The following is a 55,862-nucleotide window of genomic DNA, read 5'->3' as shown; positions in this document are numbered from 1 at the left end:
CCTCCTCCATCGTCTTGGCGTACTCGACGATGCGGGGGAACTCGTCGGCGGGGAGCCGTTCCAGGGCCAGCCGCTTCTGCCGGCGCAACTCGGCCGCCTCCGCTGCGGTGAACGCGCCGGGGCAGCCGGGCTCGTTGTCGACCAGAGCCATCGCGCCGTGCAGCAGGTATGTGGAGACGGCGTAGCCCTCGCTCAGTGTGAAACCCGCTTGGGCGAGCAGGTCGAGCGCGGTGTCGGTCGCGCGGCTGAAGCTCGGGAGCTCCTGCTTCTCGACCATGCCGAACAGCCCCGGCATGTACCGGTGCCGCCGCATCACCCCGACCAGCGCCTCGACCATCGCCCGCAGCCGCAGGTTCCACGGCGCGGCCGGCTCGAACTCGGGGGTGACCTCGGCCAGCAGGTGGTCGGCGACGCAGACGAGCAACTGGTCCTTGTTCTTGACGTGCCAGTAGAGGGCCATCGGCGTCACCCCGAGCTCCTGGGCGAGCCGTCGCACCGTTACCGACTCCAGACTCTCGGCGTCGGCCAGCTCGACGGCCTTCTCGACCAGACTCAGGCGGCTCAGCCGCTCTGTGTTCGCCATGGCCCGCAGCCTCCCTACCTCCTCGGCACTTGACAACTATACGCCGTACAAGGTCTCCTATGCACCGTACATGTACGCCGTACATGTACCGCGTACAAGAGGAGGACACATGTCCGGACGGTGGTGGGCGCTCGTCGCGGTGGCGCTCGCGACATTCATGACCTATTTGGACAACAACGTGGTCAACGTGGCTCTGCCGACGATCCAGCGGGACCTGGGGCTGACGATCTCCGGCCTGGAGTGGATCGTGAGCGCGTACATCCTGGTGTTCGCGGGCCTGCTGCTCGCCGGCGGACGCCTGGCGGACGTCTTCGGCCCCCGGACGGCGTTCTTCGGCGGCCTGGCGGTCTTCACGCTCGCGTCGGTGGCAGCGGGCCTCGCCGGGAGCCAGGAGACGCTGATCGCGGCACGGGCGGTGCAGGGGCTCGGCGCGGCGCTGGTGACACCGTCGACGCTGGCCCTGCTGCCGCGGATCTTCCCCGATCCGCGCGAGCGGGCGACGGCCGTCGGCATCTGGAGCGCGGTCGGCGCCCTGGCCCTCGCGATCGGCCCGCTCACCGGCGGTTTTCTCAGCGAGAACACCGACTGGGGCTGGATCTTCCTGATCAACCTGCCGATCGGCGTGGTCGCGGCCGTGATCGGCCTGCGTTCGATCAGGGTCGAGCGGGCCTCGTCCGGGCGGGCGTCCCTCGACCTGCCGGGCCTGGCCACCTCCGCCGTGGCGCTGTTCGCCCTCACCTACGCGCTCATCGAGGGCGAGTCGCGTGGGTGGACCTCGGCGCCGATCATCGGGGCGTTCGCGGTCTTCGCGGTGGCCGCCGTCGCGTTCCTGGTCGTCGAGTCCCGTACGGCGCAGCCGATGATCGACCTCACGCTGTTCCGTGAGCGGGTCTTCAGCGGCGGCCTGCTGTCGATGGGCCTGTGGTCGTTCGGCGTCTTCGGCATCTACTTCTTCACCGCGCTCTACCTGCAGAGCGCGCTCGGGTTCTCCCCGACGGCGGCGGGCGCGGGCTTCGTGCCCATGGCGCTGCTCATGGCGGTGATCGCGAGCGTCTCACCGCGGATCGCCGAGCGCTTCGGCAGCGCGGGCACGGTCGCCGTCGGCCTCGGCCTGATGGCGGTGGCCGTCGGCGGCCTGTCGAGCGCCGGCGAGGGCTCCCACTACGGCGACCTGCTCCCCTGGTTCCTGCTGTACGGCGCGGGCGCCGGCCTGCTCGTCCCGCTGACCAACGTGGTGCTGAACGCGATGCCCCCCGCGAGGGCGGGCGTGGCCTCGGGCGTGCTCAACGTCTCCCGTGAGGTCTTCGGCCTGCTCGGCATCACGATCCTGGGCGCGATCCTGAGCGCCAGGCAGAGCGCGGTCGGCGGCGCTCCGCTGCACGCCTTCCTGGAGGCGTACCGGTTCACGCTGGTGATCGCGGCGGCGATCGTGCTGGTCGGCGTCCCGGTCAGCGTCTACTCCCTGCGCCGCACCCGGGCCGCCGCCGCTTCCGCCGAGCCCAGCGAACCCGCCGTGGCCGAGCCCGTCGCCTGACTCCCGGGGCTGAGGGCAACGGGGCTCAGGACATCAGGACAGCAGAGCACGAAAGCAACAGGACAGCGGGCTCGGGGCAGCAGGGCTCAGGGCAGGGGGCTCAGGGCAGCAGGGCACCGGCCCGCTTGACGGTGCGGATCACCGGGGCGGTCTCCACCTCGCGCACTCCGTCCAGCGTCGCCACCCGCTCCGTCAGGTAGCGGTAGAGGGCCCGGGTGTCCCGGCAGGTCACCCCGGCCATCAGGTTGGTGGGGCCGGTGGTGGCGGCCACCACATCGGCCTCGGCGTGCCCGGCCATGGCCGCGCCGACCGTGGTCAGCGCCCGTGGCTCGACCTTCATCCACAACCAGGCCTCGGCGTGGTAGCCGAGCGCCCGGGCGGGGATCTCGACGTCGAAGCGCAGCGCGCCGCCGGCGCGCAGTTGCTCCAGCCGGCGGCGGGCCGTGGTCTGCGAGCACCCGGCCGCCGCCGCCAGTTCGCCGAAGCCGGCCCGGCCGTCCCGGGCCAGCACCCGCAGCAGGGCACGGTCCTCGTCGTCCAGGCTGGTCTCGTGCTCGTCCACGTGATCCGGGCGCAGGCGTGCGGCCTGCTCGTCCGAGAGCACGACGGTCCGGCTGCGCCATCCGGCGAACATGTGCAGCGTGGCGTGCGCCGACATCGCGACGACGCGCGGCGTCTTGGGGAGCTTCCTCAGCAGCAGGTCGTCTCCCTCCCCGCCGGCCTGGACGCCGCAGGCGATCTCGGTGCCGCCGGACAGCAGGCGCACCCAGACGGTGTCCTCACGCCGGGCCAGCGCCTCGGCCACCGGCCCGGCGGCGTCCGGCGTGCACACCAGGCGCACCGCCCAGGCGGTCTGCCCGAAGCGGGTGCCGTCGAGCACCCCGACCACCCGCAGGAGCCCCTGAGAGCGCAGCCTGCGGTAGCGGCGCGCGATGGTGTGCTCGGAGGTGCCGACGACCTCGGCGATCCGGCGGAAGGAAGCCCGGCCGTCGATCTGAAGCGCGTGCACGAGAGCACGATCGAGGCCGTCAAGCACGCTGGTTTTCTCCATATCTCATGGTTTCATGCGACTTTTCGCCGCAGAGAGCCCGCCCGCCTGCGGGCGGCGCAGGTGAGAGGTGATCGTGGGCGCATGAGCACTTACCTGGTTTTCGGCGGCACGGGAACCGTCGGCCGGCGCGTCGTGGAGCGACTCGCCCGGGCGGGCGCCGCCGTACGGGCGACCAGCCGCCGCCCGCGAACCGCCGGCCTCCCCACGGGCGTCGAGGTCGTCACTCCGGACCTGGACGCACCCGGCGCCCTTGACGGTGTCGAGGCGGCGTTCCTGATGTGGCCGTTCCATTCGGCCGAACCCGCCCGGCCCCTCGTCGGCGCGCTCAAGCGCCGCGCCCGCCGGGTCGTCTTCATGACCGGTGGCGACGCACGCCCGGGCGTGGCCCCCGAGCTGCAGCCCACCGCGGTCGCCCGCTGGCACGCCACCGTGGAACACCTCGTCGAGCAGTCCGGCATGAAGTGGACGATCCTGAGCCCCAGCACCTTCATGGCCAACACCCTGTGGTGGAGCGAGCAGATCAAGGCCGGTGACATCGTGCGAGGCGCCTACGGGCAACTGAAGACGGTGCCGATCCACGAGGACGACATCGCGGCGGTGGCCGTACGCGCCCTGACGGAGGACGGGCACGCCGGGCGCCGGTACACGCTCACCGGACCCGAGGTGCTCACCCAGGAAGAGCAGGTGCGGATCATCGGCGAGGCGACCGGGCGCCCGCTGCGCTGGCACGAGCTGACACGGGAGGAGGAACGCGCCAGGCTGCTGGCCGATCCCGGCTTTCCCGACGGCTTCGTGGACGAACTGCTCGACGGGTACGCCACGCTGATCGCCGCCCCGCCGCCCGCCGTCACCACTGCCGTGCTCGACATCACCGGAACTCCGGCCACACCGCTGTCGGCGTGGGCCGCCGAGCACGCGGCCGACTTCGGCGGTGAGCGGCGATGAGAGTGATCGTCATCGGGGCCGGTCTCGGCGGGCTGGCCCTGGCCAACGGACTGCGCGGGACCGGCGTCGACGTGGCCGTCTACGAACGCGACGCCTCGCCCGTGATCCGTGGGCAGGGATACCGTCTCCATCTCGGCGACCTGGGCATCGACGCGCTGGCATCCGTGCTCGCGCCCGAGCGCTGGGCCGCGTTCCTGGCCGCCGCCCACACGCCCGGGCCGCGGTTCGTCCGTCTCGATCCGGCACTGCGGGTGCTGGAAGAGCACGATTTCGGCGGCCGGCACCTGTCGGTCGACCGGCAGGAATTGCGTGACACGCTGCTGGCCGACGTGAAGGGGCTGGTCACCTATGGCAAGCGCCTCACCGCCTTCCAGGCGGAGGACGAGTATGTGACCGCGCGCTTCGACGACGGCACCACCGCCATCGGCGAGGTGCTGGTGGGCGCCGACGGCGTCGGCTCCGCCGTGCGCCGGCAGTATCTGCCGCACGCCCGCGTCGTCGGCACCGGCCTCACCCAGCTCTACGGCAAGATCCCGCGAGAGTCGGCCGAGGACCTGGACCACGTGTTCAGCGCGGTCACCGGGCCCGGCCACCGCGTGGTGGGCATCGCCCACACCCGCGACTACGCCACCCTCTCCTTCAGCGCCCGCACCGAAGAGCTGCCGCCGGAGCCGCACCTGCTCAGATCCCTCGTCATGGAGATGACGTCCGGCTGGCATCCCCGCATCCGGCGGATGCTCGCCGACTGGCGGGAGATCTTCCCGCTGGTGCTGCGCACCAGCGTTCCGATCGCCCCCTGGGACACCACCCGCGTCACGCTGCTCGGCGACGCGGCCCACGCGATGAGCCCGGCGGGGGGCGCCGGGGCCAACCTCGCCCTCCGGGACGCCGCGAGCCTGGCCGCCGCTCTCGCCGGTGGCCGTCCCCTGCTCCCGGCACTGCGTTCGTACGAGCGCGAGATGATCGACTCCGGCTTCGCCGCGGTCCGCGCCTCCGCCGCCAACGGCGCCAGGATCCTCGGCCAGGACCCGCTCCCAAGCTGAGTCCCCCGTACGGCTCCGCACCCCGGAGCCGTACGGGATGCCCTATTCCTTGATCACGTTGTCGCGCGAACCGCCGTGGTAGACCGGATTCCAGTCGAGGTGCTCCTTGGTCACGAGCAGGCGGATCAGTTCGGGCTTCCGGGTGGACTCCTCCGCCTCCCAGACGGTCCAGTCCTTCCCGACGGGGATGTCCTGCCGTCGCGGATCGATGCCGAACCCGCCGAGGTTCCGCGGATTGGGATCCATGATCAGGAAGGTGACCTTCAGGCCGCGCTTCTCGATCTCCGGCACGACCTCGCCCACCGTCTTCCCGTCCACCCGGTATCCGGCGAGCGAGCGGCCCTTCGTCGTCGCCAGGCGATAGGCGAAGAGCTCCGGATCGCTCGTCTTCATCTTGGGGGTGTCGTCGGGCACGAGCACGCACGGCTTCACCGGGTCGTTCATGAGGATCGTGCTGGTGCTGCTTTCCCCGCCGGGCAGGGCCGTGAGGGTCCAGACGAAGGTCTGGCCGGGCTTGAACAGCCTGGTGTCGATCCGCATCTGCCAGCCCTCCTTCTCCCCCGGGATGTTCGTCGGCGGGTCGTAGAGGCCCTGGGGGATGTCCTCCACGTAGGTGGCACGCGGCTCCCGGCACTTCTTCCCCAGAGGCGCGTAGTCGACGATGGCGGGAACCCCGAGGTCACGCAGTTGCTTCGTCAGCCCGGCGACGTCCCGGAAGTCGCGGACCTTGACCCACACGACTCCGTGGGAGTCCTTGGTGACGGCGTAGGAAGGCGTGGTGAGGGCTCCGTCGTCGAGCAGGCTCGGGCCGACGACGATGCCCGCGGCGGCCACGGCGGCGGCGGCCAGGCCCAGAGCCAGCCGGTGTGGGCCGCGACGCCTCGCACGCGCGGGTACGGCCACGCCGCCGCCCGGCGGCTCCGCCGTGATCGAGGCCAGCAACGCCCGCGCCCCCGCGTCGGACGGGCGGCCACCCGGCGTTCCCGGTTCGACCCGGGCCAGCGGCCCGATCATCGCTTCGATGTCCTTCACAGCGACCTCCCCGCCGGCGTCAGCCGGTTCTGTGATGTGAGATGGACGCCCGCCTCGGCGAGCGCGCGGGAAAAGCGCCTGCGGGCGCGGTGGAGCCGGATGCGTACGGCGTTGCGCGACAGGCCGAGCGCCGTGGCGATCTCCTCGCGGCCCAGCCCCTCCCACGCGACCAGCGACAGCAGCTCCCGGTCGTCGTCGGACAGGCTCCGGAACGCCTCGCCGATCGCGGCCAGCTCGACCCCGCTCTCGGGGGAGTCGCCGTACAGGTCGGCCAGCTCGGCGTCGAGCTGGGCACTGCGCGCCTGGCGGCGTACCTCGCCCCTGCGGTGGTTGGCCACCACGTTGCGGGCCACGCCGTACAGCCACAGGACGGCCTCGTCCCCCTCGGGTAAGTCGTCCAGCCGCCGCCAGGCGACGGTGTAGACCTCGGCCACCACGTCGGCCGCGTCCTGGGGCGAGTCGCACCGGCGCACCGCGTACGCCGTGAGCCGGCCGTACGTCTCCCGGTAGACGGCCTCGAACCGGGCCGACGGTTCGTCATCCACGGGTGGTTCCCATGATCGTTCCCCTTGTCGGATGCTCCTACGGACACTCCTCTCATGTACGGAGACCGCCCATCATTTCCCGCGAGTTCGAGCGGGGGCGGGATCCGGGACAATGGGCCGGTGCCGGCACGCAGACTCGACCCGGGGAAGATCAGAGAGGCGCTCGACGCCCAGCTCGCCGATCTCGGACGGCCGCCGTTCGACGGCCCCGAGAGCAGGGCGGGCGACGCGTGCGTGCTGGCCGTGCTCGACGCCTACGAGGCCGGGCTCACGCCGGTGAGGGCCGCCGCCCGCGCCGCCGTACGGCACCTGCTGGAGGACCTGGCCGCCCGGGCGCCGGGACGGTCGGTGGAGGTGCGGGTCCCCCCGTACGCCGCCGTGCAGTGCGTGGAGGGGCCCAGGCACACGCGGGGCACCCCGCCCAACGTCATCGAGACCGACCCCCGCACCTGGCTCGAACTGGCCACGGGCCGGCTGTCCTGGGCCGGCGCCACCGACGCCGGAAAGATCGCGGCCAGCGGCTCCCGGGCCGACCTGTCCGCGCTGCTCCCCCTCTGGTGACCCCCGCCCGGGGTTACCGGAACCCGGAGAGCTTGTTCTGCACGCAGCGCTGCGCGTCCTCCTGGGTGGGGTAGAGCCGCCGGTCGAAGCACTCGCCGACATGCCTGGTGTGGAACCAGTTGTAGAGCGCCACGCTCATGATCAGGGCGAGCAGCAGGGTGAGCGTGCTCAGCACCACGCCTCCGACCGCCCTGCCCCGGTTGGAGTTCCTGGCGATCGCCACGATGCCGAGGACGAGCCCGACGACCGCCACGAGCGTGCCGACGCCGCAGACCAGCAGCAGGACGATCGAGCAGATCCCGAGCACCAGCGCGGCCGTCCCGAGCCCGCCGCCCGGCTGAGGGCCCCAGGGCCCACCGGGAGGTCCGCCGGGTCCCGGAGGCGGCGGCAGCGGCCCCCCGTACGGCGGCTGACCGTAAGGAGGCTGCCCATAAGGAGGCTGGCCGTAGGGCGGGCCTCCGTAGGGCGGCCCTGCGGGTCCTTCGGGCGTCCCGGCCGACGGCTCCCGCTCCTCCGGGGCCCCCGGGCCGTACGGCTCCCGCGGGCGCCCGGGGTCGTCGGGTGTCGCCACGATCATCCCTCCCGTACCGATTCAGGGCCATATCCGATTCTTGGGGCCTGCCCGAAACCCCAGACTCCCCCGAAATCCGCCTGTGAGCAGGGGAGACACGGCAAAGGCCGGGTGATGCTTCCGGCGCCTCACGGGCATGCCCAGGTTTGAGCAGCGCCAACGCCCAAATAGACTCAAGTACGTGTTGAAGGGCGACGGCCGGCTGGGCCATGACCTCGACCCCCAGGACCGCGCTCCGAAGGACGCCTGTGGCGTCTTCGGCGTATGGGCGCCCGGGGAGGACGTCTCCAAACTCACCTACTACGGCCTCTACGCGCTGCAGCACCGCGGACAGGAGTCCGCGGGCATCGCGGTCAGCGAGGGCAACCGCATCCTCGTCTACAAGGACATGGGCCTGGTGGCCCAGGTCTTCGACGAGTCGATCCTCGGCACCCTGCGGGGACACCTGTCCATCGGGCACTGCCGCTACTCCACCACCGGATCGAGCGTCTGGGAGAACGCGCAGCCCACGCTGAACTCCAGCGACGGCAAGGGGCTGGCGCTCGCCCACAACGGCAACCTGATCAACACTGCCTACCTCGCCGAACGGCTCACGCCGGGCTCCACCCGGGCGACGACCGACACCGAGGTGCTCACCGCTCTCCTGGCGCAGGACTCCTCGCGCCCGGTCGAGGACGTGGCGGCCGAGCTACTCCCGGAGGTCAAGGGCGCCTACTCGCTCGTCTGGATGAACGAGACGACGCTGTTCGCCGCCCGAGACCCGCAGGGCATCCGTCCGCTCGTGCTGGGCCGGCTGGAGCGCGGCTGGGTGGTCGCGTCCGAGACCGCCGCCCTCGACATCGTCGGCGCGTCGTTCATCCGCGAGATCGAGCCCGGCGAGCTGCTGACCATCGACGAGCGCGGGGTCCGCTCGCGCCGCTTCGCGCCCGCCGAGCCCAAGGGCTGCCTGTTCGAGTACGTCTACCTCGCCCGGCCCGACACCACGATCGCCGGGCGCGGCGTGCAGTCCACCCGGGTCGAGGTCGGCCGCGTGCTGGCCCGCGAGCACCCGGTGGACGCCGACCTCGTCATTCCCACGCCCGAATCCGGCACCCCCGCCGCCATCGGCTACGCCGAGCAGAGCGGCATCCCGTACGGCCAGGGCCTGGTGAAGAACTCCTACGTCGGCCGGACGTTCATCCAGCCGTCGCAGACCATCCGCCAGCTCGGCATCCGTCTCAAGCTCAACCCGCTGCGCGAGGTCATCGAGGGCAAGCGCCTGGTGGTCGTGGACGACTCGATCGTGCGCGGCAACACCCAGCGGGCCATCGTGAAGATGCTGCGCGAGGCCGGGGCCACCGAGGTCCACGTCCGGATCTCCTCGCCCCCGGTCGCCTGGCCGTGCTTCTACGGCATCGACTTCGCCACCCGTGCGGAGCTGATCGCCGGGTCGCTGTCGGTCGAGGAGATCCGCTCCTCGCTCGGCGCCGACTCCCTCGGGTACATCTCCCTTGAGGGGCTCACCCGGGCGACGACGCTGCCGGCCGACCGGCTCTGCCGCGCGTGCTTCACCGGTGAGTACCCCATTCCGATCGAGGACGACAGGGTGGGCAAGTTCGTGCTGGAGGCTCAGCGATGACCAGCTACGCCGACGCCGGCGTCGACATCGAGGCCGGCGACCGCGCGGTCGAGCTGATGAAGTCGCGGGTGGCGCGCTCCCGCCGCCCGGAGGTCGTGGACGACGCCAGCGGCTTCGCCGGGCTCTTCGACGCCTCGGCGTTCCTGCGCTACCGCAGGCCGCTGCTGGCCACGTCCACCGACGGCGTGGGCACCAAGGTCATGCTGGCCCAGCAGCTCGGCAAGCACGACACGATCGGCATCGACCTCGTCGGCATGGTCGTGGACGACCTCGTGGTCTGCGGGGCCGAGCCGCTGTTCATGACCGACTACATCGCGTGCGGCAAGGTCGTGCCCGAGCGGATCGCCGACATCGTGGGCGGCGTGGCCGAGGGATGCCGGCTCGCCGGCTGCGCGCTGGTCGGCGGGGAGACCGCCGAGCACCCCGGCGCGATGGGCCCCGACGAGTACGACCTCGCGGGAGCCGGCACCGGGGTCGTCGAGGCGGACGAGATGCTCGGCCCCGACCGGGTCGTGCCGGGTGACGTGGTGCTCGGGCTGGCCTCCAGCGGCGTCCACTCCAACGGCTACTCGCTGGTCAGGCACGTGATCAAGACCGCCGGGCTGGGCCTGGAGCAGGAGCTGCCCGAGCTGGGCCGCACGCTCGGCGAGGAACTGCTGGAGCCCACCCGCATCTATTCGCTCGACTGCCTGGCGCTCATCCGGGAGACCGAGGTGCACGCCCTGGCCCACATCACCGGGGGCGGGCTGGCGGCCAACCTGGCCAGGTCCCTGCCGGGCACGGTGGACGCCCTTCTCGACCGGAACTCCTGGACCCCGCCCGCGATCTTCGAGGTGCTGGCAGGGCGCGGCGGCGTGCCCCAGGAGGAGATGGACAAGACGTTCAACCTCGGCGTGGGCATGTGCGCGATCGTCCCGGCGGCGGAGGCCGACAAGGCGCTCGCCCTGCTGAACGGTCGCGGCCTGCCCGCCTGGGTGCTGGGCGAGGTCGTCCCTGGCGAGGGACGAGCCCGTTTCCGTCAGTGAGGTCCGGGCCGCCCGGCCCGATGGACGATCGCCCGACGGAGGTCGTGACGGCCACGGCCGGTCGTCCGGAGCGCCGCAGCCGGGCGGTCCGGCCACACCTCATGGTGACCGACGCCACCCGTATGCGATCCGTCACATCGGGGAGGCGGCGAGGGACGTCCGGCTACATAAGATGCACCAGTTGGACAGCCCGGCGGACTCGACGAATGGTGGAACACGCCGATGACGCCGACCGACTGTGACAGTGCGACCGGCCGGCTCTCACCCCGCGCCCGTCTCCGTACCGGAGGCGAGGCATGCGGGAGAGCGCTCGCGGACATTGAGAGAACCCGGCGGGAACGTCCCCGCCGGGTCACTCAGCTGGCGATCAGAACCGGGTCAACGCCGCCCACGGCGATCGTCGTCGCCGTCGTCGTCGTCGACGGCCGCGTAATCGGCGTAGCGATCAGCCAACTCGTCGTAAGGGTCATGCTCGTCACTGTGGCCGGAATCGTCGGCGTCCACGACTCCGAGCTCCGCGCGCAGGCGCTCAAGATCCGTACCGCCGCTGTTGTACTTCAGCTGACGGGCGACCTTGACCTGCTTGGCCTTGGCTCGGCCGCGCCCCATTGGCTCGACCCCCTCATGCGGGGCCGTGCCCGACCCCTCGTCACTAACGCACCGCGCACCGACGCCACCTGACTTCAGGCGTCAGTCTCTCGTTCGCCTATTACCGTACCTGGTTTGTGCGCCGCTCGGTACGTCGTACGAGCGGCGGCGGTCAGCGCCGGAGCCAAATACCCCTTAGCCGACCGATTTCTGACATTCTCCGCTCTGCCAGCCTATCCGCTGCGACGGCGGGAGGGACGCCTTCCTCCTCGGCCGAGCGGAAGATCTTCAAGGTCGTGTCGAAGATCTTCGCCGCCCGGGCGCGGGCACGTTCCATGTCGAAGCCCTCGATCTCGTCGGCCACCTGGATGACCCCGCCGGAGTTCACGACGTAGTCCGGGGCGTACAGGATGCCCCGCTCGGCGAGCTGCTTCTCGACGCCGGTATGGGCGAGCTGGTTGTTGGCGCCGCCGCATACGATCTTCGCCTTGAGCCGGGGGACGGTCTCGTCGTCCAGCGCGCCGCCGAGGGCGCAGGGCGCGTACACGTCGATGTCGGAGCTCGCGAGCGTGGCGGCGTCGGCCACGACCTCGACGGCGGGGTGGCGCCGCCGCACCCGTTCGACGGCCTGCTCGTCGACGTCGCAGATCACGACCTCGGCCCCGTCCTCGATCAGGTGGTCGACCAGGCGGCGGCCGACCTTGCCGACCCCCTCGACCCCGACCCGCCTGCCGCTCAGGGAGGAGGCGCCGTACACGTGGTCGGCGGCGGCCCGCATGCCCTGGAACACGCCGAACGCGGTGAGGATGGAGGAGTCTCCGGCGCCGCCGTGCGCCGGGGTGCGGCCGGTGACGTAGGAGCACTCGCGCGCCACAACGTCCATGTCCTCGCTGTAGGTGCCCACGTCGCAGGCCGTGTAGTAGCGCCCGCCGAGCGACTGGACGAACCTGCCGTAGGCCCGCAGGAGTGCCTCGCTCTTGTCGGTCGTCGGGTCGCCGATGATGACGGCCTTGGCGCCGCCGTGGTCGAGGCCGGCCAGCGCGTTCTTGTACGCCATGGCCCGGGAGAGGTTGAGCACGTCGGCGAGTGCGGCCTGCTCGCTCTGGTAGGGATAGAACCGGGTGCCGCCGAGCCCCGGTCCGAGGGCGGTGCTGTAGATCGCGATGATGGCGTAAAGGCCGCTGCGCTCGTCGGAGCAGAAGACGACCTGTTCGTGTCGCACCGGCTGGGCGGGGTTCGTGTCGCCGCCGGAGCTGGAATCCTTGTGGGACAGCCCGAAAACGTCGGTCACGGTGGTGACTCCTGATCGTGTACGCCGCCTCGTTGCGGCGATCGGCCTTCAGCTTATCCGACGCACCCGCGAAACGATCATGAAAAGCCGAGATGGTGCTGCACATGTGTCCGGCGACGTGGCACGATTCTGGTGTGCTCCCCTACGCCGCCTATCTCCGTGTGTACGAGCCGCTGACCGCTTTCGCCCCTCAGGATCAGGCTCGGTGGGCCCGGTACGCCGAATCGCGCGACCGGCCGCGCCGGGCAGGCGCGCTCGAGGTCGAACACGGCGAGGCGGTCCGCCGCCTGCTGTCGGTCCCGCCGCTGCCGGCGCCCGAGCGGGAGAGCCCCAACGCGTACCTGCGCCGGGTGGAGGAGACGCTGTACGTCTGCCCCTGGCAGAGCAGGCTGCGGTCGTGGCTGGCGTTCGCGTCGTTCCGCGGGAGCGTCCCGGTCAAGCTCGCCTCCCGGTTCGTGCCCCAGGCCATCGCGGAGCAGACCGCCGACGACTTCGACCGGTTCAAGCGGGGAGAGCAATCCCTTCGCACCCACATCCGCACGAGCACCTGGCATGTGCCGATCGCGTGGTTCGTGCCGTTCGACTCGGCCGAGCGCTGGCTCGTGCTGGGCTCGGAGCAGCCGTCCGAGGCGGGCGCGCAGACCACCGCCGCACCGCCCAGGAACATGCTGTACGTCACCTCGATGGCACAGGCCCGGCGCCGGGTCGCCCGGGCGCTGGTGGTGATCCGCAGGCACGTCGGACAGGTGGCGGCCCTCACCGAGGTCGAGGAGGTGGGCCGCTGGCTGGAGGAGTTCCACCCCCACTCGCTGGTGGAGCTCGACTACGGCGGCCTCGTCCATCTGATGGACGACAGGACCCTGCAGGGCGACCAGTCCGTCGCCGAGGTGGCGACGGCCCTCGCGGGTTTGGACAACGGTCAGGAAGAACTTGCCTTCGCGATGTATCAGCGGGTCATCCTCCGCTGGAGGTCGATCCGCGCCCTGGAATCGGCAAACTGACGGTCATGAACATGCCCTGACCTGCCGATTCTGGTCATGGCATAGTCGATCTCACATCTACGAACTGAGTAGTTTGCCGTTTTCACTGCGATACCACGAAACGTGTCGCTAGAATCACCGAGCGTGACATCAACCCGTGGTCGAGACGTTGTGCCCAGAGGGCTCGCCAATCGCACTACGTGGCTGTATGGTCACATCGGGTGATGCCGTAAATGATCCTAGAAACCGCACGTTTTGGATCATTGAAGGACATCCGTGACAGTGCCGCGACCGACAAGATTTGCCCAGACCAAGCGGTGTCCAGAGTGGTGCGACGCGACAGGGCAGGGATTGACGGAAGGGGCACTTGCGCCAGACAAGTCGCAAGGATCGCTGCCGGCGGTCCACACGGAGGAGAGGCCGCACAAATGTCAGCTCGTACACCCGAGGCCGAGCCGCTGCTCACCCCGGCGGAGGTCGCCACGATGTTCCGCGTCGACCCCAAGACCGTGACCCGGTGGGCGAAGGCGGGCAAGTTGACGTCCATCCGCACCCTCGGCGGTCACCGGCGGTACCGGGAGACCGAGGTCCGGGCACTGCTCGCGGGGATTCCGCAGCAGCGGTCCGAGTAGGACGTGGCCGTCACGCCACGGGGGGAACGACGGCGCGCTCGCGTCGGGGATGTGAGCGCGTCCACCACGCTCCCGTGACCGCTACGGGTCATGGGAGGGATCTGGGGTCGGCGCCGCCCGCCCGGCGCCTCCCCGCGTGCACGGTCCGTTCCGTCCGCCCCGGCGGCTCCCCCGTCTCCCCATACGTACGCCCTGGTCTTCGTACCTCGTCGCGAATGCGTTGAAGGGTTCAGGAGTTCACGGCGGGCAGCAGGGTCTCCAGCAGCACCCGCACCCCGGGATCGTGCCCGCTCGCCGCCCGCAGGAGCGCGACCATCTGGTCCACCAGGAGGCGCTCCAGCTCGGCCCGCTCCATGTCGCGGTGCTCCAGCCAGTCGAGGCCGGCCGTCTCCACCGAGGCGACCCACGACCTCAGCGTGACGCGCAGCGCCGGACCGGGCGCGTCGACCCCCATCTGATGAACGATCATGCGCAGCATGCGCTGCCGCACCCCGTCGACGATCTCGCCGATCTCCCCTGCGCGGTTGGCCGGGCCTCCCCTGAGCAACGCGGCGAAGCCGGCCGCGTGCTCCTCCACGAAGTCGAAGTAACGGGTCAGGCCCGAGCTGAGCTGCTCCAGCGGCCCGCCCTCGCCCTGCGTCTGTAACCGCGCCTGCAGTTCGGCCGCCGCGCTGCGCAGGGCCGCCACGTAGAGCTCCTGCTTGCCGCCGAAGTAGTGGTAGACGAGCGCCCTCGACGCGCCCGCGGAAGCCGCCACGTCGTCGATCGAGACGTCCTCGGCGTCGTGCCTGCTGAACAGCTCGAGCGCGGCGGCGATGAGCTCCTCCCGCCGCCGGTCCACGCTGAGCCTGCGGCGCGCCGGACGTGCGCCGTCTTCCGCTTGGCGTGTGGCACTCACACTCCGCACCCTAGCGAATCGGCCCTCTGGGAGGGGGATCGGCCGGATCAAGGGTCCCCCTCTAACCCCCTCCCGGTTCCGGCGTCCTACCCGTGGTGCGGCTAACCTTCCCAACGCCCGATTAGAGGAAGGATCCTGTCTTACCGCGATCAACCCGTACCCTCTGGGCGACTCGATCGTTTGGTGTGTCAGGTGCACGTCCACGCATCGTGGGGAGAACCATGTCAGGACCGTCCATGCAGACCACTGCCCGGAAAGACGTCGGGGTCACGATCCCCACCGGCGGACTGTCCGATGGGTTCAGCCCGCGGCCACGCCCGACGATCCGCAACGTGGCCGAGCGGGCAGGAGTCTCCAAGTCGCTGGTGTCTCTCGTGCTGCGGGGCTCCCCGCACGTGAGCGAGCACCGCAGGGAGGCGGTCCTCCAGGCCGCCCGGGAGCTCGGCTACCGCCCGAACGCCGTCGCCCGCAGCCTGGTCGAGGGGCGCACCCACCTGGTGGGCGCGCTCGTGGCCGACCTGCACAACCCCTTCTACGCCGAGTTCCTCGACGGCCTGCAGGAGAGCCTGCACGGCGACGGGCTGCGGCTGCTGATCGGCAGCGGCCGCTGGGACCCGGCGTTCGAGGACGAGGCCGTCGAGGCCTTCCTCGAACTGCGGGTGGACGGACTGGTCCTGCTCGGGGTGGCGCCGTCCAGCGACACCCTGGCCGAGGCCGCGGCCTACACGCCGACCGTGGTGGTCGGCGAACGCGACGTCGAACTCGAGGGCGTGGACATCGTCGTCGACGACGACCAGCTCGGCGCCCGCTTCGCGGTGGACCACCTCGTGGAGCTGGGCCACCGGCGCATCGCCCACATCGAGGGCGCCCCGTCGTCGGCCGCCCGCTGCCGCTGCGAGGGCTACCTGGTGGCCATGCGCCGCCACGCGCTGGCGCCGTACATCATGGTCGAGCACGGCGACTTCAGCGAGGAGGGCGGCCGGCGCGCGGCGCTGGCGCTGCTGAAGCGCGAACCCCGGCCGACGGCGATCTTCGCGGCGAACGACATCGTGGCCATGGGCGTGCTGACCGCGGCGAGCGAGCTGGGGCTGCGGGTGCCCGAGGACCTGTCGGTCGTCGGATACGACAACACGCATCTCGCCTCCGTCACCCACATCTCGCTGACCAGCGTGGACCAGCCCCGGCGGGCCATGGGCCGCTCGGCGGCGGCGCTGCTGAGCGACCGCATCACCGAGCCGGGCAAGACCGCCCGGCTGCGGCAGGTGAGCCCGCAACTCGTCGTACGGCGCAGCACCGGGCCCGCTCCAAGCGGTGGCCAAAGCTAGGTCAATCACCGACGTGTCCCCTCGCGGCCGGTGTTGACTTCAGCCGTGGCGCCGGCCCCCGGCGGGTCGCGGAAGGGCTGCCCGCGGGCCGGCGACCGGGAATCGGGGGGGATTCATGCGTGATCCTGAGTTGGTCTCCTGCGCTCAGCGGGCCGCCGGCGAACTGGAGCGGGCCTGGGCGCACTGGAGGGAGAGCCGGGGGCTGGGCAGCGAGGACGTCGCCGAGTCGGTGGCGAGCTACGTCGCCCACTCGATCGACCACCCCTGGGGACGGCCCCGCGTGGTGCTGGGCCTCGACGCCGAGGATGCCCGTGAGCTGGCCGCTCTCCTGCATCGGCAGGAGGTCCCCGAGCCGGCGTGGGTGGGCAGGTTTCCGGCATAACGGTCTGATCACGACTCCGTTCCGGTTAGGTTGGGGAGACCACACCTCCGGGAAGGGATTTCGACCGTGATCAGACGACCACTCGCCGCCGCAGCCCTGGCCCTGTGCGGGGTCGGAGCCGTCGCCTGCGGCGGCGCTGAGGTCTCCGACACGGGGGCCTCGGCCCCCGCCGCCTCGCCCCAGCTCGGACGGCCGGCCGCGACCCAGGATCAGACGGACGCCTCCGGGACGGCCGCCCCGACCACCCGTACGGCCGCCTCCGAGACGGAGGCCCTGCCGCTGGCCGGGAAGGTCGTGGTGATCGACCCGGGCCACAACGGCGGCAACTTCCGCCACACCAAGGAGATCAACCAGCTGGTCGACATCTCCAACCAGAAGAAGGCCTGCGACACGACCGGCACGTCGACGAACGACGGCTACACCGAGGCGGCCTTCACCTGGGACGTGTCCAACAGGCTCGCGAAGCTCCTGCGCGCCCAAGGGGCCAAGGTCAAGCTCACCCGGACGAGCAGCACCGAGTGGGGTCCCTGCATCAACCAGCGGGCCGCCATCGGGAACAGGGCCCACGCGGACGCGGCGATCTCCATCCACGGCGACGGCGCGGCGGCGAACCTTCGCGGCTTCCACATCATCATGCCGAAGAAGATCGGCGGGCCGGTCGATCCGGTCGTGAAGGACTCGGCGCGGCTCGGTGAGAACGTGCGGGACGCCTTCCACAGCGGCACCGGTCTGCCGTACTCGAACTACATCGGCAGGCAGGCGCTGAACTACCGCAGCGACCTCGGCGGGCTCAACCTGTCGACGGTGCCGAAGATCTTCATCGAGTGCGGCAACATGCGCAACGCCAAGGACGCCGCCAGGTTCAAGGACCCCGCGTTCCGCGCGAAGATCGCTCAGTCGCTGGCGAAGGGCCTGGAGAACTACCTCACCTCCGCCCGCTGACCGCGCCTGGACGGCCCTCAGCGGCTTTCAGGGGGCTGGGGACGGGGTGGCCGGGCTGTCGGTGGGGTTTGGCATCATCGGCGGCATGAACCATCTCCTTCCCCTGCCGAGGCTCGCCGAGACGGGCTCGGGGCCGGCCGAGATCGCCCCCGGTTCCACCGTGTCGGGCCCGGCCCCGCTCACCGACGCCGTACGGCTCGCGCTCCCCGTGCTCGACCTGAGGCCCGGCGACGCCGCCACGGCGGCCGTACGGGTGGAGGAGGACCCCCGACTCGGGCCGGAGGCGTACGCGTTGACGATCGCGGGCGACGGCGTGCGCATCGCGGCCGGAGACCGGGCGGGCGCGTTCTACGCCGGGCAGACGCTGCGGCAACTCCTGCCGGCCGAGGCGTTCCGGTCGGCCCTCGTGCCCGGGACGTCGTGGACGGTCCCCTGTGGGCGGGTGGAGGACGCCCCGGAGTTCTCCTGGCGCGGCGCGCACCTCGACGTGGCCCGCAGCTTCCTGCCGAAGCGGGAGGTGCTGCGGATGATCGACCTGATGGCGCTGCACAAGCTCAACCGGCTGCATCTCCACCTGGCCGACGACCAGGGCTGGCGGGTGGAGAGCAGGGCGTTCCCGCTGCTGCACGAGGTGGGCTCGCACCGGCCCCGGACGATCACCAGCCACAAGGGGGAGGAACTCGCCTTCGACGGCGTCCCCCACGGCGGCCACTACACGCTCGCCGACCTGACGGAGATCGCGGCGTACGCCCGGGCCCGGGCGGTCGTCGTCGTGCCCGAGATCGACGTGCCGGGGCACGCCTCCGCCGTGCTGGCGGCCTATCCCGCGCTGGCGTCCCGGCCGCAGGAGCGCTACGAGGTGCTGGACCGGTGGGGCATCTCGTCGGCGATCCTGTCCCCGCTTCCGGCGACCGTCGACTTCCTGACCACCGTGTTCGGCGAGATCGCCGACGCCCTGGGCGACGTGCCCTACTTCCACATCGGCGGCGACGAGTGCGTGCTCGACGACTGGGCGGCGTCGGCCGAGATCTCGGCGTACCAGGCCTCGCTGGGCCTGGAGAGCACGGGTGCCCTGCACGCCTGGTTCCTGCGACGGCTCGCCGACGCGCTGGCCGAGCGCGGCAGCCGCACGGTGGTGTGGGACGAGGCGTTCGTCAGCGGCAGGCTGCGGCCGGACACGATCGTGATGCCGTGGCGCGGCGAGCACGTCGCCCGCCGGGCCGCGGCGGCGGGGCACGACGTGGTGGCGACGCCGGTCTTCCCGATGTACTTCGACTACGCCGAGGCGGCCTCGCCCGAGGAGCCGGCCGGCCTGGGGGACGCGATCACCGTGGCCGACGTGGCGGCCTTCGCGCCCGCGCCGTCCGAGTGGCCGGAGGAGGAGCGTGCCCGGGTGATCGGCGTCCAGTTCCAGTTGTGGAGCGAGCGCATCCCGGACGGCCGGACGCTCGACTACCGCGCCTGGCCCCGGGGCTGCGCGGCGGCCGAGGTCGCGTGGACCGGCGGCCCGGCCGGGCCCGAGGACTTCTTCCGCCGCCTCGATACCCATCTGGAGCGGCTGGACGCGTTCGGCGTGGAGTACCGCCCGCTGTCCGGCCCGCGGCCCTGGCAGCGGGGCGGCACCGGATGGCGTCGCCACCGCCCGGGCGCCGTCGCCGTGCACGACGTGATGCGCCACCTGCACGAGCTCAGCCTGTCGGCCGACTCCACCCGGCCCAGCCTCTAAGGCCGCGCCGCGTCGGCGACGCGCCGCACCCGGGGGCGGTCGCACAGCACGTCGGTGCTGTCCACGTACTGGTCCACCGCGCCGGTGAGGGGCAGCCGCCGCACCTCCGGATCCGCGATGGTCTCCAGCAGCGCCTCGGTGAAGCGCTCGGCGCGCAGCACCCGGAAGGGCCGGCTGTGGTAGGGCCGGGTGCGCGGATCGACGGGCGCGGTGAGGCCGAGGGCGTTGTGCAGGGCCGCGAGCGCCTCGTAGGCGGTGGCGAGGTGGCGCTCGCGCTCCCGCCAGTCGGTGGCCGACACGGCCGCCACGAGCACGGGCGCCAGATCGGGCCCGCACGGCAGGGCGGCGAAGGCGCTGCCCAGCCACTTGCCGTACGGCGGGTAGCGGCGGTGCATGAGCAGGGCGAGCCGGATGAGGTCCCGCACCAGACGGGCGCAGGTGACGGCGGAGCCCAGTTCGTCACCCGCCTCGCCGGCGCGGCCCACGAACGCCTCCTCCTGGCATATGCGCCGCCACTGGCAGGCCAGGACGTAGCGCCAGAGGTCGTCGGGATACCAGGCGAGGCGCCGCCGGACCGGCAGGAGCAGGCCCAGACCGTCGTGGAAGACCTCCCCCGCCGTGATCTCCGCGAGCGTCTGGGTGGGCGTCGCCAGCCAGTCGGACAGGCCGACGCCCGCGATCGGGTCGAACCCGAGGTGCCCGGTGAGCCATGTGGTCAGGTCGGCCACCACCACTCCGTGCCGGCGCGGCCCGTCCGTCGTCTCCATGCGCCGGGTGCCGTCCGACGCGGGCGGGCCGAAGTTCGTGGGATAGCCGAGGAACTTCGGCGGCAGGCTCCCGGCGAGCGCGGCGTCCACGGCCTCGCCGTGGGCGGCGGCGTCCTCGGGGCTCAGGAACAGCTGCAGCCGTGGGCCCCAGTCGTGGTCGGTGGACCGCTCGGTGTCGTAGCCGAGCACCTCCGAACCGGGACCGACGAGGGCCGCCGTGTGCGTGAGGCCGCCGAAGCGCCGCGCCAGCAGCGGCGCCACCGCCTCCAGGTAGAACCGCCGCGACAGCTCCAGTCCGCGTACGTGCCCGTCTCCCACAGCCGACATCTTCCGCAGGCTCCATCGCGCGGGGCAACCGGCTTTCCCGGGCCTCAGGCTCCGTCGAGGACCTCGGCGACGATGGCGGCCGCGATCTTCTCCGCGTCGAGGCCCTGGTAGGTGTCGATCACCTCACGGATCCTCGAGGTCAGGCGGAGATCGGCCTGCGCGGCGTCTCCGATGTGGCGCCCGGCCACCGCGACGGCGGCGGCGAGTTCGTACGCTTCGGCCGGCCCGAGACCCTGCGGATCGACCTCGACGAGGACGCGAGCGCCGTTCTTCGGCGAGACGCGGACCTTCCAGCGCCCGGACGGGCCGGAGACCGACAGCGTGTCCTTCCGCAGGGCCGGCGGGAACAGGACGACGGCCATCCTGCCCGCCGCGGCCAGGATCCGCTCGGCCAGCCGGCGGACGTCCTTCTTGGCGACGACGATCCTCCCGGAGCGGTTGATGATGCTCACGGAATCACCGCTGTCGGCCACGGCGATCCGCTCGCCGTCGGCCTGGTCGTAGATGGCGCTCATGGGGGGTCGCTCGCTTAGCTTTGTCGGGGCGGGCTGCGAGACTCCGCCCATGCATGATCTCGTATTTTCGGAGCACATGATCGTGATCCGCCTTTTCCCACGCAATGGCCGCGGCGGGTGGGCGGCGTGAGCGCGTCCGAGCGGTTCAGCCTGCGGCCGAGCCCGGAAGAGTGGCGGCACGCGTGGGTCGCCCGCGGTGAGCTGCGCGACCAGCGGTTCGAGCTGCCGGCCGGAGTGTCGAGCGTGATCTTCGACCGGGCACGGCTGGTGAACGTGGACTTCTCCGATATGCGGTTCGCCGACTTCATCGTCGAACGCAGCGAGTTCGACGGCTGCGACTTCTCCGGCGCTGCCTTTGACAACCTCACGATGGGTGCCGGCCTCCGGCGGACGTGGAGGGGCGACAGGTGGCCGCAGTCGGTCTTCCGCGACTGCGTGTTCCGGCGTACGCGCTTCGCGCCCCTCACCTCGTTCGGCAACGTGCGGTTCGAGAGGTGCGTGTTCGACCGGTCCCGGCTGAGGCAGCAGACGTTCACGACGGAGGCCGAGTTCGTCGGCTGCGTCTTCTCCGGGCGGCTCCGCGAGATCAACTTCTGGGGCCGTCCGATGAAGGACCAGGCCGTGCTGGGCAGGGAGCGCAACGCGTTCACCGGCAACGACTTCACCGCCGCCGAGCTGGACTACGTCGCCTTCAAGCACATCGACCTGCACGCGCAGCGCTGGCCCGGCCCGCCCGGCTATGCACTCCTCGATCGCGTGACCGCCCGGGTGCGGGCGGTGCTACCGCTGGTGGAGACCTGGCCGGACGAGAAACACCGGAAGGAGGCCCGCTTCAGCCTGGAGTTCCTCGCGGGCAATGCCGTGGAGCACAACGACGACCACGCGGTGGTAAGCACGCTGGACATGGGCCGCAGGCTGCCGCCCGCCCTCCGCGAGGAGCTGTTCGAGGCGTTCAGGGGCACATCCAGCAGTACATCCCCTGGTTGAGCCGTACGGCCGTGCGGGCCAGGTCCCGTAGGGCCGTGACCCGCTCGACCTCGAACTCGTCGAACAGTTCCTCCTCGGCGTACTCGCGCAGCCGCGCGTCGTCCACGGCGGCGAGCGCCTCGACGGTCTCGGACGCCATGCGCTCCACGCCCGCCGCCTCGCCGTCCGTGACGACCGTCTCCGTTTCGCCGAACTCGCTGAGGTCGCGCCCGCTGAGCTCGGCGACGAGCGTGTCGAGCTCGTCGAGCCATCCCTTGCAGTCCACGTACGGCAGGTCGACCGCCCCCGGCCCGGCGGACAGGGCACGCCGGGCGGACCTGTCGGAATCGGCGGTGAAGTAGTCGACCAGGACACCCATGGCCGATCACCTTAGCGCCGTGTCAGCGGCCGCGTCAGCACGGCGACGGCCCGGTATCAGGGCGGTCGGCGATGGTTGTCTCCATGAACGGAACAGCGATCGCGGCCTCGGCCCCGGGCCAGGTCCCCTCGGGCGACCCGGCCTGAGCAATCCGGATACCCCGGAGCGCCAAGAGGACCGCAATCGCAACCGGTCCGTTCAGTCGGATCTCGTAACAGCTTCGAAGGAGCACACCACCATGACCGTCACCCTCACCGACCAGGACACGCTCACCCTGCGGACCGCCGCGTGGGGCGCCGTCTCGCTGATGACCGCCGCCGGTGCCGCCGGCTCGCCCCACAAGATCGCCACCGAGGGCTCCATCGCCCTGACCTCCGCGACCGGCCTGGTCGGGCACGTGCTCGCCAAGGCGCCCAAGGGTCTGAACGGCAGGTCCACAGCCGCACTCGCCGACCAGGTGCTGCCGGCCCTGACGGCATCCATGACCCTGCTCAAGAAGCAGGCTCCGGCAGAGGCCGACAACTTCCGCCGCACCGTCCTCGTCGCCGTCGAAGCAGCCACCCGGCCGCAGAAGGGCGAGCCCAGCCCCGCCATGGCCGAGATGGCCCGCAAGATCACCGAGTCCCTCACCGCCGCGTGACGGATGTCGACCTACGCCGGCTACAGCATGTCACGGGGTCCCTCACCGGACCCCGTGACCCGGCGGCGTCATCCGTCGTCACGTGACCGGTGGGCACGGCCGAAGGTCACACGAGGGTGTAGCCGGCCTCCTCGACGGCCTTGCGCACGGCGTCGTCGGCGACGTCGCCGGAGACGTCGAGACGGCCGCTGCCGAGGTCGACCTCGACGCCGGTGACGCCGGGGATCTCGCCGACCTCCTCCTTGACCGAGCTCACGCAGTGGCCGCAGGTCATGCCCTGCACGGTGTACGTCTTGACGCTCATGGCGCTCTCCAATTCCGGGAGAAGGGGATTCATGCGGTGCGGCCGACGATCTCGCGGACCGAGCCGTAGCCGTGCCGTCGCAGCCTGCGGGCGAGCTGCCGGTTGATCCGGGACGGCCACAGGGGGCCCTCGTAGATCAGGCCGGTGTATCCCTGCACGAGGGTGGCGCCGGCCAGCAGCCGCTCCCAGACGTCGTCGACGTCCTCCACGCCGCCGACCGAGACGAGTGTGAGCCGGTCGCCGGCCTTCTGGCGCAGGCGGCGCAGCACCTCCAGCGAGCGGGCCTTGAGCGGCCGGCCGGACAGGCCGCCCGCCTCGGTGCTCGCGACGCCCTCACGGCTGATCGTGGTGTTGGTGGCGATGACGCCCGCCAGCCCGAGCTCGGCGGCGAGCTCGGCCACGGCGTCCACGTCCTCGTCCGCCAGATCCGGCGCGATCTTCACGAGCAGCGGGGTGCGCCCGGCCGCCTCCTTCACCGCCGAAAGCAGCGGGCGCAGGCGATCCACGGCCTGCAGGTCGCGCAGGCCAGGGGTGTTGGGCGAGCTCACGTTGACCACGAGGTAGTCGGCGAGCGGCGCGAGCCTGCGGGCGCTGTCCACGTAGTCGCGCACGGCCTCGGACTCGGGCACGACCTTGGTCTTGCCGATGTTGACGCCGACCACGGCCGGGATGTGCCGCACCCTGCGCAGCCGCTTGGCGGCGGCCGCCGCCCCGGCGTTGTTGAAGCCCATCCGGTTGATGATCGCCCGGCTCTCGGGCAGGCGGAACAGCCGCGGCCGGGGGTTGCCGGGCTGGGCGTGCGCGGTGATCGTGCCGACCTCGACGTACCCGAACCCGAGCGCCGACAGCGGCTCGGCGCACCCGGCGTCCTTGTCGAACCCGGCGGCGAGCCCGAACGGCGAGGCGAAGTGGACGCCGAACGCCTGGACGCGCAGCGACTCCGCCCTCGGCGCGAGCAGCCGGTGCAGCAGCCGCACGAGGGGCGGGAACATCCCGAGCAGGCGGAGCAGCCTGATCGTGAGGTGGTGGACGGCCTCCGCGTCGAGGCGGCTCAGGACCTGCGTGAACACGAGTCGATACATCACGGCAAGACTATCGCCCGGTCACGGCCCACCTCGGCCCGCCGCCGTACGTTCGCTCAGTTGGGCCGGGGACGGGCCTCGGCCGTGGGCTGAGGCAGCGGCACGTGCGACGCCGTACGGATGGACAGCCCGGAGTCGAAGCCCAGCAGCCGCAGCAGCCGCAGCACCTGCCGGGAGGGGCGGACGAAGGTCACGTCGCCGCCCCACTCCCGCACGCGCGCGTCGGCCCACAGGAGGCTCCGCGCGCCCGCGCAGTCGAGGAAGCCGACTCCGGCCAGGTCGGCCTCGACGTGTCCGGGCCGGTAGGTCCCCAGCACCTGCCGCAGGCAGGCATGGAGCTCCGGCACCCCCGACACGTCGAGGTCGCCGTTTAGGGCCATCCGGATGCCGGTCTCAGACGACGTGGTCTGGATTCGCAACATTCCTCTGGCCCTGCTCGCCCAGGAGTTCGGCCGCGAGCTCGGACACCTTCCGTCTGCTGTCCCTGGCCTGCTTGCGCAGTCCGGTGAACGCCTGCGAGGCCGTCAGATCGTGCTTGCCCATGAGATAGCCGATGGCCCGCTCGATCACGACGCGGTAGTCCAGGGCGTACTGGAGCTGGTCGGCGAGCACCGCCTTCTCGTCCGCCTCCATCGACGCCACGAGAACCTGCTCGATCACGTGGGCGTACGCGTGGAGGGCCTGGGTGTCGCTCTCCTGCCACTCGTGCGGCGCGTCCTGGTAGACGTTCAGGGTGCCCACGGGCACGCCGCCGAGCCGGATCGGCACTCCCGCCACCCCGCGCACCTCGGGGTGCAGCAGTTCACGCAGGGCCGGCCACCGGCGGTCGGTCCGCACGTCGACGGTCGTCACCGCGGTGTCGCCCACGTACGCCGCCACACACGGGCCCTGGCCCGTCACCGCCTGAGCACGCTCGAGGCTGCGGCCACGCTCGTCGGTGGCGAAGAGGTAGCGAAGCGTGCGGTCCTCCTCGGCGAACATCAGGCCGGCGCCGGAGTATCCGAAAAGCCGATCGACCACTTGGACGATGCGCTCAAGGTGGTGCACGATCCCGGTCGCCGACCTGTCCTTCTGCAGGCGTCGCAGGCTGGCGACAAGAGCCTCAGGATCGATATGGGTCATTCCGTATCCTCTCGTGAACCTCACCTCGCACCGCCGTGGCCTGGGGGAGAGGCGCCGATTCGGCCATCACAACTGCCCGGAGGGGGCCCGATCAGTCCTGCTCTCTGCCAGGACCTGAAGAACGATGACCATCAGCTCGCCGAGGCGGGAACCCGCCTCCGCCTCCGTGCGGTCCCAGACCCGCCCGTCCCGGGCGTAGAAGTCCAGAACCCCGATCAGCTCGCAGTCCTCGATGAGCGGTACGGAGAGGACGGCCCGGACCGGCTGGGCGTGGACGGCCACGTGCGGGAACCCCATGGGGCTCGCGGCGTGCAGATCGGGAATCGCGACGAGGCCGCCGCTGGCGGCGCTCTCGATGGCGGGACCGTCGCCCACGGACTCCTGGGCGGACTCCAGCAGTACGCCGTCGTCGTCGGTCGCCCCGATCGCGCGGAGGCGGTTCTGGCCGTCGAGCAGCATCAACGCGGCACCGTCGACCCCGAACAGGTCGGCCATGCCGGTGAGGACGTTCTCGAGAACAGACGCGTCCGATGTCATCGCGAGCCCACTTTCAAACGATCAAGCGGCCGCGGACACAGGGCGGAGTGCCCCTAAGCCTAGTGGGCTCCGAGCAGTGGTAGCCAGGTGATCCCCAGGGTTGCCGGCAGGGTTGGCCGGCCGGGCTGGAGAGGACATGAGAAATCCGCCCTCCCGCAGGGGGAAGGCGGATCGCGAACGGGTAGGGAAACGACGTTATTCGCCCCAGAAGGCGTCGACCTCGTACTGGTCGCGGCTGTGCAGCCACGACTCGGCGATCCTGCCGTCGCGCATGGTGATGACGTGCGCGAGGTTGTTCTCCAGCGGCACCTCACGGTCCGGCCGCGTCGCGGTGTACGTCGCGAGCGCGACGGCCGGACGAGCGCGGGCAGTTGTCCGCCCTGCTCGCCCGGCTGCTGCACAGCATGGCGGCGCTCCGGAACTAGCGCTTGGCCTTCTTGCCCTCGGGGGTGACGGCGTACCACTCGCCGCCGAAGTCCTTCAGGTCCTGGCCGAGCACGTCCCCCGCCTTCTGGTCCTTCACGTAGTAGTAGAGCGGATGCTTGTTGTAGGTCACCTGCGTGGTGCCGTCCTCCCGGTGGAGCGTCCCGAGCAGGTTCGCGTGCACGCCCGTACCGGCCTGGGGCGCGCCGGCGGTGAGCACGGGCGGCCACGCGGCGGCGCACGCCTGGGTGCAGGCGGAGGCACCGCCCTTGTCCTTCGTGAACAGGTACACCGTGCGGCCCTCCACGCCGACCAGCACGCTGCCGAGCGAGGTGGGCGCCGCGTCGATGCGCGCGGGCCCCGTGGGGGACGCCTGGACGGGAGAGGTCGGCGACGCGGAGTATCCGGTGGCGGACGGCGTCGTCCCCGAGGGGTGCTCGGAGGGCTCGGGCGTCTGCGACTCGTTGAGCTGGTCGTTGGCGACGCGGCTGGCGTCGTCGCCGGCACCGCCGCATCCGGCGGCCAGCAGGCTGATCGCGACCGCGCCGGCATACAGCAGTTTCCTCATGTTCGGCCTCCTGGGAAGTGAGCGAGTCGGCTCCCAGGAGACACGTGGCGACGGCGGCCCCGCCGCCAGGACGCGAAGATCCGGGACAGGCCTTTGCCGTTTCGTGGGTTCCGCCTCACGGACCTCTCGCCGTCCTCGGGGCGAATCAGCGACGCCTGCGGATGAACCGCCAGATTCGGGGAAATCGAAGTAAGCCGTACGGGCGCGGCGGTGCGCCCCGACACGCGAACCGATCGCGGGGAGGTGCCGAGGTCACCGGCGCGTGCGATGCGATGCTGAGGCTGCGACGCCCACCGGCGCAGCCGTCCGGCCCCGCGGGGGCGACGTCCCCGGCGAACCGCCCCCTTCGCCCGATCTCACGACAGACAAGGAGCGTCCGGATGGCCGAGCGCACGCAACCACCCACCGTGGAACCGGCCGAACTGAGGCGCCGCCTCGGCCGTACGGGAGTGTGGCTGTCCTCTCTGGCGGCGATCCCGGCGGCAGGGGCCAGGAAGGCCGCGGCGGAGATCGAGGAGCTCGGATACCCGGCGCTGTGGATCGGTGAGACCCCGGCCGGGCGGGAGGCGTTCACGCACGCCGCGCTGTTGCTGTCGGCCACCGGGCGGCTGCACGTGGCCACGGGCATCGCCAACATCTACGGCCGCGACCCCGTCGCCGCCGCCAACGGCGCCGCGACCCTCGCGGAGGCGTGGGACCAGCGGTTCGTGCTCGGTCTCGGCGTCAGCCACAAACCGCTGGTCACCCCTCGCGGCCACGACTACTCCGCGCCGCTGGAGTACATGCGGGACTATCTCGACGGGATGGACCGGGCGTCGATCGAGGTGCCGCAGGCGGAGCGGCCGCCCCGGGTGCTCGCGGCGCTCCGGCGCCGGATGCTCGAACTGTCGGCGCGGCGCGCGCAGGGAGCGCACACCTACTTCGTGCCGCCCGAGCACACCGCGAAGGCCCGCGAGATCCTCGGCCCGGACCCGGTCCTCGCCCCGGAGCAGGCCGTGGTGGTCGAGACGGACCCGGGCCGGGCACGGGACATCGCCCGCGAGTACGCCGCCATGTACCTCTCCCTGCCCAACTACACCAACAACCTGCGCGAACTGGGCTTCTCCGACGACGACTTCGCGGGCGGGGGCAGCGACCGGCTCATCGACGCGATCGTGGCCTGGGGCGAGCCGGAGACGATCGCCGAGCGGGTACGCGCCCACCACGACGCGGGGGCCGACCACGTGTGCGTCCAGCCGCTCGCGGACTCGGTGGGCACACAGATCGAGCACCTCCGGCTGCTCGCCCCCGCCCTCCTGGGGTGACGGCGTGACCGCGGCGACTCCCGGGCGGGGACGCGCTGACCAGGGTGGACAGGGCGGACAGGATCCTCTGGCGCCCCCGGACCCGACGGGCCTGGAGGCGTGGATACGCCAGGTTCTCGGCCTGGCCGGCGCCCGGGCGTCCGCGTTCACCCCGCCCCTGCCGCCGACCCCGTCCGCCGACGCGGAGGACGCGGGCGGACCGGACCCCGACGGGCAGGCCGAGTAGGCCGCCCCGGGAGGTCAGGCCGCCTGACGCACCTGCTCGGCCAGCCGTTCGAGGCTGTCGTCCAGTGCCCGCTCCACCGCCTCGGCCGGGGGCGCGTGCCGCTCGTCGAAGAAGGACAGGTGGACCGTCACGTCGCTGCTGTCGTCGTCGATGCCGGCGACCTGGAGCCATCCGGCGTACCGGTCCACGTCACGAGTGCCCCACTCCATCCGCAACTGGTCCTGCTCGGCCCGCAGCAGCGCGCGTTCGTCCTGTCCCGTCTCGTCCTCGTGGACGGTGACCGCGGGCGGCTCCTCGGCGTGCACGTGCAGCTCACGGGGCATCCAGAGATCGAGTTTGCCGACGTCGCACGCCTGGCGGAACACCTGGTCGGCCGGCGCGGGCATCCTGCGAGACCGCTCGAACTCGGTCATGATCCGTCACTCCTCCCTCTGTCGACGAGGGAGCCCCTACCCGCCGCGCTCCGGTCCATCCTCCGTCTCGCCACGCGAGGCCGTGCAGCGGGCACCCCCTCCCCGGGCGGATGCGCACGGCGGCGTAGGGTCCGGTGACATGACCGATCATTACGATGTCGTGGTCCTCGGCGCCGGGCCCGGCGGCTACACCGCCGCGGTCCGTTCGGCCCAGCTCGGGCTCAGCACGGCGGTCGTCGAGGAGCGTTATTGGGGTGGTGTCTGCCTCAATGTCGGCTGCATCCCCTCCAAGGCCCTGCTACGCAACGCCGAACTCGCCCACATCCTGACGAACGAGACCAAGACGTTCGGCATCCAGACGGACGGCCCGATCACGCTCGACTACGGCGCGGCCTTCCGCCGCAGCCGGCAGGTCGCGGACGGGCGCGTCAAGGGCGTCCACTACCTGATGAAGAAGAACGGGATCACCGAGTACGACGGCCGCGGCACCTTCACCGGCCCGAACGCCCTGGAGGTGCGCGGCGCGGACGGCTCGGTGCGCACGGTGACGTTCGACCACTGCATCATCGCGGCCGGGGCGACGACCCGCCTGCTGCCGGGGACGTCCCTGTCCGAGCGCGTGGTGACGTACGAGGAGCAGATCCTCAGCGAGACGCTGCCGGGAAGCGTGATCATCGCGGGCGCCGGCGCGATCGGCGTCGAGTTCGCGTACGTGCTGCACAACTACGGCGTGAAGGTCACGATCGTCGAGTTCCTCGACCGGATGGTCCCGCTGGAGGACCAGGAGGTGTCGGCGGAGCTGGCCCGGCGCTACCGGCGGCTCGGCATCGAGGTGCTGACCTCCACCCGCGTCGAGTCGATCGACGACAGCGGCGAGAAGGTGCGGGTCACGGTCTCCAGGAACGGCGAGACCTCCGTGCTTGAGGCCGACAAGGTCCTGCAGGCCATCGGCTTCCAGCCGCGCGTCGAGGGATACGGCCTGGAGCAGACCGGCGTACGGCTGACCGAGCGGGGCGCGATCGCCGTGGACGGCCGCTGCCGCACGAACGTGCCGCACATCTTCGCCATCGGGGACGTCACCGCGAAGCTCATGCTGGCCCACGCCGCCGAGTCGATGGGCATCATCGCCGCCGAGACGATCGCGGACGCGGAGACGATGGAGCTCGACTACGTGATGATCCCCCGGGCCACCTACTGCCAGCCGCAGATCGCGAGCTTCGGCTACACGGAGGCCCAGGCGCGCGAGCAGGGCTTCGACGTCAAGGTGGTCAAGTTCCCGTTCACGGCCAACGGCAAGGCGCACGGCCTGGGCGACCCGAGCGGGTTCGTCAAGGTCCTCAGCGACGCGAAGTACGGCGAGATCCTCGGCGCCCACCTCATCGGGCCCGAGGTGACCGAACTGCTGCCCGAGCTGACCCTGGCCCAGCAGTGGGACCTCACCGTGCACGAGGTGGCGCGCAACGTCCACGCCCACCCGACCCTGGGCGAGGCGGTGAAGGAGGCGATCCACGGCCTGGCCGGTCACATGATCAACATGTGACGGTGGCGGGCGGTCAGCGCGCGGTGGGCGGGCCGTCAGCGCCGGGGCCGACGCTCTTCCCGTGGCCGCGACACCGCGCGGCACCGAGCCAGAGGAGCGCACATGAAGACCCCGTCCGTCCTGATCTCCGGCGCGAGCATCGCCGGGCCCGCCGTCGCGTACTGGCTGCGTAGGCACGGCTTCGCCCCCACCGTGGTCGAGCGGGCCCCCGCCCTGCGGGAGGGCGGCCAGGCGGTCGACTTCCGTGGGTCGGTGCACATGAACGTGCTGCGGCGGATGGGCGTCCTGGACGAGATCCGCCGCCTGCGCACCGATCCCGGCCCGCTGCGGGTGGTCGACTGGCGCGGCGACCAGGTCGTCGCGCTGCCCGCCGAGTTCACCGGCGGCGAGGTGGAGATCCTGCGCGGCGACCTCGCCCGCGTGCTGTACGACCGGACCAGGGACGACGTGGAGTACGTCTTCGGCGACTCCATCGTGTCCATGACCGAGACCCCGGACGGGGTGGAGGTGACCTTCGAGCGCGGGGCGCCCCGGACGTTCGACCTCGTGATCGGCGCGGACGGCCTGCACTCGAACGTGCGGCGGCTCGCCTTCGGCCCGGAGTCGCGGTTCGTGCGGCCGTCCGGACACCACGTCGCGATCTTCAGTGCGCCCGACCACCTGGGGCTCGGCCGCGACACGCTGCTCTACAACGAACCCGGCCGCGGGGTGGCGGCCGCGGGCGCCAGGGACGGGGCGACCGCCGGGGTGATGTGCGTCTTCCGGGCCCCGGGGCTGGAGTTCGACCACCACGACGTGGCGCAGCAGAAGAAGATCGTCCTGGACGAGTACGCGGGAGCGGGCTGGGAGGTCCCCCGCCTGCTCGAGGCCGTCCCGGACGCGTCCGACTTCTACTTCGACTCGATCAGCCTCGTCCACATGGACCACTACACCCGTGGGCGGATCGCGCTGCTCGGCGACGCCGGCTACGGCGCCACCTGCGGCGGCATGGGGGCGGGCATGGCCGTCGTGGCCGCGTACGTGCTCGCGGGCGAAATCGCCGCCGCCCGCGGCGACCACCGCGCCGCGTTCCCTGAGTACGAGCGGCTGATCAGGGGGTTCGCCACGGCGTGCCAGCGGGTCGCGGGCAACGCGGGCTCGTTCCTCGCCCCGGCGACGCGGGGCGCGATCCGGCGGCGCAATCTGGCCTACCGGGTGCTCACCGCCGGGCCGCTGATGCGCGTGCTCGACAAGATGAGCACCAAGGCGGCCACGTCGATAACGCTCAAGGACTATGCGGCCTGAAATGCGGAAATGCCGATTACCGAACAGATATTCGGCTCCCGCGGCTATTCACGAGGAAACACTTCCCACGACATCGATGAATGGTCGGCTACGCTGGGAATCAGGCCGTGCGCGAAACGCCGTGGCCGCGTACGGGCGAACAATGCGAGGGCGGCCCGATGGCGAGGGACGACGTGAATAACACCGGCTCCCCGGTCGGCGCGAACACTCTGATGGCCCTCATGCGCGAACTGGTCTTCCCGCCGTACGTGATCGAACGGTCATCGGTGGCGCCGCAGGACGTCACCCGGCACGAGAACGACGCGGAGCACTCCTTCGCCCTGGGCCTGGTCGCGGTCTGCCTCGCCCCGCTGATCGACCCGGCCCTGGACCCGGGCAGGATCGCCAGGTACGCCCTGGTCCACGACCTGCCGGAGGTCCACGCGGGGGACGTGTCGGTCTACGCCGACCCGGCGGAACGCGAGAAGAAGGCCGTACGCGAGGAGGAGGCGCGGGAGATCGTCACCCGCGACTTCGGCGGGACGTTCCCCTGGCTCGTCGAGGACCTGTACGGCTACAAGGCGCAGCACGACCCGGAGAGCAGGTTCGTCTACGCGCTGGACAAGTTGCTCCCCCACGTCAACGTGCTGCTGGCCGACCACCACCCGCTGCGCCCGACCTGGGCGGCGTACAAGCACACCGAGATCACGGCCAAGCGGAAGATACGGATGAGCTGCCCGGCACTGCTGCCGTTGTTCGACGAGCTGTGTCGGGAGTTCGCTCGGCGCCCGCACCTGTTCTCCGGTGGGGTGTCACCTGGCGTGGGAGATGACGATGTTCGCGACGGCGAGCAGCGCCGCGCCGCAGACGGCGCACAGCACCCTCAGGGGCAGGCCCGCGCCCGGCCCGAGCACGGCGGGCAGGGCGACGAGGAAGGCCCCGGCCGCGCTGGCCGACACCCGCGTGAAGAGGCGCGACCGCGAGCGGCGCACGACCACGGGAAACCCGGCGCTCGTCGTCAGTGAGTCGCCTCCCGGCACCGGGCCCGCCTGCGTGTCGGCGGCCAGCGTGATCCCGACCCGCGCGAGCGCGTCGAAGCCCAGCATCTCGGGCCGCAACCAGAACTCCACGGTGTCGTATCGCGACGCCACGTCGTAGGAGTCGTCGGACGCGATCTTCAGGAAGGTGCCGTCGGTCGCGCAGACGAGCCGCTTCGCGGTCGGCGTGTAGCCGTCGGAGTAGAAGCTGACCCGCATCTTCACCGAGTCGCCGTCGCTCAGGTGCAGCCGGCCCTCGGCGTCGAGCGTGCCCGTCCTGTCCCTGTTGAGCAGCGGTTCCTCGGTGCGGACGAAGTAGGAGGACCTGTAGGTGGGGTGCCGGGCGAGCCGCCGGGCCACCCCGAGCCACAGGATGGGGTCGTCGCCCTGCTGCTCGTGCAGGTGGAGGTCGGGGAAGCGGGTGGTGGCCGGATACCAGCGCCCGCCGTTGGCCTCCGCCAGCCTGTCCACGAACCAGCCGCCCTTGGCCCTGATCTCCGCCTCGGTCAGCGGGAACTCCTCCAGGTTCGCGTAGTCGTCCACCCGCAGCCGGAACACGGCCATGTCGGCCACGCAGGCGGTCGTCACGACCGTGGCGAAGCGCACAGGCACGACGAACGGCTCCGCGTCGGGCGACTCCCGGTCGGCCAGGAAGGCCACGAGGCACCGCCGGCCGACGGCGGAGCCGTTCGCGATCGCCTGTTGCAGGGCGCCCGCCACGTAGTCGGTCTCGTACCGGAACTGGATGATCGCCCCTCTGGGCAGGGCCAGCGCCCTCAGGACGTCCTCCGCGTACCTCCGCCTGCTGTCGGACGACAGCAGCAGCACCGAGGGCCGCACCCCGGTCATGTCCGCGGTCATGTCCGCCCCTCTTCCACGCCGCGCAGGCGATCGTCGAGCGCGAGGAAGCGCGGCCACACCCGGTCCCTCGGCAGTTCGTCGAGGCGCAGGCTCGCCGCGGTCTCGTACCGCAGCCCACGGTCCGCCAGCGCCCGGTGCTCGCCGAGGATGATCGGCTCGCGTACGCCGTCCGACTGGTCGCCGGTCAGGTCGATGACGAACCGCCGGGGGTCGTGGGCCGGGCCGATCTCGACCCAGCAGTGGTGGCTGACGTCCTCGGCGTCGTCGCGGCCGACCCGCAGCCGTCCGTAGCAGTAGACGGGTTCGAGCAGCAGGTCGGTGCGGAGCCTGCGGGCGAGCCAGACGGAGGTGACGCCGCACTGGCCCCGGGGGTCGCCCGCGGCGACCGGCGACTCCTGATATCGCGGATGCACGGTGCGGTCCGACCAGCAGGACTCCAGCATGCGGCGGTAGCCGAGCAGGCGCTCCGTCCACTGCGGCGAGGTGAAGTCGGCCTTGACGGGTCTCACGTGGTCGCCGCCCGAGTGGGTCCGGCGCGACACCCTGATCAGGCCCTCGATCGCGCCGACGCTCCGCTTCGCGGCGGAGGTGGCGCCGAGGACCATGAGCACGTTGTCCGGGGTGTCCAGGAGTTGCGGCATCGACTCCCCGGACATCCGGCGCGTCTGGAAAAGGCCTTTGTCGTCGTAGCGGTAGGCCACGGGCGACAGGGCGATCGGCCTGAATCCCGACGCGAGGAATGATGTGCCGTCGAAACCGAGCATGGGATTGTATGCCGTTATGACATAATCCGCGGCGTTTTCCGCCCTGATCTCCCGGACCGCGCGGGCGATCGTCAGGCTCATGAGGTTCGCCGGAATTCCCGCCAGCCCGTGCATTCTTGTCAGGACCATTATCCGGTCCGGATTCACGTCCAGCCCGTGCCCGGTGAGCGCGTCCAGGACGTACTGGCGGTCGCATCGCGAGAAGGCGACGTACGTGATCGGCATCGTCGCGCCCGGCAGGAAGAGCCCGAACTGGAGGACGGTGTCGGCCCTCTCACTGTGCAGGTAGTGCAGTCTCGACTGGACCAGATGGCCGACGCCGGGCCTGACCTCGCCGAAGCGCAGGCTGGTGTGGTAGCCGTCGCCGAACGACAGGCTCAGGTCGCGGTGCGCCTTGTTCACGTTGAGGAGGACGGAGGCATGGGCCTGGTACGCCGCGTCCTCGGCGGACTGGCGCACCTGGGCCGCCCGGACGACGGCCTGCAGCCGTATCTCCTCGTACACCTTGTCCGGAGACCAGCCGGCGATGGCCGGCCTGCTCAACCGGGGCAGGTGCAGTCTTACCTGGATCTCCAGGGTCCGGAGGTCGACTCCGACCGTCTCGGCGTCCGCGCGAATGCGCGTCCCCATCGCGCCGACGAAGGTCTCGACATCCGGATCACGAAGCCCGTCCACTCGCGCGCCCTCGCTTCGCGCTTTCTCCCTTCGCGGCGTACGCGTGGTCTTGGGCACTTCTTCTCCCGCAATCGCGAGAATCTTGTCAGTGACGCCGTCAAGGATAGAACTCGAAGCGCACCCTGTCAGGGCGCTCGCGGAGTTGGTATCGCCTTTTATCGGACCCGCCGCAATTACGGCCGCTTTTTCATTGGATCGGCGAAGGCGGCCTCCAGAGCGGCGGCGGCAACAGGAGATCGGCAGTGGCCGGGACGTGCGGGCAGCGCCAGGATTCCACTGCCAGAAGGTGTCAGTGAAGCGGTCCTACCGTTCCGTCATGGCTTTCGCGGAGAAACTGCTCTTCGTGCCGCCACCGATCGAGGTGAGCGGCTACCACGTCAAGCGCTACCACGTCACCGCCGACCCGGCCGGGATCGACCCCGAGATCGAGAAGGCGGCGTACGCCGTCCTGCCCGAGTTGCTGCCCGAACCGGACGGCACGCCCCCGGCCGCCTTCGTCGTCCTCCACCGGGGCGGGGACGACGGGGCCTACGTCAACGCCTACACCTGGGCCTGGGACAACGCCCTGCACTACGCCAACGCGGTGGCCGGTCAGCCCGCGCTGGGCTGCCCCGACCGGGATCCCACCCACTTCGTCCGGCCGGAACGCCCGCTCGTCGGCTGCGTCTGGGAGCTGCCGCCGATCCTGCACGAACGCGACGCGTGGGTGCGGCACATGCTCGCCCCCGATCAGCCCGACCTCGACGCCTACCTCGCGGACACGCTGCCCGAGGGCACGACGGGAGACCGCCACTGACGCGGATCCTTGATCCGACCATGGAGGTGTCTTGCACGCGACCGAATGCAGCGTTTGTGAGCCGAATGAGAGACTTCTGAGCAAGCGCCGACCATGTCAGGCGCAAACCCCGCGGCTCATCGCCAGAAAAAGCCGCCCGGTGTGGTAACGGCGAAACCGCTGGAAGCCCGCCCTCCTCGCCGCGAAGGCCGAGGAGGGCGGAGCCATTTCAGCCGAGCTCCGGGGGCCCGTATCCCCCGCCGCCGGGTGTCTCGATTTCCAGCACGTCGCCCGGTTCCACCCGGACCGAGTCGCATCCCGCGAGGTGGACGACGCCTCCGTCCGCGCGCCGCACCCGGTTGACGCCCAGAGCGCCGGGGGCGCCGCCGGCCATGCCGTACGGCGGCACGCGGCGGTGGCCCGACAGCACGCTGACCGTCATCGGCTCGCGGAACCGGATGCGGCGCACCGCCCCGTCCCCGCCGCGCCACCGTCCGGCGCCGCCGCTGCCGCGCCGGACGGCGAACTCCTCCAGCAGCACGGGGAACCGCCACTCCAGCACCTCGGGGTCGGTCAGCCGGGAGTTCGTCATGTGGGTCTGCACCGCCGCCGCCCCGTCGAACCCGTCCCCCGCCCCGGACCCCGAGGCGACGGTCTCGTAGTACTGGCGCCGTTCGTCGCCGAAGCTGACGTTGTTCATCGTCCCCGACCCCTCGGCCTGGACGCCCAGCGCGGCGTAGATCGCGCCGGTGACGGCCTGCGAGGTCTCGACGTTGCCGGCGACCACGGCCGCGGGGTACGCCGGGGCCAGCATCGACCCCTCCGGCACGACGATGCGCAGGGGCCGCAGGCAGCCGTCGTTGAGCGGGATCTCGTCGGCCACCAGGGTGCGGAAGACGTACAGCACGGCGGCGGTGACCACGGCCGACGGCGCGTTGAGGTTGCCGTCGAGCTGGGGCGAGGTGCCGGTGAAGTCGATCGTCGCGGCGCGGCGGGCGCGGTCCACCGAGACGCGCACCGAGATCACGGCGCCGGAGTCCGTCTCGTAGCGGTAGCGGCCCTCGCTGAGGGCGTCGATCACCGCGCGGACCGCGCTCTCGGCGTTGTCCTGCACGTGCCGCATGTAGGCCCGCACGACGTCGAGGCCGAAGTGGCCGATCATCGCGCCGACCTCCTCGACGCCCTTGGCGTTCGCGGCGATCTGCGCGCGCAGGTCGGCCAGGTTGGTCGCGGGGTCCCTGGACGGATACGGCCCCTCGGTGAGCAGCCGCCACGTCTCCTTCTCGCGCAGGCCGTCGCGGTCCGCCAGCAGGCGGCAGTCGAACAGCACGCCCTCCTCGTGCACGCTCCTGCTTCCGGCGGGCATCGAGCCGGGCGTCAGCCCGCCGATCTCCGCGTGGTGGCCGCGGGAGGCCACGAAGAACAGGATCTCCCGGCCCGCGCCGTCGAAGACGGGGGTGACGACCGTGATGTCCGGCAGGTGGGTGCCGCCGTGGTAGGGGTCGTTGATCGCGTACACGTCGCCCGGCCGCATGCCGCCGCCCCTGCGGCGGACCACCTCCTTGACGCTCGCGCCCATCGACCCGAGGTGCACCGGGATGTGCGGCGCGTTGGCGATGAGGTCGCCGCCGGAGTCGAACAGCGCGCAGGAGAAGTCGAGCCGCTCCCGGATGTTCACCGACTGCGCGGTGGACCCCAGCCGGGCGCCCATCTGCTCCGCGACGGACATGAAGAGGTTGTTGAAGACCTCCAGCATCACGGGGTCGGCCTCGGTGGTCACGCCGGTGGCCCGGGGGCGCGCCCGCACCCGCTCCAGGACCAGGTGCCCGTACGGCGTCACCCCGGCCCGCCAGCCGTCGTCGACCACGGTGGTCGCGTCGGCCTCGGCCACGATCGCCGGGCCGCCGAGCGTGTCGCCGGGGCGCAGCCGTTCCCGCCGGTAGAGCGGCACCTCGCGCCACGCGCCGCCCGCGTACATCCGTACGACGTCCACCGGCCGCCCCTCGGCGTCCTCGGAAGCGGCGCCGGATCCGGAGGCGAGGCCCGAGAGGTCGGGCTGCTCGGTCAGGCCCACCGCCTCGACGGAGACCGCCTCCGCGACCAGCGGCCGGTCCATGAGGAAGGAGTACGTCCGCAGGTGGGCGGCCTCGAACGCGGTCACCATCGCGTCCGTGTCGGCCAGGTCCACCGGCAGCGGCGTGTCGGTGCCGTCGTAGCGCAGCCGCACCCGCCGAGTCACCCGGATCCGCCCGTCCGGCACCCCCTCCTCCAGCAGTTCGCGGCGGGCCGCCGCCTCCAGGGCGTCGGCGAGACCGGCCAGGCGCCGCGCCGCGGCGGGCTCCAGCCGGACCTCGACCGACTGCTCCCGCATCACGGTGGTGTCGGCCAGCCCGATGCCCAGGGCGGACAGCACGCCCGCCATCGGCGGCACCAGCACGGTGCGGATGCCGAGCGCGTCGGCCACCGCGCAGGCGTGCTGCCCTCCGGCGCCGCCGAACGTGGTGAGGGTGTATTCGGTGACGTCACGGCCCTTCCGCACGGAGATCTGCTTGATCGCGTTGGCGATGTTCTCGACCGCGACCCGCAGGTAGCCCTCGGCGACCTGCTCGGGGTCGCGCTCGTCGCCGGTCCGCGCGCGGATGTCCGCGGCCGCCTCGGTGAACCGCCGCCGCACCTCGCCGGTGTCCAGCGGCAGGTCGCCGTGCGGGCCGAAGACCTCGGGGAAGTGGCCGGGCTGGACGCGGCCGAGCATCACGTTGGCGTCGGTGAGGCACAGCGGGCCGCCGTTGCGGTAGCAGGCCGGGCCGGGGTCGGCCCCCGCGGAGTCCGGGCCGACCCGGTAGCGCCCGCCGTCGAAACGCAGGACCGACCCGCCGCCCGCCGCCACCGTGTGAATGGCGATCATCGGCGCGGACAGCCGTACGCCGGCCACCTGGGTCTGGACGACCCGCTCGTACGCGCCGGTGTAGTGGGACACGTCGGTCGAGGTGCCGCCCATGTCGAAGCCGATCACCTTGTCGAACCCGGCCAGCCGGGACATGCGCGCCATGCCGACGATGCCGCCGGCCGGGCCGGACAGGATCGCGTCCTTGCCACGGAAGTGCCCGGCCTCCGCCAGCCCGCCGTTCGACTGCATGAACATCAGCCGTACGCCGGGCAGTTGCCGGGCCACCGCCTCGACGTACCGGCGCAGGACGGGCGAGAGGTAGGCGTCGGCCACGGTGGTGTCCCCGCGCGGCACCAGCTTCATCAGCGGGCTGACCTCACTGGAGCACGACACCTGGGCGAAGCCGGTGCGCCTGGCCAGGCTCCCGATCGCCCGTTCGTGCGCCGGGTGCAGGTGGCTGTGCAGGCAGACCACCGCGACCGCGCGTACGCCCTCCTCGCGCAGCCGCCGCAGCTCCGGCGCGAGCCCTTCGAGATCGGGCGGCCGGAGCACCGTGCCGTCGGCGGTGATCCGCTCGTCCACCTCGGCCACGCGCTCGTACAGCATCTCCGGCAGCACGATCCGCCGGTCGAAGATGCGCGGCCGGTTCTGGTAGCCGATGCGCAGTGCGTCGCCGAACCCCTTGGTGATCACCAGCGCCGTGCGCTCGCCCCGGCGTTCCAGCAGGGCGTTGGTGGCGACCGTGGTGCCCATCCGCACCGACTCGATCCGCTCGACCGGGATCGGCTCGCCCGCCTGGACGCCCAGCAGGGCGCGGATGCCCGCCACCGCCGCGTCGGGATAGCGCGCCGGGTTCTCCGACAGGAGCTTGCGTGTCACCAGCCGCCCGTCCGGGCGCCGGGCGACGACGTCGGTGAACGTCCCGCCGCGGTCCACCCAGAACTGCCACCGGTCTCCAGGCATGGGACCCCCCTCCGCACGCCCGTACATCCCTTGTATCAGGGCCGCACGCCCCGGCCTTAATGGGGCGACATATCACCTCATGCCGGACATATGATCGAGTGCCGTTTTCCGGATCACACCGGAACGGTGCGAGGAAAGGTGGTTCCGGCAGTGACGTCCGTGCCCAGCGTGGAGCGCAGTGGGGGCATCGGCACCCTCGTCACCGGCAACCTGCTCGGCGGCGTCGCGGTCGCCTCCGGCATCGCGGTCGGCGGGCTGCTCCTGGAGCGGCTGGGCGGCACGTCCGTCGCCGGGCTCGGCCAGGCCGCGAGCGTGCTCGGCGCGGCGGTCGCCGCGGTGCCGCTTGCCGGGGTCGCGGCCCGGCACGGGCGGCGCCGTTCGCTCGTCCTCGGGTACGCGATCGCCGTGCTCGGCGGCGTGCTGATCGTCACGGCCGCCGTCGTCGCACAACTCGCCGTGCTGCTGGCCGGGCTGGCCATGTTCGGCGTCGGGCAGGCGGTGAACCTGCAGTCCCGGTACGCCGCCGCGGACGGCGCGGCCCCAGGCGCCCGGGCCAGGACGATGTCGATCGTCATCTGGGCGACCACGATCGGGTCCGTGGCCGGCCCCAACCTCAGCGAGGTCGCCGACCGGTTCGGCCGGTGGCTCGGGCTGCCCGGCCTCGCCGGCCCCTACGTGTTCTCGGTCGTGGCCTTCGCCCTGGCGGGCGCGGTGGTGGCGGTGTTCCTCCGGCCCGCCGTACGGTCGCCCGCGCCGGCCGGTGGCGAGGCGGACGAGAGCCGCCGGACGGTGGGAGCGGTGGCGGCACTGCGCTGGGCGGCGGGCGACCCCGCGGCGCGGTTCGCGGTCGTGCTCATCGCGGTGGCGCACGCGACGATGGTCATGGTGATGGTGATGACGCCGCTGCACATGCAGCACCACGGGATGTCGCTGCAGCTCGTGGGCGTGGTGATCAGCCTGCACGTGCTCGGCATGTACGCCCTCAGCCCGGTCTTCGGGTGGCTGGCCGACCGGCTCGGCGCGGTCCGCACGGCGTGCGCCGGGATGTTGATGCTCGCGGCGGCCGTCGTGCTCGGCTTCGTGGCCGTGTCCGCCTCCGAGGGCAGCGCCCTCACCGCGCTCGCGCTGATCGTGCTCGGCGTCGGCTGGTCGGCGTCGATGATCTCCGCGTCGGCGCTGCTCGCCGGCACCGCCGCGGACCACGTCCGGGTGCCGCTGCAGGGCGCCACCGACGCCGGCATGAACTACGCGGGCGCCGCGGCGGCCGCGCTGGCCGGGCCCATCCTCGCCGCCGGCGGCTTCCGCGCGGTCAACGTCGCGGCGGCGATCATCCTGGTGCCCGCCGTCGCGACGGCGGTCCCCGCCCTCCGCCGGCGCCGGGCGACCGCGAACGAGGCGGGGGACGACGGGCACCGCGCGCGGGCCGTCCGGCCCTGATCCGGTTCGGGAGAAGCCCCCCTCGTCACGACGACGAAAGGGGCATCCCGCCGACGGTCAGGACTCCCGCTTCGGGATGATCCGCTTGACCGCCACCGCGGCCGAGACCAGCGTGAACAGGCCCAGAGCGATCCAGAGCGCGTTCCAGCCCACGAACGGGGCGGTCAGCGCCGCACCGCCGAAGCCCGCCGCGACGCCCCCGATGGGTGGGTTGTTGTACATGTTCACCATTTCCTTTCCCGACGCCACACGGCGTCCCAGAAGGCTTTCGCCTGTGCGATCTGCAGGAAGACATCGAAGATCATTTCGACGAACAGCAGGGCGGCGACGGCCATCTGCCTGCCGCCCCTGCTCCGTACGGTCACGATCCGCTCGACCATGAAGACGCCGGTGACCGCCACCCAGAGCGGATGGAAGGTGAGCGTGCCCGTGACCGCGATCGACCAGGCCGTGGCGCCCAGGTACGCGAAGATCACAATGATCCCGATCAGCGACAGGAGCTGACGGCCCCAGTAGGGCAACGTGACCCGCGTCCAGCCGTAGTCGGTGAGGTTCTCCAGCGCTCCCCGCTTCCACCGCAGCCGCTGCTTGAACAGGTCCTTCCAGGTCTCCATGACCTCGGTGGTGAGCGTGCACTCCGCGGGACACAGGATGCGGAACCTCAGGTGCAGCAGCGCCAGGGTGAGCTCATTGTCCTCGGTCAGGACGCGCACGTCGTACACCTGGTCGCGGCCGGGGAGCCGGCCGCTGCGGCGGGCCCTCACGACCTCCTTGAGCGCGAGCGCGCGAAAGAGCGTCGCCGTCCCGGTGAGCACCAGCGCCTTTCCGTGCAGCCGCCGCACGTCCCGGGCGTAGCGCGCGTACTCGTTGCGCTGGAACATGCCCACCATGCCGCCGCCCGGCTTGCCGGTGAAGGTGCCTCCCACCGCGGCCAGTTCGCCGGTGGCCAGCCGGAGGACGGCGTGGTGGATGAAACCGGGATCGAGTGCCGAGTCCGCGTCCATGACCAGCACGGCGTGCCGGGACCCCAGCTGGGGCAGCAGGACTTCGAGCACCTGGTTGAGCGCGCCCGCCTTCTTGTGGCGGTTCCCGACCGTCCTGATCACCTCGGCGCCGTGCGCGCGTGCGATGTCCGCGGTCCTGTCGGTGCAATTGTCCGCGATCACGATGACGCGGTTGGGCCTGCGCCGCTGGCCGTGCAGCGACATCATCGTCTCGGCGATCTGGTCCTCTTCGTTGTGCGCGGGGACCAGCACGATGACGTGCATACGCGAGGGGTCGACCTCCGGGAGGTCCCGCTTGCCGTCGGCGCCCTTCGCGGCCCGGTGACGGCCCGTACCGGCCCCCGCGGGGTTGCCCGGGTGGACCGGCGTGACGGCGTGTCCGCCGCGCCCGGTCTCCAGCGGCCTGGGCAGAGTTTCCGACTGAACCACTTGAAACCCGTCCAGCTCCCAGCAAACCGCCGCATTGTGGTGACTACTTCCAAGAGGTTACACGCGTGATGGAAGTGACCGGTTGACATCAAAGCGACATAGGATGCTCTAGAAGATTTCAGTACGGGAACGGTGATGGAATGGGCAGGTCGGCTGTCGCCGTCCTACTGAACCTGTCCGCGGTCGCCGTCGCCGTCGCGGTCGCCTCCGGGTGCTCCGGCGCCCGTCAAGCGGCGCCGCCCGCGCCTCCCGTCAGTGCCTCCACTCCCCAGGCGCATCCGAAGGCCACCGCCCGCGCCCTGTCGTCGTCACCGCCGGTCATGCTGGAGATTCCGAAGATCGGGGTGCGGACCACGCTGATGACGCTCGGCAAGAATCCGGACGGGACGCTGGAGGTCCCGCCCCTCGACAGGGTCGACGAGGCCGGGTGGTACCGCCTCGGCCCGTCGCCCGGCTCACCCGGTCCCGCGGTCATCGCCGGTCACGTCGACTCGAAGAAGGGCCCCGGCGTCTTCTTCCGGCTCGGGGACCTGCGGCCGGGCGACACGGTGCGGATCTCCAGGAAGGACCACACCCAGGTGGTCTTCGAGGTGGACTCCCTGGAGAGCGTGCCGAAGGACCGCTTCCCCACCCGCAAGGTCTACGGGATGGTGAAGTCCCCCGGCCTGCGCCTCATCACCTGCGGCGGAGCCTTCGACACCGCCGGCGGCCACTACCGCGACAACGTCATCGTCTACGCCCACCTGGTCGCCGTACGCCACCCGCAGGCCCGTTGATCAACCGTACGGGACGGCTGCATCATCGTGAGGGCGTCCGCGGCTTCGCCATGAGCCGCCGGGCCATCCGGGTCGGAGACGAAAAGGGAGCGCGGGCATGCGGTTCGAGACCGGCGTCGACATCGACGCCTCCGCGGATCGGGTCTGGCGGGTCATGACGGACGTCGTCAGATGGCCCGAGTTCACCCCCACGATGACCACGGTCGAGCCCCTCGGCGACGGCCCGCTCAGCCTCGGCGGCCGGTTCAGGATCAAGCAGCCGGGGCTTCCCCCGATGGTCTGGCAGGTCAACGAGTTCACCGACGGCAGGTCCTTCGCCTGGCAGGCGACCGGCGGGGGCGTCACCACGATCGGGACGCACGTGCTCGCGCCCCGGGAGGGCGGGGTGTCGGTCCTGCTCGGGATCGACCAGTCCGGACCGCTGGCGCCGCTGATGAGCCTGCTGGTCGGCGGCCGGACCCGCAGGTACGTACGCACGGAGGCGGAGAGCCTCAAACGGCGCTGCGAGTCCGGCGAGGATGTGTGAGCGGTTCTGCCGACGGCGGGCCGGAGTCCGGGGACCCCGGCCCACGTGGGGTGACTACCGGGCCGGGTAGTCCGTGACGTACTGCGGCGCGCCGACCTTGGTCGTGTCGGCCGCGTCGCCGACGCCGTTGACGACGTGGTCGATCGTCCCGGCGCTGAGGTTGACCGTCATGATGTGGTGCAGCCTCACGCCCGGGGTCTGCGGGACCTCGAAGCCGTTCTCGGTGTGGATCTGCGGGTTGTTCTGGTTGAAGACGTAGACACCCGCGCCGTAGAGGTTGTGCCGCTTCACGCGGTCGCCGACCTTGTAGCCGGCATAGCCCTCCACGGAGCCGTTCATCCAGTCGGCCTGCGTGGGCGGGTCGTACGGCAGCTCGTTCTGGTAGAGGATCGTCGTGCCGTCCTCGCCGTTCCAGACCGTGTTGTAGCGCTGGAAGTGCTCGACGAACAGGCCGGTCGCCGTCACGTGGTCGCCGTTGATGACGGCGCCGTAGCGGCCGATGTTGGTGTTCCAGCGCTGCGTGTCGGTGAAGCCTTCGACGCCGTGGTCGGCGCGCCACACCCAGGTGTGGTCGATGAGCACGTTGTCGCTGTCGACCTCGAGCGCGGTCTCGGTCTTGCCGACGTGCGGCCCGCCGACCCGGAAGTACACGTCGGACAGCGTCGTCGGGTTGTCCGCCGAGGTCCGGTGGCCGCCGTGCCTGCCGCCCACCCGCAGCAGGGCGGGGGACTTCTGGAGGCCCGCGTCGACGGTGACTCCCGCGACGACCACGCCGGGGACGTCGGCGACGTCGAGCGGGACCGCGCCGCGTACGGCGGTGAGGGTGGCGTGCCCGAGCCCGAGGACAACGGTGTCCGGGCGCTTGACCTCGATGCTCCGCGCGATGTCGTACACGCCGGGTGTGAGCAGCAGGTTCTTGCCGCGCGCGAGCTGGCTGTTGATGGCCTGCACCGAGTCGGACGGCTTCGCGACGTAGAAGTCCGACAGCGGCAGCGTGCGGCCCGGCGTCATGCCGTTCGCCCACGAGACGCCGCGCGTGTTCTTCCTGGCGGCGGGCACGCGGACGTTGAGCCCGCCCTGCGCGTCGGCGTACAGGTAGGGCTTCTCCCGGCTGACGGGGGTGTTCTCCAGCGTGGTGTAGGGCGGGTTCGGGAAGCCGGACTCGTCCGGCGCGCCGACGACGCCCGAGAAGACCTGGTTCCACACGGCGTTGGACCACCCGGCGACCTCGGTGTTGCGGGTCAGCCACTGCTGCTGCGAACCGTTCGTGACGGACGGCAGCCGGGAGTCGGCGATGAAGCCGCCGCTGGCGTACTGCGGGCCTGCGGTGCAGTAGTCCATCAGCGACAGGGTGCCGCCGCTGACGTTGAGGCGGCGCATGGAGACCGCCTGCGAGACGGCCCAGAAGTTCGCCGACTGGCGGCAGCCGTCCTGGCCCGCCGCGTTGATGTTGATCGACAGGTTCGACAGCGTGCGCCAGAAGTTGACGAGCGCGAGGCAGTTGCCGGTGCCGTTGTTCTCCAGGCAGCGGTTGTAGACCTCGACCTTGCCGTTGATGACGACGTCGGTGGGCGAGGCGCCCAGGCCGGCGATCTCGGTGTAGTAGCCGACCTTGATCTGGAGCGGGTGCTCGGCGGTGCCGTACGTGCCGGGCTTGAAGAGGTAGGCGTGGCGCTCGGTGCCCATCTCGTTGTCGACCTGCGCCGAGTGCGCCGCGTCCAGGGTCGCCTGGATCTGGTCGACCGGCATGCTCGGGTCGAAGACGGTGACGTTGGGCCCGAGGTCGGGGGCTCCTCCGTGATTCCCGTGGTTCGCGGAGGCCGGGGCCGGTGCGGCGGCGGTGGCGGCCGTCGTTCCCGCCGTCACGACGGCGGTCGTGAGCACGAGACCGAACGTGAACGCCCGGCCGATCAGCCGGCGGCCGGAGCGCCGCCTGGTGGGACTCCCAGTGTCAGGAGTCTGGGTCGTCATACGGTTCGTCCTTTCCGCTGCGTACGCAGCCGAGAGAGCGCTCTCTCGCGAGCCCGCCTTGTATCAAGCCCTGAAAAAAATGCGTGGGACGTTTGTACCGCGCGAACCGGCCCCGGCGCCATCCCTTGATTTTCCGCAGCCAGCTCCTCCGAGACGCCGAACCGCCCCGGAGCGGGCAGTGGCTCCGGGGCGGTCCAGCGCTCGGATCAGGCGCTCTCCCTGACGAACTCGGCGTGCGCCGCGGCCAGACGGCCGCCGACCTCGGCCGTGCTGATGAGCACGGACATGTTCGCCCTGGACGACCGGCCCTCGGTGGCCGCGTCCACCGCGCGCATCAGATACTTGGTGATCGCGTTGCCGCGGACGCCGTCCCGCTCGGCGGCGGCCATCGCACCGGCGATGGCGGCGTCCACCTCGGACGCGTCGATCGCGTCCTCCTCCCGCACCGGCGTGGTGATCAGGAACGAGCTGTTGTTGCCCAGCGCCCAGTGGTTCTCCACCGCCCGCGCGATCACCCGCTCGTCGTCCAGCCGCTGCGGGCTGCGGATGCCGCTGGAGACGCAGTAGAACGCGGGGAAGTCGTCCGACCGGTACGACACCACCGGCACGCAGTGGGTCTCCAGATACTCCATCGTCAGGTTCAGGTCGAGGATGCTCTTGGCCCCGGCGCAGACGACGGCCACCTTCGACCGGGTGAACTGGATCAGGTCGGAGGAGACGTCCATCGTCTTCTCCGCGCCCCGGTGCACGCCGCCGATGCCGGCCGACGAGAAGAACGGGATGCCGGCCAGTTCGGCCGCCACCACCGAGCTCGCCACGGTCAGCGCGCCGAGCCCGCCCTGGGCCAGGATCACCGGCAGGTCCCGGCTGCTGACCTTGGGGATGCCGGGCGTCGAGGCGAACCGCTCGACGTCCTCGTCGGTCATGCCGACCTTGATCCGCCCGCCCTCGACGCAGATCGTGGCCGGGACGGCGCCGCCCGCGCGGACCGCGTCCTCGACCTTCCGCGCGGTCGCGGCGTTGTCCGGATAACGCAGGCCGTGGGTGATGACGTTCGACTCCAGCGCCACCACCGGCCGGCCCTCGGCGAGTGCGTCCGCGACCTCCTCGCTGTACACCAGCGGGACGCGCCCATGCTCCCGGGTCATCGTCGCCCCTCAGTTCGCGGCCGGGCCGTAGTTCGGCAGCTTGTTCAGCTTGTGCTTCTGGTTGAGGATCTCCGGGATGTAGACCTTCTCGTCCCACAGCTCCTTGGCGACCGGCTCCAGGATGATCGACACCGAGCCCTCCTCGCAGCCGAAGGCGCTCGTCATCGCCTTGGTCACCGCGGCGACCAGGTCGGAGTGCTGCTGCTCGGTGAGGGGGACCGGGAAGTGCTTGATGCTGACGTGCGGCATGATGATCTCCTTACGGTGGGTCCCGAGACGATCCCTGATGGCTTCGACCAGCTCGTCGATCTCCGGATCCCTGAGCAGGCCGTAGTGATCGGCTTCCAGGTCGACGACGACCGGGGCCGTCGCCGAATAGCCGCTGCTGTTCTCCAGGAACGAGTAGTCGTCGCCCCTGGCCTTGAAGATGGTGATCGGCGCGTCGATCCGCCGCCGGGCCAGCTCCCGGAAGGTGTAGCTGAACTCGAAGGTCTCCCCCACCACCCGCATGATCCGGCGTACGAGGTCGATGTCCAGGTCGGGGAAGTGGCGGTGGACGAAGGCGGCGAAGCTCTCCTCGTCCACGGCCTCGGCCAGGCACCGCTCCAGCAGCGGCCCGGTGATCGTGCCGGCGAAGACCGAGAAGAGGATCGTCACGTACGCCTTGTTGCCGAAGCCGGCCTCGCGCTCGTGCTCGGACGTGCCCGCCAGGTGGACCTTCGGCGAGCCCGGCGCGATCAGGAACAGGTGCTCCACCCGCTCGCCGGCCTGCTCAAGCTGGTAGGCGGCCTCGAACGCGACGCGCGCGCCGAACGAGTATCCCCACAGCGTGTACGGACCCGACGGCTGCAGCCGCCGGATCGCCTTGACGTCCTCGGCCGCCATCTCGCCGATGGTCGCGTACGGGATCTCCTCGGGGTTGATCCCGTACGCCTGGATCCCGTAGAAGGGCTGGGTGGCGCCCATCCTGGCGGCCAGCGTGCGCAGGTTCATCGTGTAGCCGCCGAGGCCGGGCCAGCAGTAGACGGGCCGGCCCGCGCCCTCCCGCTGCAACGGCACCAGCCGGGAGCACGCCTCGGACTCGCGTCCGTCGACCCGCCGGGCGAGCTTCTCGATCGTTGGGCACTCGAACAGCACCTGGAGGGGCAGCGAGCCGCAGAACTCCCGGTTGATCTTGTTGATCAGCCCGACGGCGATGAGCGAGTTGCCGCCGGAGGCGAAGAAGTCGTCCTGCACCGAGACGGTCTCCCGCTTCATCGCCTTCTTCCACAGCTCGGCGATCCGGCGCTCGGTCGTGGTCCGCGGCGCGACGTACGGCCGGTCGGCGTTGTCCACGTTCGTGGCGTCGGACTCGGCCAGCCCCTTGACGTCGATCTTCCCGTTCGCCGTGAACGGGAGCCGGTCCAGCACGACGACCTTGTTGGGGATCATGTAGTCCGGCAGGAAGTTGATCAGGTCGTCCCTGATCATCTCCGCCGGTCCCTTCATGTGGACCGAGTCCTCCTTCATCCCCTCGCTCAGCCGCTGCTCATCGCTCACTCGGCCACCGATGAAGAAGTAGGACGGACCCGTGGGCCGGCCGAGCTCACGGAGGATGCCGTCGATCCGCCGCGCCGAGGGCAGGTCGTCGCCGGACTTCGAGCTGTATCCGGACGACATGAACCCGATGTTCACGTCGTTCATCGACAGGTGCTGCAGCGTGCGTCCCAGGTCGATGTAGCGCAGCCAGTCCTCGTCGTTCCTGCTGATCACCGAGATGCCGAGGCTCGACCGGTCGTAGACCGCCTGGTTGATCGCGATGACCTGCTTCTTGAGGATGAGCTCGTCGGAGATCAGCCGCAGCCGGCCGTTCTCGTAGGCGTACTGGCCCGCCCGCAGGTCGGCGATCTTCCCGGGGTGCGCCTGGACGTAGAGGTCGACCTCGTCCTGGCGCGGCCCGGCGTACGGGACCAGCTCGAACGTGCCGAGGTAGTAGTCCTCGGCGGCGCAGTCCAGGTGGTCCTTCGTGGCCGGCGCGTACTCCAGGGCCCTGATGTCCAGGCCGTACTCGGGCAGCACCTCTTCGAACAAACCGACCATGTGGCCGGTCTCGATCTCCAGGACCTCGCGGATGTTGTTCTTGTAGACCGGCTCTATCGCCCGCTTCTTGCCGACGAAGTGCAGCCTCACCCGCGGCTCCGCTCCCCCGGCGGCCGGCCCGATCAGCACGAGCCGGTGGTGCACGGGGTGGTGGTAGTAGAAGCCCGGCCGCAGGCCGCCGATCCCGTTGATCTCCAGGTAGAGCTGGGTCGCGTACAACGCCCCCGGCGAGGCGTACGCGTACTTCGGCAGCAGACGCTCCTCGCTGAGGTGCTGGCCGAAGTAGCGCAGGATCTCGCCGAGCTCCTCCAGGCCGACAGTGCCGAGGCCGCGGGAACGCGCGCCCTCGGTCTTCCTGGCCAGCAGCTTCAGGATGTCGCCCCGGCCGAGCTCCCCGCCCTCGTAGAACCGGTAGGTCTTGCGGGCGAACGCCAGGCCGCGTTGCCGCGCGGTCGCCTGCTTGCCCGGCAGGTCGATCACCGGCCTGCCGTCGAGCTCCGCGGCGTCCCGGACGCCGGGGTTGGACAACTGCGTCCTGACCTGGAGCCTGCTCGCCTTGGACTGGTGGTGGGCGCCGTGGTTGCCCTGGTCCATCAGCGCCGCTTCCTTGGGATTCAGCTCCACGCAGGCGATCAGGTTCTGGAACCCGGTGCGCGGGTCGTTCTTGACGATGACCGCGGCGTGCTTGACCCAGTCGTGGGTCTCGATGGCCAGCTTGATCTCGTCCAGCTCGACCCGGAACCCGCGCAGCTTGACCTGGTTGTCCGCGCGGCCGACGAACTGGACGGTGCCGTCGGCGTTCCAGTACGCGAGGTCGCCGGTCTTGAACAGCCTGCCCTCGCCGAACGGGTTGTCCACGAACCGCTCGGCGGTCAGCTCGCGCCTGTGCAGGTAGCCGCGGGCGACCTGGACGCCTCCGATGAACAGCTCGCCGATCTCGCCGACGGCCACCGGCGCCCCGGCCAGGTCGAGGATGTGGTAGTCGGTGTGGTCGACCGGCGCCCCGATCGAGATCGCGTTCGGGCCCTCGTCGACGGTCGCCGGGTTCACCGTGTAGGCCGACGAGTTGATCGTGCACTCGGTGGGGCCGTACAGGTTGACCAGCGCGCACCCGGGCATGGCGTCGAGGAAGCTCGTCGCGAGCGTCTTGGACAGGACCTCGCCGCCGGTGAAGACCTGCGTGAGCGAGGTGCAGCTCTGCAGTTCCTCGGTGTCGAGCAGCGCCGTCAGCAGCGTCGGAACGCACTGCAGCGTGGTGACGTCGTGCGTCCTGATGACCTCGACCAGCCGCTCGGCGTCCCGGTAGACCCCGGGCGGGCCGACGACGACCACGGAGCCGCAGACCGGCGCGAGGATCTCCCACTGCGCCGCGTCGAAGCTCATCGGCGTCTTCTGCACGATGACCTTGTCCTGGCCGATCCCGTAGGCGGCCCGCAGCCACCGCATCTGGCTGACGATGCTGCGGTGCTCGATCATCACGCCCTTCGGCTTGCCGGTGCTGCCGGAGGTGTAGATGACGTACGCGAGGTTGCCGGGACGCAGGCCCGGGTGGCGATCGAGGTGGTCATCGGGGTGCCGGTCGCCTCCGGGCGAACCCGCGAACCGTTCCGCGTCCTTCAGGGTGACGATCCGCGTCCCGGCGGGCGCCAGCTCGGTCAGCCTGCCCACGAGCTCGTCCTGCGTGACGACGACCCGCACGCCGGCGTCCTCGATCATGTAGCGCAGGCGCTCTTCCGGGTATTCGGGGGACAGCGGCAGGTAGGCACCGCCGGCCCGAAGGATTCCCCACACGCCGACCATCAGGTCGATCGACGGCTCGACGAAGAGCCCCACACATTCGTCGAGGTCCACGCCGAGCTCCCGCAGGTGCCGGCCGAGGGCCGCGCCGCCCTCCGCGAGTTCGCGGAAGGTCAGCCGCCGCTCTCCGCAGACGACCGCCGTGGCGTCCGGGCGCGACCGGGCCTGGGCGTCGAGCAGATCGGGAAGACAGGTGTCCTCGGGTGATTCCCGCCTCGCTTCAGCGACTGGAGTGGTGATCATTTCCTCCCCCTGCGATGGGCGGACAAGGGTTACTGGGAAACCGCGGCCCTCGGCGCCGCCACCCGTTCCCGCGCTCCCCCGCGGGGTGACCGGCCTGGGCTGCGCCGCAAGCCGGTCGGGCCTACCGCCGGGCCGTCGGGAGGTGAAGCCTGTGGAGGCCACGTGAAACCCTGGGGTGGGTTCGTCCCGGGGGCTGTGCCGCCGGTGCGGCAGAAAGATCCGACCGGCGACGGTTGGAGTCCCCTCCCCTCGGGGAGGGGAGGATGTCAGCGGGTGATGTCCGTACCGAAGTACCGGTCGCCGAAGTCGCCGATGCCGGGGATCATGTAGGCGTTCTCGTTCAGCCGTTCCTCGATGGCCGAGGTGACGATCCGCAGGTTCGGGTGACGCGCGTGGACCGCGTCGATGCCCTCCGGCGCCGACAGCAGGGTGACGAAGACGATGTCGTCCTCCGCGACCCCGTGGTCGAGCAGCACCTCGATGGCGGCCAGCGCGGTCCCGCCGGTGGCCAGCATCGGGTCCAGCAGCAGCACGCTCCTGCGGTCGATGTCCGCGGGCAGCGCGGAGTAGTACAGCCGCGGCAGCTTCGTCACCTTGTCGCGCTGGATGAGGATCTTGCCGATCCGCACTCCCGGCGACATCGCCCGCAGCTCGGACTCCATGCTCTCCCCGGCGCGCAGGACGGACACCCCGCAGATCGGCAGGGCCGGCCGCAGGCCGTGGTAGGTGCGCCCCACCGGGGTCTGCACGTCGAACGGCTCGAACGGCAGGAGGTCCAGGGCCGTCTCGATGAGCTGGCGGATGATCCGGCCCGACGTGGTGACGAAGCGCCCCAGGTCGGCGTCCCGGTCGCGGATGACCGTGTGCAGCGCCCGCAGCTGCCTGGTCTGCGGCAGCAGATGTACGGTGCCGGTGGCCTGCGCCGTCGTGATGGTCATGCCTTCTCACCCGCCTCCAGCTGGGCGAAGGCCCTGCGGGCCTCCTGGACGAACTTGCGCACCTTCAGCCGGTCCTTGCGGCGGGTCACCGGGTCCTCCAGGCCGGTGTGCGCGTCGACCGCGGCCGGGCGGACCTCGGTGATCGCGGCGGCGACGTTGTCCGGGTTCAGCCCGCCGGCGAGCATCAGCGGCTTGGGCGAGATCCGGACCAGTTCGGCGCTGATCGACCAGTCGTGCAGCAGTCCGGTGGCGCCCTTGGCACCGGTGGCCGGGTTGAAGGTGTCGGTGATGAACATGTCGACCCACTCGGCCGCCTCATCCACGATCGCGGTCAGCTCGTCGAGGTTGTCCTGCTTGACCACGAGGCTCTTGAGCACGTACAGGTCGGGGGCGATCCGCCGCAGCTTCCGCAGTTCCTCGGCCGTCACGTCGCCGTGCAGCTGGATCGCGGTGACGCCCAGCTGCTCGCAGAATTCCTTGATCTCCTCGGCGTCGGTCAGGTAGGTGATGATGACGCCCCTGTGCTCCGGCTGGATCTCCTTGACGATCGCCGCGGCGTCCTCCTCGGACAGGTCCTCGTTCTTCGCCGGCAGCCGCAAGGCGAAGCCGAGCCAGTCCGCGCCTTCCTCGCGGATCAGGTCCGCCTCGGCCTGGTCGATGACACCGGCCACCTGAATCAGTCCCTGCATGTTGACCCGCCTTTCGAACCGGCCTGAGCGGCCTCGGTCGGAAACGAATTGCAAACGGCCATGAACATGGCATTGAACAGCCCGCGACAGGACGGCCATTAGAGAGGGAATTCGCAGCGGCGCGAATACTCCGGGCCTGCGAGGCCTATTCAGAATTCGCGTCGGCGGGCTTTTCCCACAACCCCTAGCGGCCCCACAGCATGTCAGGACGATCCAGGGCACCTTTGGACTTTTCGGGTGCCCCCGGCGCGAGCACGGAAGAGACGGCCGGCAACCCCACATGACCCCTATCGGGAAACGGCCCGTCCCGAGTCGTGCGCGGCTCTCGTTGACCCGCCGGGAAACGCGGAAATAGCCTCCGTTTCCAAGTGCCCCGACGAGCACGCGCGAGAAACGGCGGTGGCGAGAATGCACCACGAGCAATCGCTTTCCCCGGACGATTCGCCGGTGCGGTGCCCGGCCCCCCGGGGCGCCGTCTCGCGCCCGCTCACGCCGCCCGGGTGCCGCCACCGGCCCGCGCGTCTCGAACCCGGCCGGCCTCCCGTCTGGCCAATCGCTTAGCACTAAGGTAATCTCTCTTAGTACTAAGCGACTTCGCCTGCCGCTCGTCCGCGGCCGCCGGGGCCGATCGGCACCAGAGCACGACCCGACCGACGTACGACGTCAGTTCTCGCCTGCCCGACCGGGCCCACGCGCACAGGAGGAACCAGATGACAGTCATCGAGTCCGTCTCCGCCGGGACCGGCAAACCGGATCGCGTCCCCCTCAAGAACTGGCTCGCGGTGATCGCCGTCTCACTGGGGACCTTCCTGGTGGTGACCGTCGAGAACCTGCCCATGGGCCTGCTCACGGCCATCGGCGGCGGCCTGCACGTCTCCGACGGCGAAGTCGGCCTGATGGTGACCGTGTCCGGCCTGGTCGCCGCCGTCACCGCACCGCTGCTGCCCGTGGCGATCCGCGGGCTGGACCGGCGGGTGGTCCTGCTCGGCCTGATCCTGCTGGCGCTGGTGGCCAACGTCGTGTCCGCGGTGACCCCGTCGTACGCCGTGCTGATGGTGGCCCGGCTGTTCGTGGGCGTCAGCATCGGCGGGTTCTGGGCGCTCGCCGGGGGCCTCGGCGTCCGGCTCGTCCCCGAGACACACGTCGCGAAGGCCACTTCGTTGATCTTCTTCGGCGCCATGGCCGCCAACGTCCTCGGTGTCCCCGCGGGCACGCTCGTCGGCGAGCTCACCGGCTGGCGCGTCGCGTTCGGCGTGGTCGCCGCGGTCGCGCTCCTGCTGGTGATCGCGCTGGCCGTGCTGCTGCCGAAGATGCCGGCGTCCGAGCCCGTACGGCTGCGCACGCTGGGCGAGCAACTGCGCACGCCCGCCGTCCGGGTCGGCGTCCTCGCCACCTTCCTGCTGGTGTCCGGGCACTACGGCGCCTTCACGTTCGTCAGCCCGATCCTGCAGGACGTCTCCGGGGTCGGCGCGGCGTTCGTCGGCCCGCTGCTGCTGGCGTACGGCGTGGCCGGGATGGCCGGCAACCTCATCGCCGGCTCGTGGGCGGGCCGCAACGTCCGCGCCACGATCGTCGCGGTCAGCGTCGCGCTCGCGGTCATCCTGGCGGCGTTCCCGTTCCTCGGCGGCAACGCGGTCACCGGGTCGATCCTGTTGATCGCATGGGGGTTCGCGTTCGGCGGCCTGCCGGTGAGCGTGCAGACCTGGATCATCAAGGCGGCGCCGCAGGGCGTCGAGGCCGCCACCGGGCTGAACACCTGCATGTTCAACCTGGCGATCGCGCTGGGAGCGCTGTTCGCCAGCCTCATCGTCGGGGCGGTCGCCGTGACCGGCGTGCTGTGGGTCGCGGCGGGACTCGTGGTCCTGACGTCGCTGGTGGTGTCCGGCACCAGGCGGGTCGAGCGGGTCTAGGACGCCCGCTCGTCGCCCAGTGACAGCAGCAGTTGCCTGAGGGTCTCGGCCAGGTTCTCCCGCTGGGCGGGGGTGAGCCCGGCGAGCAGGCGCCGTTCGGTGTCCACGTGGTCCGGCAGCGCCCGGTCGATGAGCTCGCGACCGGCGTCGGTCAGATCGACGTGGACACCACGGCCGTCGACGTCACTGGGCGTCCGCGTCACCAGGCCCCGCGCCTCCAGCCGGTCGAGGCGCTGGGTGACCGCCCCTGAAGTGATCATGGCCGAGCGCATCAGCTCCGCCGGGGCCTGCCGGCCGCCGCGGCGGAGGGTGGCCAGGACGTCGAACGACGAGGGGTCCAGGTCGTGCTCGGCGAAGGTGCGGCGCAGCTCGTTGTTGACGAGCTGCGTCAGCCTCGACAGCCGGCCGAAGACCGCCATCGGGGACACGTCCAGGTCAGGGCGGGCGTCGGCCCACTGCCGCAGGACGTGGTCCACATGATCGGGCACACCGCAAGGTTACCGCCCGCGGCACCCCCGAAATCGAGAGGAAGAAGCAGAGGCATGCGCATCACAGTGTTCGGGGCGACCGGGAACGTGGGCAGACGCGTCGTCGCCGAGGCCGTGTCCCGCGGACACGAGGTGACCGGCGTGGCCCGCAATCCGGTGCGGCTCGCCGGACTGCCCGGCGAGGCGCGCGTCCGCGTCGGCGACGCGACCGACGTGGACGACGTCGTCGCGCTGACCACCGGGCAGGACCTGGTGATCACCGCGACCTGCCCGGCGCCCGGTGACGAGAGCCAACTGGTCACGGTCGCCACCACGCTGCTCACGGCGTGCGCCAAGACCGGCGTACGCCTGCTGCTGGTCGGCGGCGCGGGCAGCCTCACCGTCGAGGGCGGCGGCCGCCTGATGGACCGGCCGGGCTATCCGTCCTTCCTGCTGCCGATCGCGGCGGCGTGCGTCGGGCAACTGGCGGCCTGCCGGGCGAACACCGTCGTGGACTGGGCCTACCTGAGCCCACCCGACCTGCTCGTCCCCGGTGAGCGGACCGGCCTGTACCGGGTGGGCGGCGACGAGCTGGTGGTCGACGCCGACGGCGAATCCCGGATCTCGATCGAGGACCTCGCGGTGGCGTTGCTGGACGAGGCCGAACAACCGCGCCACCACCGGACCCGTTTCACCGTCGCGTACTGACCTCAGGCAGACCACGGCTCGGCCGGGCGCACCGCGCGTCGTGCTGGCTGGAGGAGCTGGGTGTGAGCGGTCTGAGCGAGGTCGGCGAGCCGACGTTCTCGGGGCTGGCGGAACGGCACCGGCGGGAGCC

Annotated in this window: 53 protein-coding genes and 1 pseudogene (1 of these 54 running past the window's edge); 25 read left to right on the top strand and 29 right to left on the bottom strand. The window is 71.2% G+C overall.

Annotated features, from left to right (window positions below):
- Positions 1-583: the 5' portion of a TetR family transcriptional regulator gene (locus Msi02_RS33220; protein ID WP_204051834.1), read on the bottom strand. Its footprint begins 113 nt before the window's first position; only the first 583 of its 696 coding nucleotides appear in the window; the start codon lies at positions 581-583; the stop codon falls past the left edge of the window.
- A gap of 109 nt (positions 584-692) precedes the next feature.
- On the opposite strand from Msi02_RS33220, the gene Msi02_RS33215 reads away from it, so the two are divergent.
- The gene (locus tag Msi02_RS33215; protein WP_204051833.1) at positions 693-2,117 is read left to right on the top strand and encodes an MFS transporter; all 1,425 of its coding nucleotides are present in this window, start codon (positions 693-695) and stop codon (positions 2,115-2,117) included.
- Between the two features lie 100 nt (positions 2,118-2,217).
- Here Msi02_RS33215 and Msi02_RS33210 read toward each other — a convergent pair whose 3' ends face one another.
- On the bottom strand, positions 2,218-3,168 hold the full coding sequence (locus Msi02_RS33210) for an Lrp/AsnC family transcriptional regulator (RefSeq protein ID WP_275414198.1): 951 nt from the start codon (positions 3,166-3,168) through the stop codon (positions 2,218-2,220).
- Positions 3,169-3,249: 81 nt separating this feature from the next.
- On the opposite strand from Msi02_RS33210, the gene Msi02_RS33205 reads away from it, so the two are divergent.
- Together Msi02_RS33205 and Msi02_RS33200 are read left to right on the top strand one after the other, a co-directional pair.
- Positions 3,250-4,113, top strand: a complete 864-nt coding sequence (locus Msi02_RS33205; RefSeq protein ID WP_204051831.1) for an NAD(P)H-binding protein — start codon at positions 3,250-3,252, stop codon at positions 4,111-4,113.
- On the top strand, positions 4,110-5,156 hold the full coding sequence (locus Msi02_RS33200; RefSeq protein ID WP_204051830.1) for an FAD-dependent oxidoreductase: 1,047 nt from the start codon (positions 4,110-4,112) through the stop codon (positions 5,154-5,156). Before Msi02_RS33205 ends, Msi02_RS33200 begins: the two co-directional genes overlap by 4 nt.
- A 42-nt stretch (positions 5,157-5,198) precedes the next feature.
- Here the strand turns inward: Msi02_RS33200 and Msi02_RS33195 are convergent, their stop codons facing one another.
- Together Msi02_RS33195 and Msi02_RS33190 are read right to left on the bottom strand one after the other, a co-directional pair.
- Entirely contained in the window at positions 5,199-6,188 is a 990-nt protein-coding gene (locus Msi02_RS33195; RefSeq protein WP_204051829.1) for a hypothetical protein, read from the bottom strand.
- Positions 6,185-6,733, bottom strand: coding sequence for an RNA polymerase sigma factor (locus Msi02_RS33190; RefSeq protein ID WP_204051828.1), 549 nt, complete (start codon positions 6,731-6,733; stop codon positions 6,185-6,187). The genes Msi02_RS33195 and Msi02_RS33190 overlap by 4 nt, the downstream gene beginning before the upstream one ends.
- Positions 6,734-6,853: 120 nt before the next feature.
- Here Msi02_RS33190 and Msi02_RS33185 point away from each other — a divergent pair, with 120 nt between their 5' ends.
- A complete protein-coding gene (locus Msi02_RS33185) occupies positions 6,854-7,294 on the top strand; it encodes a sterol carrier family protein (RefSeq protein WP_239108945.1) in 441 nt (146 codons plus the stop codon).
- A gap of 13 nt (positions 7,295-7,307) precedes the next feature.
- On the opposite strand, the gene Msi02_RS33180 is transcribed toward Msi02_RS33185, so the two are convergent.
- Positions 7,308-7,865, bottom strand: a complete 558-nt coding sequence (locus Msi02_RS33180; RefSeq protein WP_204051826.1) for a DUF4190 domain-containing protein — start codon at positions 7,863-7,865, stop codon at positions 7,308-7,310.
- A gap of 181 nt (positions 7,866-8,046) precedes the next feature.
- On the opposite strand from Msi02_RS33180, the gene purF reads away from it, so the two are divergent.
- On the top strand, positions 8,047-9,483 hold the full coding sequence (gene purF, locus Msi02_RS33175) for an amidophosphoribosyltransferase (protein ID WP_079315182.1): 1,437 nt from the start codon (positions 8,047-8,049) through the stop codon (positions 9,481-9,483).
- The gene (gene purM, locus Msi02_RS33170) at positions 9,480-10,508 is read left to right on the top strand and encodes a phosphoribosylformylglycinamidine cyclo-ligase (RefSeq protein ID WP_204051825.1); all 1,029 of its coding nucleotides are present in this window, start codon (positions 9,480-9,482) and stop codon (positions 10,506-10,508) included. Before purF ends, purM begins: the two co-directional genes overlap by 4 nt.
- A 378-nt stretch (positions 10,509-10,886) precedes the next feature.
- Here purM and Msi02_RS33165 read toward each other — a convergent pair whose 3' ends face one another.
- Together Msi02_RS33165 and Msi02_RS33160 are read right to left on the bottom strand one after the other, a co-directional pair.
- Positions 10,887-11,117 carry a DUF3073 domain-containing protein gene (locus Msi02_RS33165; protein WP_079315184.1) on the bottom strand — a complete coding sequence of 77 codons (231 nt, stop codon included), beginning with the start codon at positions 11,115-11,117 and terminating at the stop codon, positions 10,887-10,889.
- 151 nt (positions 11,118-11,268) lie between these two features.
- Complete coding sequence (locus tag Msi02_RS33160; protein ID WP_079315185.1) at positions 11,269-12,387, bottom strand: Leu/Phe/Val dehydrogenase; 1,119 nt, start codon at positions 12,385-12,387, stop codon at positions 11,269-11,271.
- Positions 12,388-12,521: 134 nt separating this feature from the next.
- Between Msi02_RS33160 and Msi02_RS33155 the strand changes: the two genes are divergently transcribed.
- Positions 12,522-13,388, top strand: a complete 867-nt coding sequence (locus Msi02_RS33155) for a DUF8083 family protein (protein ID WP_079315214.1) — start codon at positions 12,522-12,524, stop codon at positions 13,386-13,388.
- 407 nt (positions 13,389-13,795) lie between these two features.
- Entirely contained in the window at positions 13,796-13,999 is a 204-nt protein-coding gene (gene bldC, locus Msi02_RS33150) for a developmental transcriptional regulator BldC (RefSeq protein WP_013133571.1), read from the top strand.
- A 229-nt stretch (positions 14,000-14,228) separates the two neighbouring features.
- Here the strand turns inward: bldC and Msi02_RS33145 are convergent, their stop codons facing one another.
- A complete protein-coding gene (locus Msi02_RS33145; protein ID WP_239108944.1) occupies positions 14,229-14,897 on the bottom strand; it encodes a TetR/AcrR family transcriptional regulator in 669 nt (222 codons plus the stop codon).
- 221 nt (positions 14,898-15,118) lie between these two features.
- Here Msi02_RS33145 and Msi02_RS33140 point away from each other — a divergent pair, with 221 nt between their 5' ends.
- From Msi02_RS33140 to Msi02_RS33125, 4 genes are all read left to right on the top strand, one after another.
- Positions 15,119-16,222, top strand: coding sequence for a LacI family DNA-binding transcriptional regulator (locus Msi02_RS33140; protein ID WP_204051824.1), 1,104 nt, complete (start codon positions 15,119-15,121; stop codon positions 16,220-16,222).
- Between the two features lie 115 nt (positions 16,223-16,337).
- Entirely contained in the window at positions 16,338-16,604 is a 267-nt protein-coding gene (locus tag Msi02_RS33135) for a hypothetical protein (RefSeq protein WP_079315186.1), read from the top strand.
- Positions 16,605-16,670: 66 nt separating this feature from the next.
- Positions 16,671-17,546 (top strand): N-acetylmuramoyl-L-alanine amidase, encoded by an 876-nt coding sequence (locus Msi02_RS33130; RefSeq protein ID WP_079315187.1) that lies wholly within the window; start codon positions 16,671-16,673, stop codon positions 17,544-17,546.
- 85 nt (positions 17,547-17,631) lie between these two features.
- Entirely contained in the window at positions 17,632-19,272 is a 1,641-nt protein-coding gene (locus Msi02_RS33125) for a beta-N-acetylhexosaminidase (protein WP_204051823.1), read from the top strand.
- Here the strand turns inward: Msi02_RS33125 and Msi02_RS33120 are convergent.
- Entirely contained in the window at positions 19,269-20,366 is a 1,098-nt protein-coding gene (locus Msi02_RS33120; protein ID WP_204051822.1) for a DUF4037 domain-containing protein, read from the bottom strand. The two genes, Msi02_RS33125 and Msi02_RS33120, sit on opposite strands and share 4 nt — an antisense overlap.
- A 44-nt stretch (positions 20,367-20,410) precedes the next feature.
- Positions 20,411-20,881 (bottom strand): hypothetical protein, encoded by a 471-nt coding sequence (locus tag Msi02_RS33115; RefSeq protein WP_079315189.1) that lies wholly within the window; start codon positions 20,879-20,881, stop codon positions 20,411-20,413.
- Positions 20,882-21,007: 126 nt separating this feature from the next.
- Between Msi02_RS33115 and Msi02_RS33110 the strand changes: the two genes are divergently transcribed.
- Complete coding sequence (locus Msi02_RS33110; RefSeq protein WP_204051821.1) at positions 21,008-21,868, top strand: pentapeptide repeat-containing protein; 861 nt, start codon at positions 21,008-21,010, stop codon at positions 21,866-21,868.
- On the opposite strand, the gene Msi02_RS33105 is transcribed toward Msi02_RS33110, so the two are convergent.
- Positions 21,834-22,226, bottom strand: coding sequence for a hypothetical protein (locus tag Msi02_RS33105; RefSeq protein WP_204051820.1), 393 nt, complete (start codon positions 22,224-22,226; stop codon positions 21,834-21,836). The two genes, Msi02_RS33110 and Msi02_RS33105, sit on opposite strands and share 35 nt — an antisense overlap.
- A gap of 238 nt (positions 22,227-22,464) precedes the next feature.
- Here Msi02_RS33105 and Msi02_RS33100 point away from each other — a divergent pair, with 238 nt between their 5' ends.
- On the top strand, positions 22,465-22,866 hold the full coding sequence (locus tag Msi02_RS33100) for a hypothetical protein (protein ID WP_204051819.1): 402 nt from the start codon (positions 22,465-22,467) through the stop codon (positions 22,864-22,866).
- Between the two features lie 106 nt (positions 22,867-22,972).
- Here Msi02_RS33100 and Msi02_RS33095 read toward each other — a convergent pair whose 3' ends face one another.
- The 6 genes from Msi02_RS33095 to Msi02_RS33070 form a co-directional block, all read right to left on the bottom strand.
- Positions 22,973-23,170, bottom strand: a complete 198-nt coding sequence (locus tag Msi02_RS33095) for a heavy-metal-associated domain-containing protein (protein WP_079315216.1) — start codon at positions 23,168-23,170, stop codon at positions 22,973-22,975.
- Positions 23,171-23,199: 29 nt separating this feature from the next.
- On the bottom strand, positions 23,200-24,252 hold the full coding sequence (locus Msi02_RS33090) for a quinone-dependent dihydroorotate dehydrogenase (protein WP_204051818.1): 1,053 nt from the start codon (positions 24,250-24,252) through the stop codon (positions 23,200-23,202).
- A gap of 56 nt (positions 24,253-24,308) precedes the next feature.
- On the bottom strand, positions 24,309-24,632 hold the full coding sequence (locus tag Msi02_RS33085; RefSeq protein ID WP_179155166.1) for an STAS domain-containing protein: 324 nt from the start codon (positions 24,630-24,632) through the stop codon (positions 24,309-24,311).
- A gap of 13 nt (positions 24,633-24,645) precedes the next feature.
- Entirely contained in the window at positions 24,646-25,374 is a 729-nt protein-coding gene (locus tag Msi02_RS33080; RefSeq protein ID WP_079315194.1) for a GAF and ANTAR domain-containing protein, read from the bottom strand.
- Between the two features lie 66 nt (positions 25,375-25,440).
- Positions 25,441-25,911, bottom strand: a complete 471-nt coding sequence (locus Msi02_RS33075) for a GAF domain-containing protein (protein WP_204051817.1) — start codon at positions 25,909-25,911, stop codon at positions 25,441-25,443.
- A 421-nt stretch (positions 25,912-26,332) separates the two neighbouring features.
- The gene (locus Msi02_RS33070; protein ID WP_204051816.1) at positions 26,333-26,902 is read right to left on the bottom strand and encodes a COG4315 family predicted lipoprotein; all 570 of its coding nucleotides are present in this window, start codon (positions 26,900-26,902) and stop codon (positions 26,333-26,335) included.
- Between the two features lie 380 nt (positions 26,903-27,282).
- Here Msi02_RS33070 and Msi02_RS33065 point away from each other — a divergent pair, with 380 nt between their 5' ends.
- Positions 27,283-28,206 carry a TIGR03620 family F420-dependent LLM class oxidoreductase gene (locus Msi02_RS33065; protein ID WP_204051815.1) on the top strand — a complete coding sequence of 308 codons (924 nt, stop codon included), beginning with the start codon at positions 27,283-27,285 and terminating at the stop codon, positions 28,204-28,206.
- A 4-nt stretch (positions 28,207-28,210) separates the two neighbouring features.
- On the top strand, positions 28,211-28,432 hold the full coding sequence (locus tag Msi02_RS33060; protein WP_204051814.1) for a hypothetical protein: 222 nt from the start codon (positions 28,211-28,213) through the stop codon (positions 28,430-28,432).
- A 14-nt stretch (positions 28,433-28,446) separates the two neighbouring features.
- Here Msi02_RS33060 and Msi02_RS33055 read toward each other — a convergent pair whose 3' ends face one another.
- Positions 28,447-28,845, bottom strand: coding sequence for an SRPBCC family protein (locus Msi02_RS33055; protein WP_079315200.1), 399 nt, complete (start codon positions 28,843-28,845; stop codon positions 28,447-28,449).
- A gap of 139 nt (positions 28,846-28,984) precedes the next feature.
- Here Msi02_RS33055 and lpdA point away from each other — a divergent pair, with 139 nt between their 5' ends.
- The 3 genes from lpdA (at position 28,985) to Msi02_RS33040 (ending at position 32,673) form a co-directional block, all read left to right on the top strand.
- Positions 28,985-30,385 carry a dihydrolipoyl dehydrogenase gene (lpdA, locus tag Msi02_RS33050; protein WP_204051813.1) on the top strand — a complete coding sequence of 467 codons (1,401 nt, stop codon included), beginning with the start codon at positions 28,985-28,987 and terminating at the stop codon, positions 30,383-30,385.
- 102 nt (positions 30,386-30,487) lie between these two features.
- Complete coding sequence (locus Msi02_RS33045; protein ID WP_204051812.1) at positions 30,488-31,669, top strand: FAD-dependent monooxygenase; 1,182 nt, start codon at positions 30,488-30,490, stop codon at positions 31,667-31,669.
- Between the two features lie 107 nt (positions 31,670-31,776).
- Positions 31,777-32,673, top strand: a complete 897-nt coding sequence (locus Msi02_RS33040) for an HD domain-containing protein (protein ID WP_204051811.1) — start codon at positions 31,777-31,779, stop codon at positions 32,671-32,673.
- Positions 32,674-33,542: 869 nt separating this feature from the next.
- Here Msi02_RS33040 and Msi02_RS33035 read toward each other — a convergent pair.
- On the bottom strand, positions 33,543-34,985 hold the full coding sequence (locus tag Msi02_RS33035) for a hypothetical protein (protein WP_204051810.1): 1,443 nt from the start codon (positions 34,983-34,985) through the stop codon (positions 33,543-33,545).
- A 316-nt stretch (positions 34,986-35,301) separates the two neighbouring features.
- Between Msi02_RS33035 and Msi02_RS33030 the strand changes: the two genes are divergently transcribed.
- A complete protein-coding gene (locus Msi02_RS33030) occupies positions 35,302-35,781 on the top strand; it encodes a hypothetical protein (protein ID WP_204051809.1) in 480 nt (159 codons plus the stop codon).
- Between the two features lie 208 nt (positions 35,782-35,989).
- Here the strand turns inward: Msi02_RS33030 and Msi02_RS33025 are convergent, their stop codons facing one another.
- Positions 35,990-39,610 (bottom strand): hydantoinase B/oxoprolinase family protein, encoded by a 3,621-nt coding sequence (locus Msi02_RS33025; RefSeq protein ID WP_204051808.1) that lies wholly within the window; start codon positions 39,608-39,610, stop codon positions 35,990-35,992.
- 150 nt (positions 39,611-39,760) lie between these two features.
- Between Msi02_RS33025 and Msi02_RS33020 the strand changes: the two genes are divergently transcribed.
- A complete protein-coding gene (locus Msi02_RS33020) occupies positions 39,761-41,047 on the top strand; it encodes an MFS transporter (protein WP_204051807.1) in 1,287 nt (428 codons plus the stop codon).
- 57 nt (positions 41,048-41,104) lie between these two features.
- On the opposite strand, the gene Msi02_RS33015 is transcribed toward Msi02_RS33020, so the two are convergent.
- The gene (locus tag Msi02_RS33015; RefSeq protein WP_179155170.1) at positions 41,105-41,269 is read right to left on the bottom strand and encodes a hypothetical protein; all 165 of its coding nucleotides are present in this window, start codon (positions 41,267-41,269) and stop codon (positions 41,105-41,107) included.
- Positions 41,270-41,271: 2 nt separating this feature from the next.
- Positions 41,272-42,480, bottom strand: a complete 1,209-nt coding sequence (locus tag Msi02_RS33010; RefSeq protein ID WP_204051806.1) for a glycosyltransferase family 2 protein — start codon at positions 42,478-42,480, stop codon at positions 41,272-41,274.
- Between the two features lie 140 nt (positions 42,481-42,620).
- Between Msi02_RS33010 and Msi02_RS33005 the strand changes: the two genes are divergently transcribed.
- Positions 42,621-43,256, top strand: coding sequence for a class F sortase (locus Msi02_RS33005; RefSeq protein WP_204051805.1), 636 nt, complete (start codon positions 42,621-42,623; stop codon positions 43,254-43,256).
- A 97-nt stretch (positions 43,257-43,353) separates the two neighbouring features.
- On the top strand, positions 43,354-43,782 hold the full coding sequence (locus Msi02_RS33000) for an SRPBCC family protein (protein ID WP_204051804.1): 429 nt from the start codon (positions 43,354-43,356) through the stop codon (positions 43,780-43,782).
- A 54-nt stretch (positions 43,783-43,836) separates the two neighbouring features.
- On the opposite strand, the gene Msi02_RS32995 is transcribed toward Msi02_RS33000, so the two are convergent.
- The 6 genes and pseudogenes from Msi02_RS32995 to Msi02_RS32975 all read right to left on the bottom strand — a co-directional run bounded on the left by Msi02_RS32995 (position 43,837) and on the right by Msi02_RS32975 (position 52,647).
- Entirely contained in the window at positions 43,837-45,753 is a 1,917-nt protein-coding gene (locus tag Msi02_RS32995) for a pectate lyase-like domain-containing protein (RefSeq protein WP_239108943.1), read from the bottom strand.
- A gap of 206 nt (positions 45,754-45,959) precedes the next feature.
- Complete coding sequence (locus Msi02_RS32990) at positions 45,960-46,901, bottom strand: pseudouridine-5'-phosphate glycosidase (RefSeq protein WP_204051803.1); 942 nt, start codon at positions 46,899-46,901, stop codon at positions 45,960-45,962.
- A gap of 9 nt (positions 46,902-46,910) precedes the next feature.
- Positions 46,911-48,332, bottom strand: a complete 1,422-nt coding sequence (locus tag Msi02_RS44835; protein ID WP_444543494.1) for a thioesterase domain-containing protein — start codon at positions 48,330-48,332, stop codon at positions 46,911-46,913.
- 1,380 nt (positions 48,333-49,712) lie between these two features.
- A pseudogene (locus Msi02_RS44830) lies at positions 49,713-51,020 on the bottom strand (non-ribosomal peptide synthetase); the annotation flags it as partial.
- A 266-nt stretch (positions 51,021-51,286) separates the two neighbouring features.
- Complete coding sequence (gene upp / locus Msi02_RS32980) at positions 51,287-51,958, bottom strand: uracil phosphoribosyltransferase (RefSeq protein WP_204051801.1); 672 nt, start codon at positions 51,956-51,958, stop codon at positions 51,287-51,289.
- A complete protein-coding gene (locus Msi02_RS32975; RefSeq protein WP_204051800.1) occupies positions 51,955-52,647 on the bottom strand; it encodes a phosphoribosylanthranilate isomerase in 693 nt (230 codons plus the stop codon). The genes upp and Msi02_RS32975 overlap by 4 nt, the downstream gene beginning before the upstream one ends.
- 710 nt (positions 52,648-53,357) lie before the next feature.
- Here Msi02_RS32975 and Msi02_RS32970 point away from each other — a divergent pair.
- Positions 53,358-54,557, top strand: coding sequence for an MFS transporter (locus tag Msi02_RS32970; protein ID WP_204051799.1), 1,200 nt, complete (start codon positions 53,358-53,360; stop codon positions 54,555-54,557).
- On the opposite strand, the gene Msi02_RS32965 is transcribed toward Msi02_RS32970, so the two are convergent.
- A complete protein-coding gene (locus Msi02_RS32965) occupies positions 54,554-55,045 on the bottom strand; it encodes a MarR family winged helix-turn-helix transcriptional regulator (protein ID WP_143737302.1) in 492 nt (163 codons plus the stop codon). The two genes, Msi02_RS32970 and Msi02_RS32965, sit on opposite strands and share 4 nt — an antisense overlap.
- 54 nt (positions 55,046-55,099) lie before the next feature.
- Between Msi02_RS32965 and Msi02_RS32960 the strand changes: the two genes are divergently transcribed.
- On the top strand, positions 55,100-55,732 hold the full coding sequence (locus Msi02_RS32960) for an NAD(P)-dependent oxidoreductase (RefSeq protein ID WP_204051798.1): 633 nt from the start codon (positions 55,100-55,102) through the stop codon (positions 55,730-55,732).
- The last annotated feature ends 130 nt before the right edge of the window (positions 55,733-55,862 follow it).

The organism is Microbispora siamensis (assembly GCF_016863095.1).
Taxonomy (GTDB): domain Bacteria; phylum Actinomycetota; class Actinomycetes; order Streptosporangiales; family Streptosporangiaceae; genus Microbispora; species Microbispora siamensis.
This window is presented reverse-complemented; position numbering and strand designations above follow the sequence as displayed.

What these genes read in the sequence shown, in the direction of transcription:
- Msi02_RS33215 (WP_204051833.1), top strand. Translation starts at nt 693, where the DNA reads ATGTCCGGACGGTGGTGGGCGCTCGTCGCGGTGGCGCTCGCGACATTC.
- Msi02_RS33210 (WP_275414198.1), bottom strand. Translation starts at nt 3,168, where the DNA reads ATGGAGAAAACCAGCGTGCTTGACGGCCTCGATCGTGCTCTCGTGCAC.
- Msi02_RS33205 (WP_204051831.1), top strand. Translation starts at nt 3,250, where the DNA reads ATGAGCACTTACCTGGTTTTCGGCGGCACGGGAACCGTCGGCCGGCGC.
- Msi02_RS33200 (WP_204051830.1), top strand. Translation starts at nt 4,110, where the DNA reads ATGAGAGTGATCGTCATCGGGGCCGGTCTCGGCGGGCTGGCCCTGGCC.
- purM (WP_204051825.1), top strand. Translation starts at nt 9,480, where the DNA reads ATGACCAGCTACGCCGACGCCGGCGTCGACATCGAGGCCGGCGACCGC.
- Msi02_RS33165 (WP_079315184.1), bottom strand. Translation starts at nt 11,117, where the DNA reads ATGGGGCGCGGCCGAGCCAAGGCCAAGCAGGTCAAGGTCGCCCGTCAG.
- bldC (WP_013133571.1), top strand. Translation starts at nt 13,796, where the DNA reads ATGTCAGCTCGTACACCCGAGGCCGAGCCGCTGCTCACCCCGGCGGAG.
- Msi02_RS33140 (WP_204051824.1), top strand. Translation starts at nt 15,119, where the DNA reads ATGTCAGGACCGTCCATGCAGACCACTGCCCGGAAAGACGTCGGGGTC.
- Msi02_RS33135 (WP_079315186.1), top strand. Translation starts at nt 16,338, where the DNA reads ATGCGTGATCCTGAGTTGGTCTCCTGCGCTCAGCGGGCCGCCGGCGAA.
- Msi02_RS33125 (WP_204051823.1), top strand. Translation starts at nt 17,632, where the DNA reads ATGAACCATCTCCTTCCCCTGCCGAGGCTCGCCGAGACGGGCTCGGGG.
- Msi02_RS33120 (WP_204051822.1), bottom strand. Translation starts at nt 20,366, where the DNA reads ATGTCGGCTGTGGGAGACGGGCACGTACGCGGACTGGAGCTGTCGCGG.
- Msi02_RS33115 (WP_079315189.1), bottom strand. Translation starts at nt 20,881, where the DNA reads ATGAGCGCCATCTACGACCAGGCCGACGGCGAGCGGATCGCCGTGGCC.
- Msi02_RS33105 (WP_204051820.1), bottom strand. Translation starts at nt 22,226, where the DNA reads ATGGGTGTCCTGGTCGACTACTTCACCGCCGATTCCGACAGGTCCGCC.
- Msi02_RS33100 (WP_204051819.1), top strand. Translation starts at nt 22,465, where the DNA reads ATGACCGTCACCCTCACCGACCAGGACACGCTCACCCTGCGGACCGCC.
- Msi02_RS33095 (WP_079315216.1), bottom strand. Translation starts at nt 23,170, where the DNA reads ATGAGCGTCAAGACGTACACCGTGCAGGGCATGACCTGCGGCCACTGC.
- Msi02_RS33090 (WP_204051818.1), bottom strand. Translation starts at nt 24,252, where the DNA reads ATGTATCGACTCGTGTTCACGCAGGTCCTGAGCCGCCTCGACGCGGAG.
- Msi02_RS33085 (WP_179155166.1), bottom strand. Translation starts at nt 24,632, where the DNA reads ATGGCCCTAAACGGCGACCTCGACGTGTCGGGGGTGCCGGAGCTCCAT.
- Msi02_RS33080 (WP_079315194.1), bottom strand. Translation starts at nt 25,374, where the DNA reads ATGACCCATATCGATCCTGAGGCTCTTGTCGCCAGCCTGCGACGCCTG.
- Msi02_RS33075 (WP_204051817.1), bottom strand. Translation starts at nt 25,911, where the DNA reads ATGACATCGGACGCGTCTGTTCTCGAGAACGTCCTCACCGGCATGGCC.
- Msi02_RS33070 (WP_204051816.1), bottom strand. Translation starts at nt 26,902, where the DNA reads ATGAGGAAACTGCTGTATGCCGGCGCGGTCGCGATCAGCCTGCTGGCC.
- Msi02_RS33065 (WP_204051815.1), top strand. Translation starts at nt 27,283, where the DNA reads ATGGCCGAGCGCACGCAACCACCCACCGTGGAACCGGCCGAACTGAGG.
- Msi02_RS33055 (WP_079315200.1), bottom strand. Translation starts at nt 28,845, where the DNA reads ATGACCGAGTTCGAGCGGTCTCGCAGGATGCCCGCGCCGGCCGACCAG.
- lpdA (WP_204051813.1), top strand. Translation starts at nt 28,985, where the DNA reads ATGACCGATCATTACGATGTCGTGGTCCTCGGCGCCGGGCCCGGCGGC.
- Msi02_RS33045 (WP_204051812.1), top strand. Translation starts at nt 30,488, where the DNA reads ATGAAGACCCCGTCCGTCCTGATCTCCGGCGCGAGCATCGCCGGGCCC.
- Msi02_RS33030 (WP_204051809.1), top strand. Translation starts at nt 35,302, where the DNA reads ATGGCTTTCGCGGAGAAACTGCTCTTCGTGCCGCCACCGATCGAGGTG.
- Msi02_RS33025 (WP_204051808.1), bottom strand. Translation starts at nt 39,610, where the DNA reads ATGCCTGGAGACCGGTGGCAGTTCTGGGTGGACCGCGGCGGGACGTTC.
- Msi02_RS33015 (WP_179155170.1), bottom strand. Translation starts at nt 41,269, where the DNA reads ATGTACAACAACCCACCCATCGGGGGCGTCGCGGCGGGCTTCGGCGGT.
- Msi02_RS33005 (WP_204051805.1), top strand. Translation starts at nt 42,621, where the DNA reads ATGGGCAGGTCGGCTGTCGCCGTCCTACTGAACCTGTCCGCGGTCGCC.
- Msi02_RS33000 (WP_204051804.1), top strand. Translation starts at nt 43,354, where the DNA reads ATGCGGTTCGAGACCGGCGTCGACATCGACGCCTCCGCGGATCGGGTC.
- Msi02_RS32995 (WP_239108943.1), bottom strand. Translation starts at nt 45,753, where the DNA reads ATGACGACCCAGACTCCTGACACTGGGAGTCCCACCAGGCGGCGCTCC.
- Msi02_RS32990 (WP_204051803.1), bottom strand. Translation starts at nt 46,901, where the DNA reads ATGACCCGGGAGCATGGGCGCGTCCCGCTGGTGTACAGCGAGGAGGTC.
- Msi02_RS44835 (WP_444543494.1), bottom strand. Translation starts at nt 48,332, where the DNA reads ATGATCCCCAACAAGGTCGTCGTGCTGGACCGGCTCCCGTTCACGGCG.
- upp (WP_204051801.1), bottom strand. Translation starts at nt 51,958, where the DNA reads ATGACCATCACGACGGCGCAGGCCACCGGCACCGTACATCTGCTGCCG.
- Msi02_RS32975 (WP_204051800.1), bottom strand. Translation starts at nt 52,647, where the DNA reads ATGCAGGGACTGATTCAGGTGGCCGGTGTCATCGACCAGGCCGAGGCG.
- Msi02_RS32970 (WP_204051799.1), top strand. Translation starts at nt 53,358, where the DNA reads ATGACAGTCATCGAGTCCGTCTCCGCCGGGACCGGCAAACCGGATCGC.
- Msi02_RS32960 (WP_204051798.1), top strand. Translation starts at nt 55,100, where the DNA reads ATGCGCATCACAGTGTTCGGGGCGACCGGGAACGTGGGCAGACGCGTC.